The organism is Pseudomonas fortuita, from assembly GCF_026898135.2.
In the GTDB taxonomy this organism is placed as follows: domain Bacteria; phylum Pseudomonadota; class Gammaproteobacteria; order Pseudomonadales; family Pseudomonadaceae; genus Aquipseudomonas; species Aquipseudomonas fortuita.
The window spans coordinates 227,290-283,330 of the sequence record NZ_CP114035.2 but is presented as its reverse complement, the minus strand read 5'-3'; the positions used below and the strand labels follow the sequence as shown (position 1 = coordinate 283,330).

General features: G+C 63.1%; 51 protein-coding genes and 1 tRNA gene (2 of these 52 running past the window's edge). 23 read left to right on the top strand and 29 right to left on the bottom strand.

The annotated features are described in order from the left end of the window. Both tauC and tauD read left to right on the top strand, forming a co-directional pair. On the top strand, positions 1–229 hold the end of the coding sequence (gene tauC, locus OZ911_RS01245) for a taurine ABC transporter permease TauC (RefSeq protein WP_060518078.1). The gene continues 611 nt to the left of window position 1, outside the view; the window shows 229 of its 840 coding nt (coding positions 612–840); its start codon lies off the left edge, out of view; its stop codon occupies positions 227–229. A 48-nt stretch (positions 230–277) separates the two neighbouring features. Next, a complete protein-coding gene (gene tauD, locus OZ911_RS01240) occupies positions 278–1,111 on the top strand; it encodes a taurine dioxygenase (RefSeq protein ID WP_016484392.1) in 834 nt (277 codons plus the stop codon). Positions 1,112–1,229: 118 nt separating this feature from the next. Here the strand turns inward: tauD and betT are convergent, their stop codons facing one another. Beyond that, positions 1,230–3,191: a choline transporter BetT gene (gene betT / locus OZ911_RS01235; RefSeq protein ID WP_231995331.1), complete on the bottom strand. Its 1,962-nt coding sequence runs from the start codon at positions 3,189–3,191 to the stop codon at positions 1,230–1,232. Between the two features lie 332 nt (positions 3,192–3,523). Beyond that, complete coding sequence (epsC, locus tag OZ911_RS01230; protein ID WP_023047208.1) at positions 3,524–4,456, bottom strand: serine O-acetyltransferase EpsC; 933 nt, start codon at positions 4,454–4,456, stop codon at positions 3,524–3,526. A 331-nt stretch (positions 4,457–4,787) separates the two neighbouring features. Here epsC and tcyJ point away from each other — a divergent pair, with 331 nt between their 5' ends. The 9 genes from tcyJ to OZ911_RS01185 all read left to right on the top strand — a co-directional run bounded on the left by tcyJ (position 4,788) and on the right by OZ911_RS01185 (position 13,828). Beyond that, complete coding sequence (gene tcyJ / locus OZ911_RS01225) at positions 4,788–5,582, top strand: cystine ABC transporter substrate-binding protein (protein ID WP_023047209.1); 795 nt, start codon at positions 4,788–4,790, stop codon at positions 5,580–5,582. Continuing rightward, on the top strand, positions 5,579–6,247 hold the full coding sequence (gene tcyL, locus OZ911_RS01220) for a cystine ABC transporter permease (RefSeq protein WP_016484387.1): 669 nt from the start codon (positions 5,579–5,581) through the stop codon (positions 6,245–6,247). Before tcyJ ends, tcyL begins: the two co-directional genes overlap by 4 nt. A 2-nt stretch (positions 6,248–6,249) precedes the next feature. Further along, positions 6,250–7,008 carry an L-cystine ABC transporter ATP-binding protein TcyN gene (tcyN, locus tag OZ911_RS01215; RefSeq protein WP_016484386.1) on the top strand — a complete coding sequence of 253 codons (759 nt, stop codon included), beginning with the start codon at positions 6,250–6,252 and terminating at the stop codon, positions 7,006–7,008. 326 nt (positions 7,009–7,334) lie between these two features. Beyond that, entirely contained in the window at positions 7,335–8,576 is a 1,242-nt protein-coding gene (locus tag OZ911_RS01210; RefSeq protein ID WP_060518091.1) for an SfnB family sulfur acquisition oxidoreductase, read from the top strand. Between the two features lie 141 nt (positions 8,577–8,717). After that, complete coding sequence (locus OZ911_RS01205; RefSeq protein ID WP_023047210.1) at positions 8,718–9,899, top strand: SfnB family sulfur acquisition oxidoreductase; 1,182 nt, start codon at positions 8,718–8,720, stop codon at positions 9,897–9,899. After that, entirely contained in the window at positions 9,899–11,290 is a 1,392-nt protein-coding gene (locus OZ911_RS01200; RefSeq protein ID WP_016484383.1) for an LLM class flavin-dependent oxidoreductase, read from the top strand. Before OZ911_RS01205 ends, OZ911_RS01200 begins: the two co-directional genes overlap by 1 nt. After that, complete coding sequence (locus tag OZ911_RS01195; protein WP_016484382.1) at positions 11,283–12,083, top strand: MetQ/NlpA family ABC transporter substrate-binding protein; 801 nt, start codon at positions 11,283–11,285, stop codon at positions 12,081–12,083. Before OZ911_RS01200 ends, OZ911_RS01195 begins: the two co-directional genes overlap by 8 nt. Position 12,084: 1 nt before the next feature. Beyond that, positions 12,085–13,194: a methionine ABC transporter ATP-binding protein gene (locus OZ911_RS01190; protein WP_023048206.1), complete on the top strand. Its 1,110-nt coding sequence runs from the start codon at positions 12,085–12,087 to the stop codon at positions 13,192–13,194. Then, a complete protein-coding gene (locus OZ911_RS01185) occupies positions 13,184–13,828 on the top strand; it encodes a methionine ABC transporter permease (protein WP_023048205.1) in 645 nt (214 codons plus the stop codon). Before OZ911_RS01190 ends, OZ911_RS01185 begins: the two co-directional genes overlap by 11 nt. 28 nt (positions 13,829–13,856) lie before the next feature. Here OZ911_RS01185 and dibA read toward each other — a convergent pair whose 3' ends face one another. Continuing rightward, positions 13,857–15,752, bottom strand: a complete 1,896-nt coding sequence (gene dibA / locus OZ911_RS01180; protein ID WP_016484380.1) for a phosphodiesterase DibA — start codon at positions 15,750–15,752, stop codon at positions 13,857–13,859. A 146-nt stretch (positions 15,753–15,898) separates the two neighbouring features. Between dibA and desA the strand changes: the two genes are divergently transcribed. Both desA and OZ911_RS01170 read left to right on the top strand, forming a co-directional pair. Then, positions 15,899–17,083: a delta-9 fatty acid desaturase DesA gene (gene desA / locus OZ911_RS01175; RefSeq protein WP_016484379.1), complete on the top strand. Its 1,185-nt coding sequence runs from the start codon at positions 15,899–15,901 to the stop codon at positions 17,081–17,083. Positions 17,084–17,182: 99 nt separating this feature from the next. Continuing rightward, positions 17,183–18,211: a GGDEF domain-containing protein gene (locus OZ911_RS01170; RefSeq protein ID WP_023048204.1), complete on the top strand. Its 1,029-nt coding sequence runs from the start codon at positions 17,183–17,185 to the stop codon at positions 18,209–18,211. Between the two features lie 53 nt (positions 18,212–18,264). On the opposite strand, the gene OZ911_RS01165 is transcribed toward OZ911_RS01170, so the two are convergent. The 5 genes from OZ911_RS01165 to OZ911_RS01145 all read right to left on the bottom strand — a co-directional run bounded on the left by OZ911_RS01165 (position 18,265) and on the right by OZ911_RS01145 (position 27,084). Continuing rightward, the gene (locus OZ911_RS01165) at positions 18,265–19,524 is read right to left on the bottom strand and encodes a response regulator (RefSeq protein WP_023048203.1); all 1,260 of its coding nucleotides are present in this window, start codon (positions 19,522–19,524) and stop codon (positions 18,265–18,267) included. Between the two features lie 138 nt (positions 19,525–19,662). Next, positions 19,663–20,940 carry a 4-aminobutyrate--2-oxoglutarate transaminase gene (gene gabT / locus OZ911_RS01160; protein ID WP_016484376.1) on the bottom strand — a complete coding sequence of 426 codons (1,278 nt, stop codon included), beginning with the start codon at positions 20,938–20,940 and terminating at the stop codon, positions 19,663–19,665. Between the two features lie 182 nt (positions 20,941–21,122). Continuing rightward, entirely contained in the window at positions 21,123–22,565 is a 1,443-nt protein-coding gene (gene gabD, locus OZ911_RS01155) for an NADP-dependent succinate-semialdehyde dehydrogenase (protein ID WP_016484375.1), read from the bottom strand. 488 nt (positions 22,566–23,053) lie between these two features. Then, positions 23,054–24,730 carry an aryl-sulfate sulfotransferase gene (locus OZ911_RS01150; RefSeq protein ID WP_023048202.1) on the bottom strand — a complete coding sequence of 559 codons (1,677 nt, stop codon included), beginning with the start codon at positions 24,728–24,730 and terminating at the stop codon, positions 23,054–23,056. A 17-nt stretch (positions 24,731–24,747) separates the two neighbouring features. Beyond that, the gene (locus tag OZ911_RS01145) at positions 24,748–27,084 is read right to left on the bottom strand and encodes a TonB-dependent receptor (protein WP_070086487.1); all 2,337 of its coding nucleotides are present in this window, start codon (positions 27,082–27,084) and stop codon (positions 24,748–24,750) included. Between the two features lie 192 nt (positions 27,085–27,276). Between OZ911_RS01145 and OZ911_RS01140 the strand changes: the two genes are divergently transcribed. Continuing rightward, positions 27,277–28,191: a LysR family transcriptional regulator gene (locus OZ911_RS01140; protein ID WP_016484372.1), complete on the top strand. Its 915-nt coding sequence runs from the start codon at positions 27,277–27,279 to the stop codon at positions 28,189–28,191. A gap of 64 nt (positions 28,192–28,255) precedes the next feature. Here the strand turns inward: OZ911_RS01140 and OZ911_RS01135 are convergent, their stop codons facing one another. Both OZ911_RS01135 and OZ911_RS01130 read right to left on the bottom strand, forming a co-directional pair. After that, complete coding sequence (locus OZ911_RS01135; RefSeq protein WP_016484371.1) at positions 28,256–29,161, bottom strand: TauD/TfdA dioxygenase family protein; 906 nt, start codon at positions 29,159–29,161, stop codon at positions 28,256–28,258. A gap of 40 nt (positions 29,162–29,201) precedes the next feature. After that, positions 29,202–30,239, bottom strand: a complete 1,038-nt coding sequence (locus OZ911_RS01130) for an ABC transporter substrate-binding protein (RefSeq protein WP_023048650.1) — start codon at positions 30,237–30,239, stop codon at positions 29,202–29,204. 297 nt (positions 30,240–30,536) lie between these two features. Here OZ911_RS01130 and OZ911_RS01125 point away from each other — a divergent pair, with 297 nt between their 5' ends. Together OZ911_RS01125 and OZ911_RS01120 are read left to right on the top strand one after the other, a co-directional pair. Then, on the top strand, positions 30,537–32,141 hold the full coding sequence (locus OZ911_RS01125; protein WP_256549413.1) for an ABC transporter permease: 1,605 nt from the start codon (positions 30,537–30,539) through the stop codon (positions 32,139–32,141). Beyond that, positions 32,138–33,001 (top strand): ABC transporter ATP-binding protein, encoded by an 864-nt coding sequence (locus OZ911_RS01120; protein WP_023049541.1) that lies wholly within the window; start codon positions 32,138–32,140, stop codon positions 32,999–33,001. The genes OZ911_RS01125 and OZ911_RS01120 overlap by 4 nt, the downstream gene beginning before the upstream one ends. Positions 33,002–33,067: 66 nt before the next feature. On the opposite strand, the gene OZ911_RS01115 is transcribed toward OZ911_RS01120, so the two are convergent. The 8 genes from OZ911_RS01115 to OZ911_RS01080 form a co-directional block, all read right to left on the bottom strand. Continuing rightward, positions 33,068–33,355 carry a DUF971 domain-containing protein gene (locus tag OZ911_RS01115; RefSeq protein WP_016484367.1) on the bottom strand — a complete coding sequence of 96 codons (288 nt, stop codon included), beginning with the start codon at positions 33,353–33,355 and terminating at the stop codon, positions 33,068–33,070. Next, a complete protein-coding gene (locus OZ911_RS01110) occupies positions 33,355–34,320 on the bottom strand; it encodes a HEAT repeat domain-containing protein (RefSeq protein WP_016484366.1) in 966 nt (321 codons plus the stop codon). The genes OZ911_RS01115 and OZ911_RS01110 overlap by 1 nt, the downstream gene beginning before the upstream one ends. Beyond that, complete coding sequence (locus OZ911_RS01105) at positions 34,317–35,168, bottom strand: ABC transporter ATP-binding protein (protein ID WP_023048227.1); 852 nt, start codon at positions 35,166–35,168, stop codon at positions 34,317–34,319. The genes OZ911_RS01110 and OZ911_RS01105 overlap by 4 nt, the downstream gene beginning before the upstream one ends. Further along, a complete protein-coding gene (locus OZ911_RS01100) occupies positions 35,168–35,950 on the bottom strand; it encodes an ABC transporter permease (RefSeq protein WP_016484364.1) in 783 nt (260 codons plus the stop codon). The genes OZ911_RS01105 and OZ911_RS01100 overlap by 1 nt, the downstream gene beginning before the upstream one ends. A gap of 15 nt (positions 35,951–35,965) precedes the next feature. Then, on the bottom strand, positions 35,966–37,372 hold the full coding sequence (locus OZ911_RS01095; RefSeq protein ID WP_023048228.1) for an ABC transporter substrate-binding protein: 1,407 nt from the start codon (positions 37,370–37,372) through the stop codon (positions 35,966–35,968). Positions 37,373–37,490: 118 nt separating this feature from the next. After that, on the bottom strand, positions 37,491–37,736 hold the full coding sequence (locus tag OZ911_RS01090) for a 4Fe-4S dicluster domain-containing protein (RefSeq protein WP_008096634.1): 246 nt from the start codon (positions 37,734–37,736) through the stop codon (positions 37,491–37,493). 162 nt (positions 37,737–37,898) lie between these two features. Beyond that, positions 37,899–39,623, bottom strand: a complete 1,725-nt coding sequence (locus OZ911_RS01085; RefSeq protein ID WP_023048229.1) for a fumarate reductase/succinate dehydrogenase flavoprotein subunit — start codon at positions 39,621–39,623, stop codon at positions 37,899–37,901. Continuing rightward, positions 39,620–40,369, bottom strand: coding sequence for a GntR family transcriptional regulator (locus tag OZ911_RS01080; RefSeq protein ID WP_016484361.1), 750 nt, complete (start codon positions 40,367–40,369; stop codon positions 39,620–39,622). The genes OZ911_RS01085 and OZ911_RS01080 overlap by 4 nt, the downstream gene beginning before the upstream one ends. 198 nt (positions 40,370–40,567) lie before the next feature. Here OZ911_RS01080 and OZ911_RS01075 point away from each other — a divergent pair. The 3 genes from OZ911_RS01075 to OZ911_RS01065 all read left to right on the top strand — a co-directional run bounded on the left by OZ911_RS01075 (position 40,568) and on the right by OZ911_RS01065 (position 43,139). Then, a tRNA-Arg gene (locus OZ911_RS01075) sits at positions 40,568–40,644 on the top strand. 161 nt (positions 40,645–40,805) lie between these two features. Further along, positions 40,806–42,536 (top strand): dipeptidase, encoded by a 1,731-nt coding sequence (locus OZ911_RS01070; protein WP_023048231.1) that lies wholly within the window; start codon positions 40,806–40,808, stop codon positions 42,534–42,536. A gap of 165 nt (positions 42,537–42,701) precedes the next feature. Beyond that, positions 42,702–43,139, top strand: coding sequence for a CBS domain-containing protein (locus tag OZ911_RS01065; RefSeq protein WP_016484359.1), 438 nt, complete (start codon positions 42,702–42,704; stop codon positions 43,137–43,139). A gap of 6 nt (positions 43,140–43,145) precedes the next feature. Here OZ911_RS01065 and OZ911_RS01060 read toward each other — a convergent pair whose 3' ends face one another. The 3 genes from OZ911_RS01060 to OZ911_RS01050 all read right to left on the bottom strand — a co-directional run bounded on the left by OZ911_RS01060 (position 43,146) and on the right by OZ911_RS01050 (position 44,615). Further along, positions 43,146–43,784, bottom strand: a complete 639-nt coding sequence (locus tag OZ911_RS01060) for a hypothetical protein (RefSeq protein ID WP_023048232.1) — start codon at positions 43,782–43,784, stop codon at positions 43,146–43,148. A 69-nt stretch (positions 43,785–43,853) separates the two neighbouring features. Next, positions 43,854–44,096: a DUF2789 domain-containing protein gene (locus OZ911_RS01055; protein ID WP_016484357.1), complete on the bottom strand. Its 243-nt coding sequence runs from the start codon at positions 44,094–44,096 to the stop codon at positions 43,854–43,856. A gap of 60 nt (positions 44,097–44,156) precedes the next feature. Further along, the gene (locus OZ911_RS01050; protein ID WP_016484356.1) at positions 44,157–44,615 is read right to left on the bottom strand and encodes an aminoacyl-tRNA deacylase; all 459 of its coding nucleotides are present in this window, start codon (positions 44,613–44,615) and stop codon (positions 44,157–44,159) included. A 97-nt stretch (positions 44,616–44,712) separates the two neighbouring features. On the opposite strand from OZ911_RS01050, the gene OZ911_RS01045 reads away from it, so the two are divergent. Further along, positions 44,713–46,059, top strand: a complete 1,347-nt coding sequence (locus OZ911_RS01045) for an NfeD family protein (RefSeq protein ID WP_023048233.1) — start codon at positions 44,713–44,715, stop codon at positions 46,057–46,059. A 2-nt stretch (positions 46,060–46,061) separates the two neighbouring features. Continuing rightward, complete coding sequence (locus tag OZ911_RS01040) at positions 46,062–46,814, top strand: slipin family protein (protein WP_016484354.1); 753 nt, start codon at positions 46,062–46,064, stop codon at positions 46,812–46,814. Positions 46,815–46,846: 32 nt separating this feature from the next. On the opposite strand, the gene OZ911_RS01035 is transcribed toward OZ911_RS01040, so the two are convergent. From OZ911_RS01035 to OZ911_RS01025, 3 genes are all read right to left on the bottom strand, one after another. After that, positions 46,847–47,479, bottom strand: a complete 633-nt coding sequence (locus OZ911_RS01035; protein WP_016484353.1) for a LysE family transporter — start codon at positions 47,477–47,479, stop codon at positions 46,847–46,849. 198 nt (positions 47,480–47,677) lie between these two features. Beyond that, the gene (locus tag OZ911_RS01030; protein ID WP_016484352.1) at positions 47,678–48,265 is read right to left on the bottom strand and encodes a mechanosensitive ion channel family protein; all 588 of its coding nucleotides are present in this window, start codon (positions 48,263–48,265) and stop codon (positions 47,678–47,680) included. Next, a complete protein-coding gene (locus OZ911_RS01025; protein WP_031312036.1) occupies positions 48,265–50,175 on the bottom strand; it encodes an ATP-binding cassette domain-containing protein in 1,911 nt (636 codons plus the stop codon). Before OZ911_RS01025 ends, OZ911_RS01030 begins: the two co-directional genes overlap by 1 nt. 50 nt (positions 50,176–50,225) lie before the next feature. On the opposite strand from OZ911_RS01025, the gene OZ911_RS01020 reads away from it, so the two are divergent. Beyond that, the gene (locus OZ911_RS01020; RefSeq protein WP_023048235.1) at positions 50,226–50,708 is read left to right on the top strand and encodes a TIGR02444 family protein; all 483 of its coding nucleotides are present in this window, start codon (positions 50,226–50,228) and stop codon (positions 50,706–50,708) included. Here the strand turns inward: OZ911_RS01020 and OZ911_RS01015 are convergent. Next, complete coding sequence (locus tag OZ911_RS01015) at positions 50,684–51,745, bottom strand: AlgP family protein (RefSeq protein ID WP_070086489.1); 1,062 nt, start codon at positions 51,743–51,745, stop codon at positions 50,684–50,686. The genes OZ911_RS01020 and OZ911_RS01015 overlap by 25 nt on opposite strands. 179 nt (positions 51,746–51,924) lie before the next feature. On the opposite strand from OZ911_RS01015, the gene OZ911_RS01010 reads away from it, so the two are divergent. Further along, positions 51,925–52,563, top strand: coding sequence for an FKBP-type peptidyl-prolyl cis-trans isomerase (locus OZ911_RS01010; RefSeq protein WP_023047973.1), 639 nt, complete (start codon positions 51,925–51,927; stop codon positions 52,561–52,563). Positions 52,564–52,572: 9 nt separating this feature from the next. Here the strand turns inward: OZ911_RS01010 and OZ911_RS01005 are convergent, their stop codons facing one another. The 4 genes from OZ911_RS01005 to OZ911_RS00990 form a co-directional block, all read right to left on the bottom strand. Further along, positions 52,573–53,043 carry an Rsd/AlgQ family anti-sigma factor gene (locus OZ911_RS01005; protein ID WP_016484347.1) on the bottom strand — a complete coding sequence of 157 codons (471 nt, stop codon included), beginning with the start codon at positions 53,041–53,043 and terminating at the stop codon, positions 52,573–52,575. A 231-nt stretch (positions 53,044–53,274) separates the two neighbouring features. Next, the gene (locus OZ911_RS01000) at positions 53,275–53,781 is read right to left on the bottom strand and encodes a disulfide bond formation protein B (RefSeq protein ID WP_016484346.1); all 507 of its coding nucleotides are present in this window, start codon (positions 53,779–53,781) and stop codon (positions 53,275–53,277) included. 219 nt (positions 53,782–54,000) lie between these two features. Then, positions 54,001–55,239, bottom strand: coding sequence for a heme biosynthesis protein HemY (locus tag OZ911_RS00995; protein ID WP_016484345.1), 1,239 nt, complete (start codon positions 55,237–55,239; stop codon positions 54,001–54,003). Further along, positions 55,236–56,041 carry the 3' portion of a uroporphyrinogen-III C-methyltransferase gene (locus OZ911_RS00990; protein WP_023047974.1) on the bottom strand. The gene runs 295 nt beyond the window's last position, so the window shows 806 of its 1,101 coding nt (coding positions 296–1,101); the start codon falls outside the window, past its right edge — the gene reads right to left on this strand; its stop codon occupies positions 55,236–55,238. The genes OZ911_RS00995 and OZ911_RS00990 overlap by 4 nt, the downstream gene beginning before the upstream one ends.

The following is a 56,041-nucleotide window of genomic DNA, read 5'->3' as shown; positions in this document are numbered from 1 at the left end:
CACCGGCATCCGCATCGGCCTGGGGGTCGGCTGGTCGACACTGGTAGCCGCCGAGCTGATTGCCGCCACCAGCGGCCTGGGCTTCATGGTCCAGTCGGCGGCGCAGTTCCTGGTCACCGATGTGGTGGTGCTGGGCATTTTGCTGATCGCCCTGATCGCCTTCGCCCTGGAAATGAGCCTGCGGGCCCTGCAACGCAAACTGGTGCCCTGGCACGGGCAGAGCCACTGATTGCCGACTGACCACGCCGGCAACCCGGCGCCTAGAACGAGAAAAAACATGAGCCTGACCGTTACCCCTCTCAGCCCGGCCCTCGGTGCCCAGATCAGCGGCGTGGACATCAGCCGCGATATCACTGCAGAAGAGCGCGACGCCATCGAGCAGGCGCTGCTCAAGCATCAGGTGCTGTTCTTCCGCGACCAGCCGATCAACCCGGAGCAGCAGGCGCGCTTTGCCGCCCGCTTCGGCGACCTGCACATTCACCCGATCTACCCCAACGTGCCGGAAACCCCGCAGGTGCTGGTGCTCGACACGGCAGTCACCGATGTACGCGACAACGCCGTGTGGCACACCGACGTGACCTTTTTGCCGACCCCGGCACTGGGCGCGGTGCTCAGCGCCAAGCAGCTGCCCGCTTACGGTGGCGATACCCTGTGGGCCAGCGGCATTGCGGCCTTCGAAGCCTTGTCGGCGCCGCTGCGTGAAATGCTTGATGGGCTGACCGCCACCCACGACTTCACCAAGTCGTTTCCGCTGGAGCGCTTTGGCACCACGCCGGAAGACCTGGCGCGCTGGGAGGCCACACGGCGTAACAACCCCCCGCTGTCGCACCCGGTGGTGCGCACACATCCGGTGAGCGGGCGCCAGGCGTTGTTCGTCAATGAAGGGTTCACTACACGCATCAATGAACTGAGCGAACTGGAGAGCGATGCGCTGCTGAGGCTGCTGTTCGCCCATGCGACGCGACCGGAGTTCAGCATTCGCTGGCGTTGGCAGGAAAATGATGTAGCGTTCTGGGACAACCGCGTGACCCAGCATTTTGCGGTGGATGATTACCGGCCGAACCGGCGGGTGATGCACAGGGCGACCATCCTGGGGGATGCACCTTTCTGACAGATTTTGGGAGGCCTTTGGCCTCTATTCGCAGCACAAGGCTGCTCCTGCAAGGGATCACGTATCCTTGTAGGAGCAGCCTTGTGCTGCGAATGGGCCGCAAAGCGGCCCCGGCGATCTAACGGACCAGATGCAGGTACTGCATGTGCCGCTCGTACTGGTCGAGGATGTCGTTGATGATCTGCTCTTTGCTGTAGCCCACCAGGTCATAATTCTGGCTGCCTTCGCTCAAGTGCACCTCCGCACGGTAATAGCGGCGGTTCTTCAACTCCTGCGCACCCAACCCACCCAGGGCGAACGATGGCGTGAAATAGCCACGCATCTGCACCTGGTAAATGAACGGCTGCTCCTCGCCATGGCCAATTTTCAGGCTGACGTTGTCATGGCTCGGGTCATCCTGGGTGATCAGCACCAGGCCCTTCTGCTCGAACACTTCACGCACATCGGCAATCGCCGGGCGCACCACGTCGTCCATGAAGCGGTACACCTCATCACGCGACGGGAAGTGCACCGCCTGGCTCAGGCGCTGGCGCCAGCCGCCACGGCCGCGACGTGACTGGGCGAACGGGGCCAGCGAGTGCATCTGCGCGATCTGCCGTTGCGACTCCAGGTAGAACGCCTTGTGCAGCCCCCACATCATGCACAGCAGGATCAGCGAGAACGGCAACGAGGTCAGTACCACCGCCGACTTCAGCGAATCGATGCTGCCCGCGAACAGCAGTGCGCTGGTAATCAGTGCAGTCATGGCGCCCCAGAAGATACGCAGCCAGTTCGGGCCGTCCTCATCTGCATCGCCACCCTTGGCCGACAAGGTCGACAGCACCACGGTGCCTGAGTCGGCCGACGTCACGAAGAACACGAAGCTGATGAACACCGTGGTGGCGATCACCGCCTTGCTCCACGGGTAGGTTTCCAGCAGCAGGTAAAGGCTCATCGACGGGTTATCCAGTGCCGACTGGCCCAGCGCGGTCATGCCGTGATTGATGACCTGGTCCAGAGCGCTGTTACCGAAAATCGACATCCACGCCAGGGTAAAGCCCAGCGGAATCAGCAGCACGCCGAAGACAAACTCGCGAATGGTGCGGCCGCGGGAAATGCGCGCGATGAACAGGCCCACGAACGGTGCCCAGGCAATCCACCAGGCCCAGTAGAACACCGTCCAGCCGCCCAGCCAGTCGCGGTTTTCACCGTAGGCATACACGTCGAAGCTTTTGCGTGGCAACGCGCCCAGGTAATCGCCAAGGTTCTGGATCAGCGTGTTGAACAGGTGCTGTGTAGGCCCGGCAAACAATACGAACAACAGCAGCGCGCAGGCGAGGAACAGGTTGATGTCGCTCATCACCCGCACCCCCTTCTCTACCCCGGCGACGGCCACGGCCACCGCCGCGCCCATCATCAGGGTGATGAGGATCACCTGCACCCACTGGCTGTGGCTGATGCCGAACAGGTAGTCCAGACCGGCGTTCAAATGCAGCACGCCAAAGCCCATGTCGGCACCCAGGCCGAACACCGTGGCGATGATGCCGAAGCCATCCACTGCGTAGCCAATCGGCCCGTTGATGCGCTTGCCAATCAGCGGGTACAGCGCCGAACGTAATGCCAGCGGCAGGTTGTGGCGGTAGGCGAAGTAGGCCAGCGCCATGCCGACGAAGGCGAATACGCCCCAGCCATGCAGGCCCCAGTGCAGGAACAGGATCTGCATCGCCTGGCGCCCGGCCTCGGCCGTGCCCGCTTCGCCCTGGGGCGGCTGCAACATGTGCGTCAGCGGCTCGGAGACACAGAAGAAGAACAGGGTAATGCTGATACCGGCGGCAAACAGCATGCCGGCCCATGAGAGGTAACTGAACTCGGGTTCGTCGTGGTCGGCACCGAGCTTGATCTTGCCATAGCCGGACAAGGCGGTGACCACCACGAAGACCAGGTACAGCGTCATGGCCAACATGTAATACCAGCCGACCGTATTGGCCGCCCAGTTCTGCGCCGCCAGCAGCCAGTCGCCTGCGGCTTGCGGGTTGGAGATGACCACCAGGCCAAAGATGAGGATAAAACTTGCCGCAAAGTAGAACACCGGGGGGTTCATGCGGATTTTGCCATTGGCAGCGGAAGTGTTCGGTGCACTCATCGGGCGTGCACCTCGTCGAATGACGTGAGGTTCGAAATGAACGGGTTCAGCAAAGGAATCCTCCTGTTGAACACCGGCAGCGGACCAGCGTTTTTCATTGAACAAGCGTTCAAGTTAAACATGGATCGGTTTTCAATGCGAATTGGGACGCTGATTGGTGTTGTCCTGTACCGGCCCTTTCGCGGGTAAACCCGCTCCCACAGGTACTGCACAAGCCTCAGTCTTTGTGGGGTACCTGTGGGAGCGGGTTTACCCGCGAAAGGGCCGGTACAGGCTAAGCAAATGCTAGATCAATTCTTGTCCTGGCAATCCAGCTGCAGGTTGGCCTGGGTGATGTTGCTTTCAGCAGGCACACTGCGGGTCAGCCACACGTTACCGCCAATGGTCGAACCCTTGCCGATGGTAATACGCCCCAGCACCGTGGCCCCGGCGTAGATCACCACATCGTCCTCGACAATCGGATGGCGCGGCAGGCCTTTGTGCAGGGTGCCGGACTCATCGCTGGGGAAGCGTTTGGCGCCCAGGGTCACCGCCTGGTAGATACGCACGCGCTCGCCGATGATCGCGGTTTCACCAATGACCACCCCGGTACCGTGGTCGATGAAGAAGCTCGGGCCGATCTGTGCGCCCGGGTGAATATCGATACCGGTCGCCGAATGCGCCAGCTCCGAACTGATCCGTGCCAGCAGTGGCAGGCCGGCCCGGTACAGGTGGTGCGCCAGGCGGTGGTGGATGATCGCCAGGATACCCGGGTAGCACAGCAGCACTTCATCGACGCTGCGCGCGGCGGGGTCGCCGTGGTAGGCGGCCAGCACGTCGGTGTCGAGCAGCACCCGCATTTCCGGCAGCGCAGCAGCAAAGCCCTGGATCAGCTTCAACGCATGGCCATCGACGCTGGCCAGCTCAGCCTTGCTTTGCCGGGCGGCATAGCGCAACTCCAGGCGCGCCTGGGTCAGCAATGCAGTCAGCGCGGCATCCAGGGTATGGCCAACGTAGAAGTCTTCGCTCTCTTCGCGCAGGTCCACAGGCCCAAGGCGCATGGGGAACAACGCGCCGCACAGTTGCTCCAGGATCTGCCGCATCGCCTCGCGCGACGGCAGCTCGCGCCCGCCCTGCTCGCCAATGCTGCGGCCATTGCGGGTGCGCCACTGCTCACGGGCGCCACGCAGGCCAGTGACAATGCTGTGCAACTGCCAGTGCGCGGATGAAGGTTGTTCGCTCACGGTTTTCTCCTGCCTGAGTCGGCCAAACTATTTTTATCGGCAGGCTAGGCCCTTTCGCGGGTTTACCCGCGAAGAGGCCCACCCTGCTTACATACAGCCCACTCTACGGCAAATCCGTCCCTTGGAAAAAACAACGCTTTATTCCATCCTGCGCTAAGTCAGGCATAAGCCGCGATGACGTAGCGAGCATCCTCGCCTACCCTCAAAGCAGCCAGCATCTGGCACAAACAAAAAAGGGAATAACAAAATAATTTTTTAGTATTTCCTGGCCTAAAAAGCCAACCCTATAGTCGCCACCTCACTACTTACACAACAAGCGCGGGGCTCTGACATGTCGAAATTCGCCAAACCGCTACTCAACGCCAGCCTGGCCATCCTGCTGGGTGCCGGCCTGCTCAGCCAGGCGTTCGCCGGCGAGCAGTTGAAGACCATCCAGGAAAAAGGCGTGATCAACGTCGGCCTCGAAGGCACCTACCCACCGTTCAGTTTCCAGGACGAGAACGGCAAGCTGGCGGGCTTCGAAGTGGAGCTTTCGGAACTGCTGGCCAAGGAGCTGGGGGTCAAGGCCAAGATCCAGCCGACCAAGTGGGATGGCATCCTTGCCGCGCTGGAATCCAAGCGCCTGGACGTGGTGGTCAATCAGGTGACCATCTCCGAGGAGCGCAAGAAGAAATACGATTTCTCTGAGCCCTATACCGTTTCGGGCATCCAGGCCCTGATCCTGAAGAAGAAAGCCGCGGACCTGAACATCAAGACCGCGCAAGACCTGGCCGGCAAAAAAGTCGGCGTGGGCCTGGGCACCAACTACGAACAGTGGGTCAAGCAAGACGTCCCGAAAGCCGAAGTGCGCACCTATGAAGACGACCCGAGCAAGTTCGCCGACCTGCGCAACGGCCGTATCGATGCCATCCTGATCGACCGCTTGGCCGCGCTGGAATACGCGCAAAAAGCCAAAGACACCGAACTGGCCGGCGATGCCTTCTCGCGCCTGGAAAGCGGCGTGGCGCTGCGTAAGGGCGAGCCTGAACTGCTGGCGGCCATCAACAAGGCCATCGACAAGCTAAAGGCTGACGGCAGACTGGCCAAGCTGTCCGAAAAATACTTCGGTGCCGATGTCACCAAATGATTGCTGAAAGCCTGCAACTCGTTGTCGACTCCGCGCCCTTCCTGCTGAAGGGCGCGGGTTATACAGTGCTGCTCAGTGTCGGCGGCATGTTCTTCGGCCTGCTGCTGGGCTTTGCCCTGGCGCTGATGCGGCTTTCGAAGCTCTTGCCGCTGAACTGGCTGGCGCGGATCTACGTGTCGTTCTTCCGCGGCACGCCGCTGCTGGTGCAGTTGTTCGTGATCTATTTCGGCATGCCGCAGATCGGCATCGAACTCGATCCCATCCCGGCTTCGCTGATCGGCCTTTCGCTGAACATGGCGGCCTACATTTGCGAGATCCTGCGCGCTGCAATCTCCTCGATCGACCGTGGCCAGTGGGAAGCCGCCGCCAGTATCGGCATGACCCGCGTCCAGGCCATGCGCCGGGCGATCCTGCCACAAGCCTTGCGTACCGCCCTGCCCCCGCTGGGCAACAGCTTCATTTCACTGGTCAAGGACACTGCGCTGGCCGCGACCATCCAGGTGCCAGAGCTGTTCCGCCAGGCGCAGCTGATTACCGCACGCACCTTCGAAGTGTTCACCATGTACGTGGCGGTCGCGGTCATCTACTGGGTGCTGTGCAGCATCCTCGCGCACTTCCAGAACCGCATGGAAGCGCGGGTCAACCAGCATGACCAGGAGCAATGAGCATGATTGAAGTCAAAGGCCTGACCAAGCAGTTCAAGGGCCAGACCGTGCTCAACGGCATCGACCTGACCGTGCAGCCCGGCGAAGTGGTGGCCATCATCGGCCCCAGCGGCTCGGGCAAGACCACCTTCCTGCGCTGCCTGAACCTGCTGGAAACCCCCGACGCCGGGCAGATCAAGATAGGCGCCATCAGCATCGATGCCAACCGCCCGCTGGGTGGCCAGCAAAGTGCGATACGCCGCCTGCGCCAGCAGGCCGGGTTCGTATTCCAGAACTTCAACCTGTTCCCCCACCGTACCGCCCTGGAGAACGTGATCGAGGGGCCGGTGATCGTCAAGAAGACGCCCCGCGAGCAAGCCATCGAACTGGGCCGGCGCCTGCTGGCCAAGGTCGGTCTGGCAGGCAAGGAAGACGCCTACCCACGGCGCCTGTCGGGCGGGCAGCAGCAACGGGTGGCCATCGCCCGCGCCCTGGCCATGGAGCCGGAGGTGATCCTGTTCGACGAACCCACCTCGGCACTGGACCCGGAGCTGGTGGGTGAAGTGCTGGCGACCATCCGCGGCCTGGCCGAGGAGAAACGCACCATGATCATTGTCACCCACGAGATGAGCTTTGCCCGGGACGTAGCGAACCGGGTGATCTTCTTCGACAAGGGCGTGATCGTGGAACAGGGCGAGGCCAAGGCACTGTTTGCGGCGCCGAAGGAAGAGCGTACCCGCCAGTTCCTGCGCAAGTTCCTCGGCACTGCCGCCTCCGAGTAAACCTGTTCCGGCCTCTTCGCGGGCACGCCCGCTCCCACAGGTGTCGCACCGGTTTCAATACCTGTGCAGTACCTGTGGGAGCGGGCGTGCCCGCGAAAGGGCCGGCACATCTGTAACAAATCCCTCCTTCTATACATATTCCAAAGAGTTAGTTCATAAACTTTTTATAAAGCATTAGGGTATATAAACCGGACCACCGGACCAGCACACATTTGTCGCGACCAGCTGTAGCGACACAACTTTTTTGTGAGGTCAGGAATGGTCAGGATCACAATCACCCCAGTGCGTATCGCCAGGGCATTGAGTGCAGCCAAGGAGCGGTACTGATGTCCAGCCAGCCAAATACCCAATTCCATAGCGATCTCGACAGCTCGCCCCTGCTGCTGCCGGCCAAGGTACTGCGCACCGACGCCGAAGCCCTGCAAGCGGCCCGTGAACTGGCCGAGGTTGCCCGCGAGCAAGCCGCCCGCCGCGACCAGCAACGCAAACTGCCGTGGGCGGAGATCGAGCTGTTCACCCGCAGCGGCCTGGGCAGCATCAGCGTACCCAAGGCCCACGGCGGCCCCGACGTGTCGTTCGCAACCGTGGCCGAAGTGTTCCGCCTGATCAGTGCCGCCGACCCGGCCCTGGGGCAGATCCCGCAGAACCAGTTCGGCATGCTGCAACTGATTCGCCTGACAGCCACCGAGGCGCAACAGGCGCTGATCTTCCGCAGCGTGCTCGACGGCTGGCGCATCGGCAATGCCGGCCCCGAACGCGGCACCAAGGACACCCTCACCCTCAAGGCCCGGATCACCCGCGCCGGCGACAGCTATCGCATCAGCGGCGAGAAGTTCTATTCCACCGGTGCCCTGTTCGCCCACTGGGTGGCGGTAAAAGCCCTCGACGAGGAAGGTCGTCAGCGCCTGGCGTTCGTGCGCCGTGGCAGCCCGGGGCTGCGCATCGTCGATGACTGGTCCGGGTTCGGCCAGCGCACCACCGCCAGCGGCACTGTATTGCTGGACGAGGTGCCGGTAGACGCGGAGCTGGTGATCGACAACTGGCGCCAGCGTGACATCCCCAACATCCAGGGCGCAGCCTCGCAGCTGATCCAGGCGGCGATCGACGCCGGCATTGCCGAAGCGGCAATCGACGATGCGATCACGTTCGTGCGGGAAAAGTCCCGCCCGTGGATCGAAGCCAACGTGGACCGCGCCAGTGACGACCCTTATGTGATTGCCGACATCGGCCGCCTGAAGCTCGAACTGCACGCTGCCGAAGCGCTGCTACGCAGAGCCGCGCGGGTACTCGACGAGGTCAATGCTGCGCCCATCGACGCAGCCAGCGCGGCACGCGCCTCGATTGCGGTGGCCGAGGCCAAGGTGCTGACCACCGAAATTGCCCTGCAGGCCAGCGAGAAGCTGTTCGAACTGGCCGGCAGCCGCGCCACCCTTGCCGAGTTCAACCTCGACCGCCACTGGCGCAATGCCCGGGTGCACACCCTGCACGACCCGGTGCGCTGGAAGTACCACGCGGTGGGCGCGTACCACCTCAACGGCACCCTGCCTGCGCGGCATTCCTGGATCTGATTTGCTGCCTTTGGGGCTGCTGCGCAGCCCTTCGCGGGCTTGCCCGGTCCCACAGGATTACCGCCGCCTGAACTGGCATCACTTTACCTGTGGGAGCGGGCAAGCCCGCGAAGGGCCGCGAAGCGGCCCCCGGAGAACTCTATGACAATCGCTATCATCACCAGCGACGCTCAGGCCCTGGCCGTCGCCGAAGACATCGCCCAGCAACTGCGCCGCGACAGCGTCCTGCGCGATCGCGAGCGCCGCCTGCCGCATACCGAGCTGGAGCTGTTCACCCGCTCCGGCCTGTGGGCCATCAGCGTGCCCAAGGCCTTTGGCGGCGCCGGCGTGTCCCACGTCACCCTGGCCAAGGTCATCGCCCGTATCGCCCAGGCCGACGGCTCGCTCGGGCAAATCCCGCAAAACCATTTCTACGGCCTGGAAGTGCTGCGGGTAAACGGCACCCCCGAGCAGCAACAGCGCCTGTACGCCGAAGTACTCGCCGGCCGGCGCTTCGGCAATGCGCTGGCCGAGCTGGGCACCAAAACCGCCAACGATCGCACCACCCGCCTGAGCCGTGACGGCGACGGCTTTCGCATCAACGGCCGCAAGTTCTATTCCACCGGCGCCATCTACGCCCAGCGCATTCCCACCTCGGTCGTCGATGAACAAGGCGTGCAGCAGCTGGCCTTCGTCCCGGCCGATAGCCAGGGCTTGCAGGTGATCGACGACTGGAGCGGCTTCGGTCAGCGGACCACTGGCAGCGGTTCGGTGGTGTTTGACAACGTGTACGTCAGCGCCGCCGATGTGGTGCCGTTCCAGAGCGCGTTCGAGCGCCCCACGCCGGTCGGGCCGCTGGCGCAAATTCTTCATGCTGCCATCGACACTGGCATCGCCCGCGCCGCTTATGAAGATGCCCTGCACTTCGTGCGCACCCGCAGCCGCCCGTGGGTCGACTCGGGCCTGGACAAGGCTACGGATGACCCGCTGACGCTGAAGAGTTTCGGCCACCTGGCGATCCGTCTGCATGCCGCCGAAGCCCTGCTGGAGCGCGCCGGCGAATACCTCGACCGCGCCCGCGACGACAGCACGGCCGACAACGTGGCCGCCGCCTCCATTGCCGTGGCCGAAGCACGTGCCATCAGCACCGAGATTTCGCTCGCTGCCGGTACTGCCCTGTTCGAACTGGGCGGCAGCCAGGCAACGCTGGCCGAGCACAACCTCGACCGCCACTGGCGCAACGCCCGCGTGCATACCCTGCACGACCCGGTGCGCTGGAAGTATCACGCCATCGGCAACTACTACCTCAACGATACCAACCCGCCACGCCGGGGGACCATCTGATGGCCAGGCAGATTCTGCTCAATGCCTTCAACATGAACTGCATCGGGCACATCAACCACGGCCTGTGGACCCACCCACGGGATACCTCGACCCAGTACAAGTCCCTGGAATACTGGACCGATCTGGCCCGCCTGCTGGAGCGCGGCCTGTTCGACGGGCTATTCATTGCCGACATCGTCGGCACCTACGACATCTACGGCCAGTCGCTGGACGTCACCCTCAAGGAGTCGATCCAGCTGCCGGTCAACGACCCGCTGCTGCTGGTTTCGGCCATGGCTGCCGTCACCCGCCATCTGGGGTTCGGCCTTACCGCCAACCTCACCTACGAAGCGCCATACCTGTTCGCCCGGCGGCTTTCCACCCTCGACCACCTGAGCAATGGCCGGGTGGGCTGGAACATCGTCACCGGCTACCTCGACAGCGCCGCCCGGGCCATGGGCCTTGAGCAGCAACCCGAGCATGACCGTCGCTACGACCAGGCCGACGAATACCTGCAAGTGCTTTACAAGCTGCTGGAAGGCAGCTGGGCCGATGACGCGGTGGTCGCAGACCGCAAGCAGCGCGTCTATGCCCGGCCCGACAAGGTGCGCAAGGTCAGCCACCACGGCGAGTTCTACAACGTCGAGGGCTATCACCTGAGCGAACCCTCGCCGCAACGCACCCCAGTACTGTTCCAGGCCGGCAGCTCGCAGCGTGGCCTGGCGTTCGCCGGCAACCATGCCGAATGCGTGTTCATCAGTGGCCAGGACAAGGCCGCCACCCGCGCCCAGGTCGACAAGGTGCGCGCTGCCGCCCAGGCCGCCGGGCGCGACCCGCAAGCGATCAAAGTGTTCATGGGCATCACGGTGATCGTCGCCCCTACCGAGCAAGCGGCCCAGGCCAAGCATGCCGAATACCTGCGCCATGCAAGCCCCGAGGCCGGCGTCGCGCACTTCGCCGCCTCCACCGGCATCGACTTTGCGGCCTACGGGCTGGACGAGCCGATTGGCTTCAGCCAGGGCAATGCCATCCAGTCCGCCACGCGCCAGTTGCAGAACAGCGCCTGGACCCGCCGTCGCCTGCTTGAACAGCACGCCCTGGGTGGCCGCTACGTAACCCTGGTCGGCTCACCGGAACAGGTGGCCGAACAGTTGATCGCCTGGATCGACGAAACCGGGCTGGACGGTTTCAACCTGACCCGCACCGTCACCCCGGAAAGTTTCGAGGACTTCATCGACCTGGTCATCCCGCAGTTGCAACAGCGTGGCCGCTACAAGACCGCCTATGCCGAAGGCACCCTGCGCGAAAAGCTGTTCCAGGCCGACCACCCGCACCTGCCCGCCGACCACCCGGGCTCGACCTACCGCTTTACCCCAACCCCTGCCCCGACTGGAGCCCTGCACCATGCTTGAGAAACTGTTCCGGCCCGTCGCGGCCATTGCCCTCACCCTGGGCCTGTCCGCCAGTGTCCTGGCTGCCGAACCGCTGAAGATCGGCACCACCTCGGCTTTTGCCATTCCGCTGGAAGCCGCCGTGGAAGAAGCGCACAAGCAAGGCCTGGAAGTGAAGCTGATCGAATTCAGCGACTGGATCGCGCCCAACGTCAGCCTCAACAGCGGCGACATCGACGTGAACTACTTCCAGCACATCCCGTTCCTGGAGAACGCCAAGGCTGCTGCGGGCTTCAACCTGGTGCCTTACGCCTCGGGCATCATCAACAACGTTGGCCTGTACTCGAAAAAGTACAAGAGCTTTGCCGAGCTGCCTGAGGGCGCCAGCGTGGCGATCGCCAACGACCCGATCAACAGCGGCCGTGGCCTGCAACTGCTGGCCAAGGCCGGGCTGATCACCCTGAAGCCAGGTGTTGGTTACAAGGCCACCGAGGACGACATCGTCGCCAACCCGAAAAAGCTGAAAATCCTTCAGGTCGAGGCGGTTCAGCTGGTCCGCGCCTACGACGACGCCGACCTGGTGCAGGGCTACCCGGCCTACATCCGCCTGGCCAACACCTTCGATGCCACCTCGGCATTGCTGTTCGACGGCCTGGAAAACAAGGAATACGTGATCCAGTTCGTCATCCGCCCGCAAAGCAAGGACGACCCACGGCTGGCCAGGTTCGTCGACATCTACCAGCACTCTCCGGTGGTGCGCGCAGCATTGGACAAAGCCCACGGCAAGCTCTACCAAGCCGGTTGGGAAGGCTGACATGCGCCAGGCCCACGCGCTCAGGGCGCCTGCACCACAACCATCGCCGCCACCGGTCAAGGAACAGGCCCTGCGCCCGGAGGTCAATGAAGCCCATGTACGCTTTATCGGCCTGGGCAAGACCTACCCTGGCCAGCCGCAACCGGCCTTGCAAGGCATCGACCTGAACATCCGCCATGGCGAGATCTTCGGCATCATCGGCCGCAGCGGTGCCGGCAAGTCTTCACTGCTGCGTACCATCAACCGCCTGGAGCAACCCAGCCAGGGCCGGGTGCTGATCGACCAGGTGGACATCGCGCCTTTCGATGAGGACCACCTGGTGGCGCTGCGCAGGCGCATCGGCATGATCTTCCAGCACTTCAACCTGATGTCGGCCAAGACCGTATGGCAAAACGTCGAACTGCCGTTGAAAGTGGCCGGCGTGGCCAAGGCCGAGCGCCAGCGCAAGGTGCGCGCTTTGCTTGAGCTGGTCGGTTTGCAGGAAAAGCACCACGTGTACCCGGCGCAGCTGTCTGGCGGGCAGAAACAGCGCGTCGGCATTGCCCGGGCGCTGGTACACGACCCCGAGATTTTGCTGTGCGACGAAGCTACCTCGGCGCTGGACCCGGAAACCACCGCTTCGATCCTTGAGTTGCTGCGCGACATCAACCGGCGGCTGGGCCTGACCATCGTGCTGATCACCCACGAAATGGCGGTAATCCGCGATATCTGCCACCGGGTGGTCGTGCTGGAGCGCGGCGAAGTGGTCGAGCAGGGCGAAGTCTGGCGGGTGTTCGGTGCCCCACGCCACGAGGTCACCCGAACCCTGCTAGCGCCGTTGCAGGCCAGGTTGCCTGCCGCACTGCAAGCCAGCTTGCGGGCCAGCCCGGTAAGCCGCGACAGCGCTGTAGTGCTGAAACTGACCCTGCTCGGTGAGCCCGAGCTGTCTGCTTTGTTCAACGATCTGGGCGGCCGCGTACGCCTGCTGCAGGGCGGCGTGGAAACCATCGGCGAGCATGCCTTGGGGCAACTGATCCTGTCGGTGCAACATTCGCCGCACGACACCCATCAACTGCTGGAACGTGCCCGCCGCTGGGCCGAGGACGTGGAGGTACTGGGCCATGTGGTTTGATCGCCTGCTGGACGGCTTGCTCGACACCTTGCTGATGGTCGGCGTGTCGTCGCTGATCGCCCTGCTGGTGGGGGTGCCCATGGCGGTGCTGCTGGTCACCAGCGACAAGGGCGGAATCTTCGAGGCACCGTTGCTGAACCGGGTGCTGGGCGCCTTCGTCAACCTGTTCCGCTCGATCCCGTTCCTGATCCTGATGGTCGCGCTGATCCCCTTCACCCGCCTGGTGGTAGGCACCACCTACGGGGTGTGGGCGGCGGTGGTGCCGCTGACCATTGCCGCCACGCCGTTTTTTGCGCGCATTGCCGAGGTCAGCCTGCGCGAAGTCGACCATGGTTTGGTGGAAGCTGCACAGGCCATGGGCTGTCGGCGTTGGCACATCGTCTGGCACGTGCTGTTGCCCGAGGCGCTGCCGGGCATCGTCGGGGGGTTCACCATTACCCTGGTGACCCTGATCAACTCCTCGGCCATGGCCGGTGCGATCGGTGCCGGGGGCTTGGGCGACATTGCCTACCGGTATGGCTACCAGCGCTTTGACAGCCAGATCATGCTGACCGTGATTGCCATGCTGGTGGCGTTGGTGGCGTTGATCCAGCTGGGTGGGGACCGCCTGGCGAAGGGCCTGAACAAGCGATAGAAGAGGGCCGCAAAGCGGGCCCTGGGTCTCAATCCCAGCGAAGATCCGCAGCCGGCACCGGCCGCCCGAACCAGTACCCCTGCCCCAGCTGACACTGCTCCAGCAGCAGGAAGCTGGCCTGCTCCGCCTGCTCGATGCCCTCGGCATGCACCTGCATGCCCATGCTGCGTGCCAGGGCAATGATTACCCGCACGATCGCGATGTCATCCTCATCCAGAGGCAACCCGGCAACGAAGCCCTGATCAATTTTCAGCTTCTGCACCGGCAAACGCTTGAGCCGCAGCAACGACGAATACCCGGTGCCAAAGTCGTCGATGGCTAGGGTCACGCCCAGCTCGCGCAAACGGTGCAACTGCTCCAGCGCCACTTCCGGGTCTTCCATCACGGCGCTCTCGGTGACTTCCAGCTCCAGCAGCGCCGGCGCCAGGCCGGTGTCGTGCAGCACTTCGGCAACCTGCTGGTACAGCTCGTGCTGGCCAAACAGCCGGCTGGAGATGTTAACCGCCACAAATGCCAACTGCCGGCCTTCGGCCTGCCACTGCACCATTTGCAGGCAGGCCTGGCGCAGCACCCAGGTGTCGATTTCGGCAATCAGCCCGGTGCGCTCGGCAATCGGGATGAACTCGCCCGGCGGCACAAGGCCGCGCTGGGGGTGCTGCCAGCGCACCAGTGTCTCGACCCCGACCTGCCGGCCTGTCGCCAGGTCATGTACCGGCTGGAAGTACACCCGCAGCTCATCCTGCTCCAGGGCCCGGCGTAGCTCACCGGCGGTCTCGACCCGCTGTTGGGCGTGAGCAGTCAGCTCTTCGGTGTACAGCGCATAGCAGGCCCTGCCGTTGCTTTTGGCCTTGTACAACGCCGCGTCGGCATTACGCAGCAACTGCTCGGCGCTCAGGGCGTCGCTGGGGAACAGGCTGATACCGACGCTGGCACTGATGAACAGGCGATTTTCCTCGAACAGGAACGGCTCGCGCATGCGTTCGATAATGCACTGCGCCAGCTTGCCCGCCTGGCCGACCTGCTGGCAGTTCTCGGCCAGCACACCGAACTCGTCGCCACCCAGGCGTGCCAGGGTCACGCCATTGCCCAGCACCTCGCCCAGGCGCTCGCCCACCAGCTTCAGCAACTGATCACCGATGGTGTGGCCCAGGCCGTCGTTGATACTCTGGAAATGGTCCAGGTCCAACAGCAGCAGGGCACAACCGCGCTTGTTGGCCTGAGCGGCCGCCAGGGCCTGCTCGACCCGGTCGGTGAACAGCAGGCGGTTGGGCAGGCCGGTGAGCGGATCGTGGTGGGCCAGGTAGGCCAGTTCCTGCTCCGAATGCTTGATCGCACTGATATCACTGAACACCGCCACGTAATGGCTCAGCTCACCGTCGTCATCGCGGATGGCGCAGATGGTCTGCCATTGCGGATAGATTTCGCCGCTTTTGCGCCGGTTCCAGATTTCGCCGCTCCACTCCCCCTGCTCGGCCAGGGTGGCAAAGATCTGCTGGTAGAACGCCTGGCCGTGGCGGCCCGATTTGAACTTGCTCGGGCGCTGGCCGATCACCTCATCCTGCTGGTAGCCGGTGATGCGCATGAAGGCACGATTGACGTGCACAATCAGGCCCTGGCGGTCGGTGACCAGCACACCTTCGAGGGTACTGTCGAACACTGCAGCAGCCATGCGCAGCCGCTCGCGGTCCTCGCAGCGCAAGCGCGCACCAATGCCGATGAAGTTCAGCAGCCGCACCCTCGAAACATAGATCAGCACGGCACTGAACAACACCCACAGCACCACATTGATCTGCCGCCCCACGGCCAGTGCCAGGGGATCGTCAGCCATGCCGTGCAGCATCACCTCGGCCAGCGCCAGCCAGAGGATCGAGAGCACCACATACAGCGCAGCCATGCGCAAGGCGTCGCGAACGGAAACAGACATGTCGGGTGGAAAAGCCCATCAAAAAGGAGTGGGCATTATAAAGGCTGAAACATGTCGTGACCTCCTATCTAAACGGTTGACTGGTTTTATTTCCCCGCCAAGGGATAATCAGCCCTTCCCCCCGCATTTCGAGGGTATTTACATCTATGTGGTATAACGGCCTGCTCGACTTGTCGGCCTGGCAACTGGTCGGCATCACTCTGCTGATGACCCACGTGACCATTGTCAGCGTCACGGTCTACCTGCATCGCTACTCCGCGCACCGGGCCCTGGAGCTCAATGGCGCGCTCAAGCATTTCTTCCGCTTCTGGCTGTGGCTGACCACGGCGCAGAACACCCGTGAATGGACCGCAGTCCACCGCAAGCATCACGCCAAGTGCGAAACCCCCGACGACCCGCACAGCCCGGTGTACAAGGGCCTGGGCACTGTGCTGCGCAAGGGTGCCGAGCTGTACCGTGAAGAGGCGCGCAACCCCGAAACCCTGCGCATCTATGGCAAAAACTGCCCGGATGACTGGATCGAGCGCAACCTCTACTCGCGCTACAAGCTGGGTGGGATCGCGCTGATGGCGGTGATCGACCTGCTGCTGTTCGGTACCGCCGGCATCACCATCTGGGCTGTACAGATGATGTGGATTCCATTCTGGGCCGCCGGTGTGGTCAACGGCCTGGGCCATGCCCTCGGCTATCGCAACTTCGAATGCCGCGATGCTGCCACCAACCTGGTGCCTTGGGGCATCGTCATCGGGGGCGAAGAGCTGCACAACAACCACCACACCTACCCCAACTCGGCCAAGCTGTCGGTCAAGCGTTGGGAGTTCGACATGGGCTGGGCGTGGATACGCCTGTTCTGCCTGCTGCGCCTGGCCAAGGTACAGCGCGTGGCGCCAATCGCCCACCGGGTGGCCGGCAAGGCAAGCCTGGACATGGACACCGCCATGGCCATCCTCAACAACCGCTTCCAGATCATGGCCCAGTACCGCAAGCTGGTGATCGGCCCGCTGGTCAAGCAGGAGCTGGCCCGGGTGGACGCTTCGGTGCGCCACCACTTCCGCCGCGCCAAGCGCCTGCTGTCGCGTGAAACCAGCTTGTTGGAAGACCGCCACCATGTGCGTATCGAGTCCATGCTTGCCCATAGCCAGGCGCTGAAGACCATTTACGAAAAGCGCCTGGCCCTGCAGCAGATCTGGGCGCGCACCAGCGCCAACGGCCACGACATGCTGGCTGCCATGAAGGACTGGATACACGAGGCCGAAACCAGCGGCATCCACGCCCTGCGCGACTTCGCAGCACAACTCAAGACCTACTCCCTGCGCCCGACCGGCGCCTGACCGCCGTTGATCGGCACGCCCCATTTCGGTGCGTGCCGTTCGGAACTTAGCCCCCTCGACTCCACTCAAATTTGGCACATCGCCCGCGTGGCGGGCCGGATGCTGGCCGCACGCTTTTACGTCGAGACCCGCTTCGTGCACATGGCCAAGAATATTCCAACGACATTGCCCGGCACCCCGCCTCCCGAAGCCGCCAAGACTTTACTTGCGCTCCTGCACGCCCAAGGCGAGGTAGCCCGCCTGAGCGAGCGCGAGCAGCTGTTCAGTTCGTTGCTGGACAGCGTCAACGCGGTGCTCTGGGCATTTGACTGGGAAACCCGTCAGGTGCTGTACGTAAGCCCCGCATACGAACGCATCTTCGGCCGCCCGGTCAGCCTGTTGCTGGCCGATTACAACGAATGGCGTGACAGTATCTACCCTGACGACCTCGAGTTCGCCGAGCGCAGCCTGGCCCAAGTGCTGCTCAAGGGCGCTGTGGAAGACCGCGAGTACCGCATCCTGAATGCCGACGGGCAACTGCGCTGGCTGAGCGACAAGTGCTATATCAACCAGCAACACGTGGGCGACCGGGTAATCATTGTCGGTATCGCCGAAGACATCACCGAGAAGAAGCAGCTTGAAGGCGAACTGCAGCGCCTGGCCACCACTGACGTGCTGACCCAGAGCAGCAACCGCAGGCACTTCTTCGAATGCGCCCAGCAGGCCTTCGACAGCGCCCGAGAAGACGGTACACCGCTGGCCTTCCTGCTGCTGGACATCGACGACTTCAAACGCATCAACGACAGCTACGGCCACCAGGAAGGTGACCAGGTACTGCAACACATCGCCGACAGCGGCAAGGCCGTGCTACGCCGTGGCGACCTGTTCGGGCGCATTGGCGGCGAGGAGTTTGCGGCCGTGTTCCCCGGTTGCAATACGCAGGTGGCCGAGCAGATTGCCGAACGCTTGCAGCGGCAGATCCAGCGGTTGAGTTTCATCCACGGTGAGCAGACGTACGGGGTGACGGTGAGCCAGGGGCTGACCGGGCTGACCGAAGAAGATGTGGCACTGGACAGCCTGTATGCCCGGGCCGATGCGGCGATGTACCAAGCCAAGCGGCAAGGCAAGAACCAGATCGTCCGCGGCTGACCCATCCTGCGCAGGTAATGGTATGACTGGGGCTGCAAAGCGGCCCCAACATCTCAGCTGGGCGCTTCAGCCTCCGCCACAGGCGGCTCTTCCTGGGGCTTCACCTCCGGGTTATCCACCTTGCGCAGCCGGTTCAGCTCCGGCAGGCCCATCTTCAGCAAGCGCGCGGTCTTGCCACTGGCCACTTTCTCCAGCCCCTGCTCGGCCGGCAGCCGCGACAACTGCCCCGCCAGGTTCATGGCCAGGATCTCCCGCGAATACACGCCGCCGCCCAACTGGTAGATCGCCGCGATCAATTCGCGCAAGGCCAGCGGCAAACGCCAGCGTGTCCGCAGCGCCGAGCCGAACGCTGCTCCGAACTCATCCAGCGATTGCTGCACGTTATGTTCGTCTAGCTCGCCCCCGGCCAACCGCCACTCTTGCAGGCAGCGCAACACGGCCAGGTCGCCCAGGCAATGCAGCAACCCCGCGCAATAGCAGCGCCCTTCGTCCAGCTCGAGCATGCGCGCCAATGTACGGCCATATTCGGCCGTATGCAGTGAAAGCTGCCAATACCCGGCCGCGTGCTGCGCCAGCAACGGGTCGCTGAGCCGTGCACTGCGCTTGAGGGTCATGCCCAGAATCAGATTCATGCTCTGGGTGCTGCCAAGCTTGTTCAGGGCCTGCAGCAAGGTTTGCACCGGCGCTTCACGGTGCAACGCAGCGCTGTTGGCAGCCGCGATAAGGACGGCGGTAACCTGAGGGTCGTTACGCACTTCCTCTTCGAGCACCTTCAGGTTCAGGCCCTGAGGGTTGAGCGCCCGCTTGATCGCCACCTGCACGTCGGCCAACAGCGGCCCGCCATCGGCGGTAGCACGGCGCTGCTCAAGGTAGGTGGGCAGGCTGGCACCTGCCTGCAACGCCGGCACCGGGCAGGCGATTTCTTCGCCAACGGCCAGCAGCAGCTCTTCCAGGCGCTTGCGCAGGTTGTCCAGGTTCAGGGGTTTGCTCAGGTAGGCAGTGGGGTGCAGGGGCAACACCTCGCGCACACTGGCGCTGTCGCTGCGGTTGCTCATGAGGATGAACGGCAAGCCCGGCCCTTTGGCGCGCACCTTGCGCAACAGGTCCAGGCCATCGACACCGGCCAGCTCGCGGGCGGCGATAATCAGGTCTGGCTTGCTGGACAGCGCGCTGAGTGCCTGCGCCCCATCGGCGCACACCTGCAGGCGGGCATCGCAGCGCACACTGAGCAGCATCTCGCTGAGCATGTCACGCACCCACGGGTCGCCTTCCACAATCAGTACGCTGGGTGGGGTGGGGTCTGCAGCGTTCATCGCCAACTACTCCTGAATAGCCTGACACACGTTCCGTCGCAGCTTCCAAAGCCAGTCCTCCGACAACCATAGCGCCACATGGCTTTTCAGGGCACAAAAAAAACCCGCCGAAGCGGGTTTTTTCAGAAGCGCGTCACATCAAGCGAGTTCAGCGAAGCACTCTTCGATGATGGCCAGGCCTTTGTCCAGCAGTGCGTCTTCGGCAGTCAGCGGTACCAGGATACGCAGAACGTTGCCGTAGGTGCCGCAGGACAGCAGGATCAGACCCTTGTCGCGTGCCTTGGCAACAACCTGGCCAACAGCAGCAGCGTTCGGGGTGTGAGTGCCTTTCTCGAAGACTTCAACAGCAATCATCGAGCCCAGACCACGGACGTCGCCGATGATCGGGTGCTTCTTCTGGATTTCGCGCAGGCCAGCGGTCAGGCGCTCACCTACAGCCTTGCTGCGGTCCAGCAGTTTTTCTTCTTCGAACACTTCGATCACGGCCAGGGCCGCGGCGCAAGCGATCGGCGAACCGGCGTAAGTGCCGCCCAGGCCGCCCGGGGCGATGGCGTCCATGTACTCGGCCTTACCGCACACACCGGCCAGCGGGAAGCCGCCAGCGATGGATTTGGCGAAGGTGGTCAGGTCAGGCGCAACGCCCATCTGTTCCATGGCGAAGAAGGTACCGGTACGGCCAGCACCCGTCTGAACTTCGTCGGCGATCAGCAGGATGCCGTGCTGGTCGCACAGCGCGCGCAGGCGCTTCATCAGCTCTTTCGGCGCTGGCAGGAAGCCGCCTTCGCCTTGTACCGGCTCGAGGATGATCGCGGCGATGTCACGCGGCTCGGCGTCGTTCTTGAAGATGCGCTCGACCGAAGCAATGGCGTCGTCAACGCTGATACCGTGCAGTTCGCTCGGGAACAGGGCGCGGAAGATGCCGCCTGGCATCAGGCCCATGCCAGCGGAGTACGGCACGACCTTGCCGGTCAGGCCCAGCGTCATCATGGTACGGCCGTGGTAGCCGCCGGTGAAGGCGATGACGCCAGCACGGCCAGTGGCAGCACGGGCGATCTTGACGGCGTTTTCAACGGCTTCGGAGCCGGTGGTGACCAGCAGGGTCTTCTTGTCGAAGTCGCCTGGGACCAGCTTGTTGATCTTTTCGCACAGCTCTACGTAGGGTTCGTAGGCCAGCACCTGGAAGCAGGTGTGGCTGACTTTGGTCAGCTGCTCTTGCACGGCTGCAACCACTTTCGGGTGCAGGTGGCCGGTGTTCAGTACTGCGATGCCGCCGGCGAAGTCGATCAGTTCGCGGCCTTCAACGTCGATCACGGTCGAGTTCTTCGCGGTGTCGACGAAGATCGGGTGGATCTGGCCAACGCCACGTGGGACGGCAGCTACACGACGTTGCATCAAGGATTCGTTGGTCTTGCTCATAATGCCCTCATTGCGCCGACAGGAATGGCGCTTTTATTCGGGGGTGGCTGGGAGTGCTCGCGCACAGTATTCGTTGATCGACTGCCGTAAACGCCCTGGCCACCAGGTACTGCGATGTAAAAAAGGCCAGCGAGACGTCGCTCTCGCGCCCCGCTGGCAGAGGTAAAGCCTTTACCGTGCTATCAGACGCTGATGCACAGGTATTTGATTTCGAGGTAGTCCTCGATACCGTATTTGGAACCTTCGCGGCCCAGGCCCGAAGCCTTGATGCCACCAAACGGTGCCACTTCGTTGGAGATCAGGCCGGTGTTGATACCCACCATGCCGTATTCCAGGGCTTCGGCAACACGGAACACACGGCTCATGTCGCGGGCATAGAAGTACGAAGCCAGGCCGAACTCGGTGTCGTTGGACATGGCGATGACTTCGGCTTCGTCTTTGAAGCGGAACAGCGGCGCCAGTGGGCCGAAGGTCTCTTCCTTGGCGACAGCGGCGGTTTTAGGCACGTCGACCAGGATGGTCGGCTCGAAGAAGTTGCCTTCGATCAGCTTGCCACCGGACAGCACCTTGGCGCCTTTGGAGACGGCGTCTTCGATGTGTTCCTGAACCTTGGCGACAGCTTTACCGTCGATCAGCGGGCCCGTGGTGGTGCCGTCTTCCAGGCCGTTACCGATCTTCAGCTTGGCAACTGCAGCGGCCAGCTTCTGGGCGAACGCGTCATAAACGCCGTCCTGCACGTAGATACGGTTGGCGCAGACGCAGGTCTGGCCGTTGTTGCGGTACTTGGAGATGATCGCGCCTTCAACCGCCTTGTCCAGGTCGGCATCGTCGAACACGATGAAGGGGGCGTTACCACCCAGCTCCAGGGAAACCTTCTTGATGTCCTTGGCGCACTCTTGCATCAGCTGGCGACCGATTTCGGTCGAGCCGGTGAAGGACAGCTTGCGTACCAGGGAGTTGCCGGTCAGTTCGCCGCCAACTTCGCCAGCGCTGCCGGTCACGACGCTCAGCACGCCAGCCGGGATACCGGCACGGTGGGCCAGCTCGACCAGGGCCAGGGCGGAGTAAGGGGTTTGCGAAGCAGGCTTGAGCACCATGGTGCAGCCAGCGGCCAGGGCCGGGCCGGCTTTACGGGTGATCATGGCGGCCGGGAAGTTCCACGGGGTGATGGCCGCGGTAACACCGATTGGCTGCTTGATGACGATCAGGCGCTTGTCTGGCTGGTGGCCCGGGATGGTGTCACCGTAGACGCGCTTGGCCTCTTCGGCGAACCACTCGATGAACGAGGCGGCGTAGGCGATTTCGCCCTTGGCTTCGGCCAGTGGCTTACCTTGTTCGGTGGTCATCAGGCGAGCCAGGTCGTCCTGGTTCTCGATCATCAGTTCGAACCAGCGACGCAGCTTGGCCGAACGCTCTTTGGCGGTCAGTGCACGCCAGGCCGGCAGGGCCTTGTCGGCAGCTTCGATGGCACGGCGGGTTTCCGCGGTACCCATCTTCGGCACGGTGCCGATGACTTCACCGGTGGCCGGGTTGGTCACCTTGATGGTCTGGCCATTGTCCGCATCCAGCCACTCACCATTGATGTAGGCTTGCTGGCGGAACAACTGAGCGTCTTTGAGCTGCATGTCGGCTTCCCGAATTGTTGATTGTTGAAAAGCGCCCAAGGCAGGGCATCGAGCGTTTGAAATCTCAAACGAATGCTAAGCGGCTGCTGGGGTGTTGGACAATAGGCTGTTCGAAAAAAAGAACGAATGGTTGAACAGTCCGTCCGGAAATCCCGCCTCAGGTTAGACGATCGAGCGGTGGGAAATGTAAAAGTTTGGCGCTTGCCATAACAGCTTTTGCGCCTGTGAGACCGAGCGCCGCCCGCGCGGCGCATCGCGAGCTGCGCTCGCTCCTACGTTTGTTTCGGGCCAATGTTTCCTGTGGGATTTGCGCGCGTACGCTTTGGCGCATGGCGTGATATCGCGTCCTACACACAAGGCGTTCGCGCTCGCAGGCGCAGGTGTTATTGGCCCGAAACAGACGTAGGAGCGAGCACAGCTCGCGATGCGCCGCGCGGGCGGCGCTCGATGTACGCATCAACACAAAATTTGCGTCAGGCCTACCAAGCTCAAAATGCCTTGGCCAGGTCGATCACCAGAGCCCGGTAGCCAACACTGCCCGGCTGCCGGCTATGCACCTTCAACTCCACCAGCACCTCCTGGGTCCCGCGCCGTACTTCGTTGAGCACGGTGGTGGTCAGTTTCTCGGGGGTCAGGAAGTTCACCGAAGCCGAATAGATGAACTGGGTGTCGGTCTCTGGCCGGTAAGCCACCACCGAGGTCACCGGGCTGTACCACTCGTCGCCACGCTCCTTGCCGTACTCCCACACCTGCTCGACCGTGCCCTTGGCCTCGTCGATACGGTACTCCACCGCCCGGCTGTAGTTGCCGGCAAGCCTGGTTGGCGCAAAGTCGCGCCCCCAGCCGTTATCGAACACCGTCAGCGTGCCTTTGCCGGTCAGCCAGGCGGTGTGCTGGGTCCACGACCAGTCGAAGCTTGCGCTCGCAACCGGCGTCAGCACTTTATCGCGCAGGCGCTCAGGCCAGCCTTGGGGCGAGGCCAGAATCCACTTCACCTGCTTGTCGCGACCAATCTTCACCACGCCCTGATGCCGTGCTGAAACGATGATGCTGTCGTCATCGGCGTCGTAATCGATGGCATTGACGTGTGCCCAGTTGCGCCCGGTACCCACCCCCGGGGTGTCGCCGAAGGGCAAGTCGCCCTCGGCCAGTTCATTCGCCAGACGCTCGTCTTGCTTCTGCACCCCTTCCGGCAACTGGATAGCCGCTTTACCCAACGTTTCCAGCAGGTCGCCACGGTAGGGGTCGAGGATCTGGTTGAGGTCCCAGAAGTCCAGTACGTCCCCGGCCTCACTGACCTCGATGATGTGGTCGCGAATCGAACGTAAACGTTTGCCGTCGGGGCGCCGGTAGTCGCTGGTGCCCACCCGCAGCAGGTAGGTGCCGTTGGCGGTTTCGCGGATTTCGTGGGAGAAGTCGGCGAACTTGTCGGGCAGGCTGCGCTGCCAGATGCGCCGACCCAGCAGGTCGTACTTGGAGTAGGTCTGGCCCTGGCCCCAGATGAGCTTGCCGTCGCGGGTCTGCTGGAAGCCCATGGTGCCGCCCAAGCCATCGCGACGGTTGGAGTCGTGGATCTGTTCGATATCCAGGTACCAGCGCACATCGCCATTGCTGTCGGCAATCCAGTTGTTGCCCACCTGGTCCCATTCCGCTGCGCCACCCAGGGCATTCCACTTGAAGGCGCGGCCGCCCGGGATGTCACCCTGCAGGTGGTTGAACAGGTACAGGCGCTTTTCAAAGCCTGGCGCTACCTTGACCGGCTGCACTTCCGGCAACGCGGCGGTCTGCCTGGCCACCACCGGCAGGCGCACGGCCGGGGCGTAGATCTGGTACTGCTCGCGAATGCGCTCGCCGTCGAGCTTGTAGGTCACCTCGACCTGGTTGACGTAGTCCGGGTACAGCCCGAATACCGGGATGCCGCCGTAGGTCCACAACGAACGGTCAGACACGTCATAGACAATGTCCACACCGCGCTCGCCACGCCCCAGTACACGCACATGCGCATCACTCAGGCTGCGCCCGCCGTCGCGGATGATCGCGGTCAGCGGCGCCAGGCGGTACGGGTTCACAACCACATCGCCGAGCAGCGCCTCGTCACGCTCGGGAACCTTGGCGGTCAGGCAGGCGCCTTCAGGCAGTGCAGGGGTTTCGGTCTTGGCATTCATGGCAAAGCTCCTTGTGCTCAGAAGTCGTAACGGGCGGTGGCGCCGAAGGTGCGCGGGGTGCCGAGCACGCCGGCATAGCCACCGTTGGCGGAGTTCCACAGGCTGGTGAAGTAGGTTTTGTCGCCGGCGTTTTTCACCCACAGCGACAGGTCGACCACGCCATCGCCCTGGTCCAGGCGCACACCGGCGGAAAGGTTGACCAGCGCATAGCTGGGGATCTGGCCGAAATCGGAATCATCGATGGTGCCCACGGCCTTCGAGCGGAAGGCATAGCTGGCAGTGACGTAAGGCTCGACATGCTCGGTGGCTTGCCACTTGTACTGGGTGTTGAGGTTGGCGATGTACTTGGAGGCGCCGACCACCTGGTGGCCGGACAGGTCGCAGGTGGCGGTGGCATTGGCCAGGCTCACCTCAGGCGGGCATGGGGCATCCTTGTATTCGGTGTAGCGCACGTCGTTCCACGAGCCGTTGAAGTTGACCGTGAGGCCGCGGATCGGCAGCGCCGTGGCTTCGAACTCCAGGCCGCGCGAGCGCACGCTGCCGGCGTTGGCCAGGTACTGCACGCGGTTGATCTGGTCGTAAACGTTGGCCTGGTAGCCATGCACCTCGGCCCAGAACAGGTTGCTGTTGAGTTGCAGGCGACCGTCGAACAGGGTGCTTTTCAGGCCCAGTTCGGCGTTGTTTACCCGCTCGGTACCCACCAGCAGCGAATCGGTGCCCAGCCGTGGTGCAGCGCCAACAGTAAGGTTGACGCCACCAGACTTCTCACCGTGGGTCAGGGTGGCATAGCCCAGCAGCTGCTCGTTGAAACGGTAGCTCAGGCCCAACAGGCCGGAAGGGCTGAAGCTGTACTGGTTGAGGTCGCCCGAATCGTAGGCCCCTATCCGGGCTTGGCGCGCGGCAGCAGCTGCCCCGGTTACAGCGGCGCCGCCGTCAGGTGCGTCGCGGGTCACCCAGGCGCTCTTTTCTTCATAGGTACCGCGCACGCCGGCGGTGAAGTCCAGGCGGTCGGTGACATGCCAGGTGCCCTGGGCGAACAACGCATAGCTGTCGGTATCGATGTGCCCGTCACCAATGCTGTTGACGTTGTTCAGCGCACCGGCCGGTGTGAGGTTCCAGACATCCGCCTGCGGCCCGTAGTAAGTAAAGGATTTGTTGTCCAGGTCCTGCTTGAAGTAATAGGCACCCAGCACGTAGTCGAAGGCGCCACCCGTAGGCGAAGCCAGGCGGATTTCCTGCGAGTACTGCTTGTCACGTACCGAAACCCCGGCGCTGTAGAACACCGGTACGTCAAGACCATCGTCGTTGCGCGGGGTGAAGTCCCACCAGCGGTAGGCAGTGATCGAAGTCAGGGTGAAATCATCGGGCAAGGTCCAGTTGGCCTCCACCGAAGTGCCGCCCTGGAACACCGTCACCTGCTGGTCGGCGTCGAAATTGACCTTGCGATCCTTGCCCGACACCAGCGTCGCGCCCGCCTGGGCGGCCAGGCTTTCGTAGCGGTTGACGCCATTGATGGTGGGGCCGGTGCTGTACAGGCTGAGGATGCCGTTGTTGGAGTCTTCTTCGTTGTATTCGCCAATCCAGCGCAGGTTGAATGTTTCGCTGGGCTTGAACAGCAATTGTGTGCGGAAGCCTTGGCGCTTGCCGCCGTTGAGGTCGTCACCGTTGTGGATGTTCTTCACATAGCCGTCGTCTTCGGTGCGGTAGGCACTGATGCGCCCGGCCAGGGTCTCGCTGATCGGCCCCGAGAAGCTGCCTTGGGTTTGCAGATAGCCGTCTTCGCCAATCGACTGCTGGATGCTGCCTTCGCGGTGGAAGGTCGGCTTGCGCGTAGTGATGTTGAGCACGCCGGCCGTAGTGTTCTTGCCGAATAGCGTGCCCTGCGGGCCGCGCAGCACTTCCAGTTGCTCCACATCCAGCAGGTCGAATACCGCCATGCCGGGGCGGCCGAGGTAGACGTTGTCCAGGTAGATGCCGACGCTGCCCTCCAGGCCATCACTGGCCGGATTGTTGCCCAGGCCACGGATCGAGATGCTCGACTGACGGGCATGCACGTAGGCGACGTTGGTGCTGGGTACCAGTTGTTGCAAATCCTGCACGCGGTAGATGCGCTGGGTTTCCAGGGTTTCGCTGTCCAGCACGCTGATCGGCGTGGGCACGCTTTGCGCGGTTTCCTCGCGGCGGCGGGCATTGACCGTGACGGTGCCGAGCTTGGCCTCCTGCTCCACCGCCGGGGTGGCGCTGACCGGCTCTTCGGCGAAGCTGCCAGAGGACGCCGCCAGTAGCACGCCGGCGGCCAAGGGTTGCAAGGTGAAACGCGACGCGCGCGCAGGCCAACGAGAAAGTCCGGACATGCAAATGCTCCTTGAGGCGTGGGCCCTGGCGAGCATTTCCGTTGGCGGAACCGAATCGCGGTCAGTCGGGCTTATATTCTTTTAAGTGATATAAATATTTGTAATTCATATTTAGTGGAATAAGTAACACCCTTTATAAGGGGACTCACCCTTGTCAGCAATTGCATTTGACCGAAGGTTTTAATGTAGAAAATGCATATCGATCTGCGTCAGCTGCGCCACTACATCGCCCTTGTCGAGCACCGCAGTTTCGTGGCCGCTGCGGCGGCGGTGAACCTGTCGCAATCGGCCTTCAGCCGCAGTATCCAGACCCTGGAGCACAACATCGGCTGCCGCCTGGTCGACCGCGCCAGCAAGGAACTGGCGCCCACCCGCCAAGGCTTGCTGGTGCTGGAGCATTCGCGGCGGCTGGTGCATGGGGCGCACAATCTGGTCAATGAGATCCACCAGTTCAACGGCGCCACGACCGGGGTGGTGCGCTTTGGCTCGGGCCCTGCGCCAGCCGGTGGCCTGGTGCCGCGGGCGGTGGCGCGCTTCGTGGCCGAGTACCCGGCGGCGCGCACCTGCTTCCAGGTGGACAACTGGCAGGCGCTGAACCGCAAGCTGGTTGCCGAAGAGATCGAGTTCTTTGTCGCCGACACGCGCCAGTTCGAGTCCGACCCGGACTATCAGGTGCACAAGCTGACGCCACAACGCTGGCATTTCTGCTGCCGCGCCGGGCACCCTCTGACCGAGCAGGAGGCCGTGCAGGCACGCGACCTGTTCGACTACCCGATGGCCACTACCTTCCGCCCGCCGAACATCCGCAAGATCCTCAGCGACCTCAGCGGGCGCCAGGACTTCTTGCCAGCGGTGGAGTGCGAGCACGGGTATGCGTTGCTGAATGTGGTGATGCATTCGGACACCATCGGCATTGCCTGCAATGCCAATTTGCGGCCGTATCAACGCGAGGGCGGGCTGGTGCAGTTGAAGCTGGCTGACCTGACACCGGAGCAGGAAGAGGCGTGCCATACCCGCTATGGGGTGGTAAGCCGGGTGGGGTATGGCTTGTCGCCGTTGGCGCAGGGGCTGGTCAGGCAGTTGATTGCCTGTGATACCGAAATGTGAAGGCGTGCGAAGCCAGATGTAGGAGCAGCCTTGTGCTGCTCCTACACAGGGTTCTCTACTGGGCTCAGCCCTTGCGGGTAGTCCGGCTCAATTGGCCATCCACGCCCACCGGCACCTCTCCCGCCAAGGTCACACGCCGTACCACCCGTGGCTGGGTCCCGTAGTCATCCACCGCATAATGCTGCGTCGCGCGGTTATCCCAGATCGCCACATCCCCCGCCTGCCAGCGCCAGCGCACAGTGTTCTCCAGGCGCGTCACATGCCCTTGCAGCACAGCAAACAGGTGCTGCGAATCCGCCAGCGAATAGCCTTTGATGCGTTTCACGAAATGCCCCAGTTGCAGCGCCCGCTCTCCGCTGATCGGGTGTACGCGCACCACCGGGTGTTCGGTTTCGTACACCGTGGAGGTGAACACCTTGCGGTAGCGCTCCAGCTTGGCCGGGTCCACGTCGGGCTTGATGCTGGCGTAGTCGTATTCGTTGCTGTGCACCGCCCACAGCTTGTCGGCCAGTTCGCGCAGCGGCTCGGGCAGCTCCTGATAAGCCGCAGCCGTGTTGGCCCAAACGGTATCGCCACCCGAAGCCGGCGCTACCACGCTACGCAGGATCGAAGCCTTGGGGTAGGCGTCGACGAACGTCACGTCGGTGTGCCAGGAGTTGGCCCGCTGGCCTTCGGCGCCATCGAGTTGCAGCAGGTAGCTGGTGCCATCCACCACCGGCACGGTGGGGTGGGCTACCGGCTCGCCAAGCCGTTTGGCAAAGCCTTCCTGGCTTTGGTCATCCAGGTGGGTCTGATCACGGAAGAAGATCACCTTGTGCTGCACCAGTGCAGCCTGGATGGCCTCGATGGTGGCGGCATCGAGGTCGGCGGACAGCCTGACCCCGCGAATTTCCGCGCCGATACGGCCGGCAACCGGGTGAATGTCGAGTTCAAGGGCTTGTGGCGCGGTGGCCAGGGCGGCATTGCTCATGGTCATGGTCCTTGCGGTCATTGTCGGGTTTTTTGAAGGTTCAACGGGCGGCCTGCACGGGCTGTTCCTGTTGCAGCGCCGCATCGAGGAAGCGTGGCTCGACCCAGTCGGCTACCTGGAAGCCACGGCGGATCAGGCGCTCCTTGGCGGCCAGGTCTACGCCCTGCTGCAGCTGGCCTACGAAGTCAGCGTCCAGGCGTGGATCGAAGTAATGGGCAAGGTCTTCCTTGGCCAGGTCATCGCTGAGGATGTTGCGCGGCCAGTTGGCGTTGCTGGCCACCAGATCGATATAGGCCTGGCGGTTGTGTTCATCGCGCAGCCAGGCACTGGCTTGCTGCTGGGCATTGATCAGGCGCTGGACCAGCTCGGGGTATTTACGGATGAAATCGCCGGTGCCCAGCAGCACCGCCTGAGTGCTGCCGGCCCCTTCCAGGTCACGCGAATTGACCGGGAGCTCGACCAGCCCGCGCTCTCGCAAAGACAGCAGGTTCGACAAACCCCAGGTGGCGTCGATCTGTTTGGCGGCCAGCGCAGCATTGGCGGCGTTTAAATCCAGGTTGATCACTTTCAGCTCACGCTCGGAAAGCCCCTGGCTGGCCAGGGCGCTGGCGAACGACAGCTGGTTGGCTGTGCCGCGGAACACCGCCACGCGCTTGCCCTTGAGGTCTTGCAGGGTCTTGATGCCAGAGCCGGGCACCACGCCCAGGTAGCTCTTGACCCCACGCACGCCAGCCGACAGCACGCGGGTGTCCAGGCCATTGGCCTTGCCGACGATCGCGGCCAGATCGCCCAGATAGGCGAAGTCAGCCTGGCCGTTTGCCAACGCCTCGTTCACCACGGGCCCGGCGCCCTTGAAGAAGTGCCAGTCGATGCGGATGCCGTCCTTGGCAAATGCCTTCTCCAGTAGCTGCTGGTCACGCAGCACATCGACCACGCCACCGGCGCTGGGCTTGCTGCCGGCACTGAGGTCGGGCACGGCGATGCGAATGCTTTCTGGCTTGGCGGGTTCAGCCGCGTGGGCACCGAGGGTGAAAGCCAGCCCAAGGGCGGTAATCAGGTGGCGCAACGGGGTTTTCATGGCAAGGCTCCTTGGCAGGCTGCCACCGGCGATGGCCGGCGCTTTGGCCAGAAGCTAGGCAGGTCTGGTTAGAACCTACAAAGATCAAAACTTCATCTTTCAGTAACTGGAAGGCATAAATCAGGCGACATGCGGGGCTGCGGGGAGCTTGCGGAAAACGCATGGAAAATATGAGGAAAACGCAACGCAAGAGGGCTTCCGTATGCAGGGAACGCATGCTCTTATCTCTTGAAGATCACTTTATTGTTTTTTTAATTCCATAAGTGAATAACCTAACAACGCTTCGAGAGATGGCCGATGAATGGAGTGCTGAGCAGGAATCGGGGGGGGCCGCTACGCGACCCATTCGCGGCGCAAGGCCGCTCCCACAGGGATCGCATACGCTCTGGGAAACGGGTTCTTCCCTGGTTGTTGCCTGTGATGATTGCACTGCTTTGGGGGGTGGCGAGCCGCCAGCACTGGATGAGCGAGCAGATCCTGCCGGCACCGGCACTGGTGTGGCAAAGCGCACTGGAGTTTGGCTCCGGCGAGCTGTGGGGGCACCTGTGGATAAGCCTGCAACGGCTGTTCTGGGGGTTGGCGGCGGGCATTGCCAGCGGCCTGCTGCTGGGGGTATGGCTGGGTGCTTCGCGCCGGGCGCAGACGCTGGTACTGCCGACGTTCGTGGCGCTTGCCCAGGTCCCCACCCTGGCCTGGATTCCGTTGTTCATGTTGTTCTTCGGCATCGGCGAGCTGCTCAAGCTGGTGGTGCTGGTAAAAGCCGTGGTGGTCCCCGTGACCTTGCACACGCTGGTGGGTGTACGCGATGCCCAGCCAAAACTGCGCGAGGCCGCTGCGGCTCTGCGCCTGCCAAAGCACCTGCTGTTCCTGCGCCTGTTGCTGCCAGCTGCCCTGCCCGCCTTCCTCACGGGCGTGCGCCTGGCCCTGGCTACTGGCTGGACATCGCTGTTGGCGGTCGAGTTGCTGGCCTCCAGCGAAGGGATCGGGTACCTCATGGTTTGGGGGCGACAGCTGTTCATGCTCGACCTGGTGATGCTGTGCATCCTGGTGATCGGCCTGGTCGGCGCCGCGCTGGAGCGCAGCTTCTCAGCGCTGGAAAAGCGCCTGCTGTATTGGCCGCAACCGGCCACTGGCGAGCAGCAGCGCGGGCCTCTGCCGCGCGGCTGGCAAAGCCTGCTGCTGCCACTGGGGATATTGGTGCTATGGCAGGCCAGCAACAGCTTCGGCTGGGTTGACCCGAACATCCTCACCTCGCCATTGGAGGTAGTGCGCACGCTGCTCGTCGGCCTGGCCGATGGGTCGCTGCCGCAAGCCTTGTTGCTGAGCCTGCAACGCACCCTGAGCGGCCTGTTGCTGGGCGGCGCCGCGGGCTTGCTGGCCGGATTGCTGCTGGGGCCCTCCAGCACAGCCGAACGCCTCTTCGGGCCGAGCCTGTCGGCCTTGCGCCAGGTAGCGCTGTTTGCTTGGGTGCCTTTGCTCACTGCGTGGTTCGGGCTGGGTGAAGGGGCCAAGCTTGTGTTCGTTGGCCTGGCCGCCTTCTTCCCGCTGCTGATCGCTACCCAGCGCGGTATCGCCAGCCTGTCGCCACAGCTGGGCGAAGCGGCCCGCACCCTGCGCCTGAACCTGTGGCAGCGCCTGCGCCTGCTGGTGCTGCCCGGCGCGGCACCGGCGATTTTCGCCGGCCTGCGCCTGTCGCTGATCTACGCCTGGCTGGGCACCATCGGCGCGGAATACTTCATGCCGTCGGACGGCGGCATCGCCAGCCTGATGATCGGTGCCCAGCAACTGTTCCGCATGGACCAGGTGATGGCTGCCATGGTCCTGATCGGCCTGGTCGGCGCCCTGCTCGGCACCCTTGGACAACGCCTCGAATCGCGCGCTACGCGCTGGAGAACCGCATGAACGCATTCAACACGGCCCACCTGCAGGCGGCCAACCAGCCCAACAGCACCCCGCCTCTGGTCAGCTTCGAGGGGGTCGGCAAGGTGTTCAGCGTGGACGGCCAGCCGTTCGAAGCTATCCGCAACTTCAACCTGTCGATCAACGAAGGTGAGTTCATTGCCATCGTCGGCGCATCCGGTTGTGGCAAATCCACCTTGCTGCGCTTGCTGGTGGGGCTTGATACCGAATACAGCGGCAGCATCCGTGTCGACGGCCAAGCGGTCAGCGGCATTGGTGGCGAACGCGGCATCGTGTTCCAGGAGCACCGGCTGTTCCCGTGGTTGAACGTGGAACAGAACATTGCCTTGGGGCTGGTCAACGAGTCGCTCAGCCAGGGTGAACGCGCCAGGCGGGTGCATGAATTCGTGCAACTGGTGGGACTGGTCGGCTTCGAGTCGGCCTATCCACACCAGCTATCGGGCGGCATGGCGCAGCGCGTGGCGATCGCCCGTGGCCTTGTGGCCAGCCCGCGTATCCTGCTGCTCGACGAGCCGTTCGGCGCCCTGGATGCTCTGACCCGCCAGCAACTGCAAGACGAGCTGCTGGCCATTCGCGAACGAGCAGGTATCACAACTTTGCTGGTGACCCACGATGCCGAGGAGGCAACATACCTGGCTGATCGGGTTGTGGTGCTGGAGCCACGCCCGGGCAGGATCAAATCGGTGGTCGAGATAGACCTGCCACACCCGCGGTTACGTACGGGTGTGGCACTGCATGGGCTGCGCGAGAAGGTGTTGCACCAGATCACCGGGGATGGCGGTTACCTGCCACCGCCGGGGCGACGGGTGGAAGGGCTGCGGCCGGAGCTGATTGCATTGTGAATGACCGGCGACAATTTCAGGGCAGATACAAGGCTGCTCCTATAGGGGATGCGGTAGCCTGAGGGATCAGCCTCCCTTGCTGACTAGGTCACGCAAGTAAGCCCAAGGGTAGATCCCGCGCTCATGCCCATCGCTGAACACCAGCTGCACGCCATATCCCTGCGAGGTAATCCGCTCCACCCGCACATCGTCGCGCACCAGGCTGATCCCCCCCGCCAGCCGCGCCGCACGGCATTGTGAGCAAGGGCAAGCACCGCGCAAACGGGTATGGCTGAGGCTGTGCTCGCCGTCTTCCCATTGCAGCAGCAGCTGCCCTGGCCCGCGCAAGTTGCGAATGGCTTGCGGGGCGTTCATCAGGCAGCCCCGCGCAATTGCGCCAGGGCAATCCGTACAGCCTTGCGCACCTCGGGGTCGCTGTCAGCCTCGGCGGCCTGCAGCACCGGCAAGGCACGCGCCTGGCCCAGCTCGCCCAGCGCCAGCGCTGCCTCCTTGCGCAAGTTGGCAATGCCATGGCCCAGCAATAAGCCAAGCGCGTCCAGTGCAGCGGCATAGCGCAGCCGACCCAGTGAGCGCGCTGCCCGCAGGCGGACCTGCCAGAAGTCGTCGGCAAGGGCATCCACCAGCGCCGGGCCTGCTTGGTCCTGACCGACTTTGCCTAACGTGGTGGCGGCTTCCTCGCGCACTTGCCAGGCCTGGTCAGCCAATGCCGTCACCAGCGCAGGCAACACCGAGTTGTCCCGGGCAAGGCCCAGCGCGCCGATGGCCGCACGGCGCACCTCGGTGTCCGGCTCGGCCTGGGCGAGCCCTGCCAGCGCCAGCAACGCCGGCTGGTGCTTGAGCCAGCCAAGAATGCCCACTGCCTCACGCCGCACGGCCGCATCGTCATCGGCCAGCGCCAGCAGCGCTGGTTCGGCAGCATCCTCCAGGCGCAGCTCGCGCAAGGCTCGCAAGGCACTGGCGCGGACGAAGGCATCGGCGTGCTTGACCCAAGGCAGGATCAGCTGACCGGCTTCAAGGCTCTTGAGTTCGCTGAGGCTCTGCGCTGCTGCCAGCCGTACCGGCTCGGCGACATCGGCCAGCGCAGCGCACAGGGCTTGCACAACTTCGGGTTCTTCCCAGGCCTCAAGCAGGCGCGCGGCCTCGGCACGCACCTCGTCGGCGGCGTCCACCAGCAGGGCATCGGTGAGCCAAGGCAAGCCATCCGGGTCTTCCAGGTCGGCCAGCTCGATCAGGGCGATGCGGCGCACGCCAGCGTCGGTGGCATCAAGGCGAGGCAACAGGGCAAGGATGTCGGGGTTGTCGGTCGTTCGGTCAGTCATAGCGCGATCCGTAGCGGTGGGTGGTCGGTGGCCGGCAGGCCCAACGGGGTCAGGCGCGGCAGTTCGCGGCCTTCCTCGTGGCGCAGCAACGCCAGGCAGTGACGCTTGAGGTGGGTGAATTCAGGGGTGGTCAGCAGGCGGGTGCGGCGTGGCCGCGCAAAGTCCAGGCGCATGTCTTCGATAAAGCGACCGGGGCGCGGGCTCATCACCAGAATACGGTCGGCCAGGAACAGCGCTTCGTCGATATCGTGGGTGACGAACACCACGGTGGTACGGATGCTTGCCCAGATATCCAGCAACAGCTCCTGCATGCGTGCACGGGTTTGCGCATCCAGGGCGCCGAAGGGTTCATCCATCAGCAATAGCCCCGGGCGGTTGATCAGCACCCGGGCAATTTCGGCCCGTTGCTGCATACCGCCTGACAGCTGGCTGGGCCAGCGCCCGGCAAAGTCGGCCAGCCCTACCAGTTGCAACATTTCGCGTGCTTGCCGGTGACGTTCGGCCCGGCCCAGGCCCTGCATCTTCAGGCCGAAGGCCACGTTGTCGAGCACGCTTCGCCAAGGCAGCAAGGTGTGATGCTGGAATACCATGCCACGCTGCGGCGACGGACCGGAAACGGGCTGGCCGTCCACCTTCAACTGGCCGCTGCTGGGCACCAGGTGCCCGGCCAAGGCGCCGAGCAACGTCGACTTGCCACAACCAGAGGGGCCGAGGATGCAGACAAACTCGCCAGGCTCTACGGCAAAGTCCAAGCGCTGCACGGCCTCGAACGCGTCGCTGCCGTGCCCCAGGCGTATCGACAGGCCATGCCCTTCGATACGCCCTGGCGCAAGTTGAAAGCTGTTCATCACCCGGCCCTCCGCGTGCGGTACCAGGGCGTGGCCAGCTCGCCGATGCGCTTGACCAGGGCACTGCTACCCATGCCCAGCACGCCGATCAGCAGCATGCCGACGATGATGTCCGGGTAGTTTTGCAAGGTGTAGGACTCCCAGGTGTAGTAGCCGATGCCGAACTGCCCGGAAATCATCTCGGCAGTGACCAGACAGAACCATGAAGTCCCCATGCCGATGGCCAGGCCTGTGACGATACTGGGCAACGCCCCAGGCAATACCACTTCGCGCAGGATCGCCCAGCGCCCGGCACCGAGGCTGCGCGCCGATGCCACCAGCCGCGGGTCGACAGCCTCCACGCCGTGCACGGTATTGAGCAGGATGGGGAACAACGCGCCGGTGAACGTGATGAACACCATCGACAGTTCCGACGACGGGAACATCAGGATCGCCAGCGGAATCCACGCCACCGCCGGAATCGGCCGTAGCACTTCCAGCGGCGGCAGCAGGGTGTCTTCAGCCCATTTCGAGCGGCCGATCAGCAACCCCAGGGCCACGCCAGTCAGCGCCGCAGTGGCATAACCGGCAAATACCCGCGACAGGCTGCTGCCCAGGTGCGCCAGCAGCGTGCTGGAGGTCAGCAATTGCCAGGCAGCTTCCAGCACCGCCTTGGGTGTGGGGACATAGGTGAACGTCAGCAGACCGAGGTCCAGCTTCACGCTTGCCGCCAGTTGCCAGAACAGCAGGCAGGCCAGCAGCGAAGCCAGGCGCAGCGGCCAGCGCTTGAGGTTGCGGGTCATGTCGGTGGCTCCCGGTCAGCGCTGGGCGACCAGCTTCTGGTTGGCACTGACGAAGTCCAGCGCCTCGCCACCATGAGCCTTGGCGTACTGCTCGGCTTGGTCCTTGAGCAGGAACGCCGCCAGTTCGCCGTTGCCGTTGCGCACGAACCAGGCCTGGTTGGCCAGCAACTTGATCCCGCTGTCGGCGGCCTGGGCGTAGATGGCGCGGATGTCCTTGCCTTCCTGCTCCAGTTGGGCCAGGGCGCCAAGGGCCGCTTCTGGCGAAGCGTAGTGGCGTACCTTGTCTTCACCACGCACCCAGACCTGTGCCAGGCGGCTGAAATCGGTGATCGGCTTGCCGGTCAGCGCATCATTGGCTTTGAGCGGTAACGGGTCGTAGTTCTTCAGCGCCTTGTCGTAACCCAGCCCAGCTTCCTTGAAGGCCCCGCGGATGTACTGGTCGTCGATGAACTTGTCGGTGTCCAGACCACGGTCGGTCTTTTTCAGCAGTTTGAGCGTATCGATGGACGTTGCGACTGCCTGGCGATATTCAGGCTTCCAGGTCAGGTCGCGGGTCTGCAGGCCGAGCGGGCCATGGAACAGGTAATTGACCTCGGCTTCGATCCCCGTGACCTTCTCGATCAATTCGCTGTACTTTTCAGGCTCCGCAGCGATCAGGCGGTCGGCTTCAAGGCTGGCGCGCAGGTAGGCGGTGACCACTTCCGGGTACTTCTTCGCGTAGTCGGCATCGACCAGGGCACCATGGAACGTCGGTGCGTTGGCCTGGGCGCCGTCATAGATCTTGCGGGCAAAACCCCGGTTGGGGAACAGCTCGGCGAACGGCACAAAGTCGGCGTGGGCCTCGATGCGGTTGCTGCGCAGGGCGGAACCGGCGATCTCCGGCGCCTGGGCGATGATCCGCACATCCTTCTGCGGGTCCCAACCCTGGGCTGCGACGGCGCGCAACAGCATGCCGTGGGCAGTGGAAGCAAACGGCACCGAAATGGTCTTGCCCTTGAGCTCCGCCAGCGACTGCACGCTGGACGCGGCGGGCACGACGATGCCGTTGCCGCTGCCATGCACGCTGCCTGACAGCACACTGATGAACAGGCTGCGCTTGCCGGCATCCAGGTGGGCAACGCCGTTGAACGACCCCGGGAAGTCGGCCATGGCGCCGAAGTCGAGTTTGCCGGCGACCATTTCGTTGGTCAGCGGCGCACCGCTGGTGAAGTTCTTCCATTCGATCTGGTAGGTCGCATCCTTATACTTGCCGTCGTGCGGCAGGTACTTGTCCAGCAGGCCCAGCTCACGTATCAGCAGGCCGCCGGTGGCGCAGTTGATGGTGGTGTCCTGGGTGCCGATCGCGATGCGGATGGTTTCGGCGCTGGCGTTCAGGCCAGTGAGCGCCAGCGCGAGGCCGGCCACGGTTGCTGCAAGGCGCATGGGTATTTCCCCTCGAATCGTTATAAGAGTTGGCGTCGTCTCCGCCCCCGGCTTGGGTGGTGGGAAACGAGGGGCACAGCAGGAGGGCGTCCGGGGGTTGACCGGATGGCAGGATGAATCAGCGGAGCAGGTACGGAATGTCGACCTTCACCGCGCCAGTGGGGCAATCCTTCTCGCAGGGCATGCAGTACCAGCATTCATCGAAGGCCATGTAGGCCTTTTGCGTGGCTGGGTTGATCGCCAGCAGGTCCATGGGGCAAACCTCGACGCACACGGTGCAGCCTTTTTCGGCGATGCATTTGTCTTCGTCGATGGTGACCGGGGCGCTGCTGCGAAAGAAGATTTCTTGCGGCTGGTAGGCCATTTCACGGAGTCCTTGGGGCCTGTGGCCCTCGTTCTGTTTTTTGCAGAGGCTGATGGCCTCATCGCCGGCAAGCCAGCTCCCACAGGAGGGTGCAGACTTCACCGCCGATGCAGTACCTGTGGGAGCCGGCTTGCCGGCGACTGGGCTGTGAAGCAGCCCCATTCACGCTGCATCAGCCTTCACCCGCAACCGGTCATAAGCGGTCTGCTCATCGGCTTCCAGGGCAATCAGGTAGGGTTCGACAGCCTTCTTGAAACTGGTCATTTCACCGTTCTCACCTTTTTTCAGGTGGCAATGGCAAAACCACTCGCCATCGTTGCGCTCAGGGAAATCCACCCGGTGGTGGTACAACCCCCACCGACTTTCCTCGCGGAACAGCGAGGCGCGCGCCGCCATCTCGGCGCAGTCGCGAATCACTGACACTTCCATCGCACGCATCAGTTCATGAGGGTTGCTGGCTTTCATCTGCTCAAGGTCACGCTCGATCTCGGCAAAGCGCGCCAGGCCAATTTCCATCTTCTTGGTCACCTTGGGCGGCTGCAGGTAATCGTTGACCATGCGCCTGAGCTTGTACTCGACCTGGGCGGGCGGCAGGCCATGCTCACGCTGCAGCGGGGCAAACACCCGCGCGCGCTCGCGCTCCACCTGTGCGGCATCAACCTCGGCGAGTTCGCGCCCGGCCACGTAGTGCGCGGCGTTTACGCCGGCGAACCAGCCATAGGTAAAGGCGCCGAGCATGTAGTTGTGCGGCACCGCAGCCATATCGCCTGCGGCATACAACCCTTTGACGCTGGTTTCGGCCTTTTCATTGACCCACACGCCGGATGCCGAATGCCCGGAGCAAAAACCGATTTCGGAGATGTGCATTTCGACCATGTGCTGGCGATAGTCGGTGCCACGCCCGGCGTGGAACTGGCCACGGCTGGGGCGCTCGTTGCTGTGCAGGATTTCTTCGATATTCTGGATGGTCTCTTCGGCCAGGTGATCAAGCTTGAGGAACACCGGGCCATTGCCGCCTTCGAGCTCCTGGTGGAACTCCCACATCATCTGGCCGCTCCAGTAGTCGCACTCGATGAAGCGCTCACCCTTGCTGTTGGCGGTGTACCCACCCAGCGGACCGGTAACGTAGGCACAGGCCGGGCCGTTGTAGTCCTTGATCAGCGGGTTGATCTGGAAGCACTCGAGGTTGGCCAGCTCGGCACCTGCATGGTAGGCCATGACGTAACCGTCGCCGGCGTTGGTCGGGTTCTCGTAGGTACCCATCAAATAGCCTGACGACGGCAGGCCCAGCCGCCCGGCGGCGCCACAGGCCAGGATCACCGCCTTGGCCCGCACCACGCGAAACTCGCCGCTGCGGCAGTCGAAGCCCAGCACACCCGCGGCGGCGCCTTCGCCATCGAGCAGCACACGGGTGCAGACCATACGGTTGCTGATCTCGACCCGGGCACGCTTGAGCTGGCGGTACAACACCTTCTTGATGTCGTGCCCTTCGGGCATGGGCAACACGTAGGCGCCCATGTGGTGAACCTTTTTCACCGCGTAGTCGCCCGTCTCGTCCTTCTCGAACTTCACGCCCCAGCGGTCGAGCTGCTCGATGGTTTCAAAACTGTGGGTAGCGTAGGCATGCACCGTGGCCTGGTTGACGATACCGTCATTGGCTACGGTGATTTCCTTGGTGTACTGCTCGGGGGTGGCGTGGCCGGGGATAATGGCGTTGTTCAGCCCGTCCATGCCCATGCTGATCGCGCCGCTGCGCTTGACGTTGGCCTTGTCCAGCAGCAGCACGCGCAGGCTTTTGTCCTGCTCCTTGGCCTTGATCGCCGCCATTGGCCCGGCGGTGCCGCCACCGATGACGATGATGTCGTAGTCCTGGGTCTGGATGCTCATGCCTTGCCCCCCTTCTGACGGTCAATGCGCAGGCGGTACTGGAAGGCATCGCCGCGGTAGTAAAGGTGTTCGAAGTCCAGTGGCGTGCCGTCGGCAGCATGGGTCAGGCGCTCGATGCGCATGATCGGGGAGCCTTCTTCAACATCCAGGGCCTGAGTCAGGTCGCTGTCGGCCAGCACCGCATCGATGGCCAGGTCGGCATGGCCAAGGGCGATGCCGCAGTCGTTTTCCAGCAACAGGAAGATGTCGCGGGTGACCAGGTCGGCCTTCTCCAGTTTTTCGCCGACAGCCTTGGGCAGCCAGGTCAGTTCAAGCGATACCGGCTCGCGGTTGATCAGCCGCACCCGCCGGATCTCGGTCACCAGGCTGCCCTCCTCGACCTGCAGCCGGGCGGCCACCAAAGCGTTGGCCGGCACATGGCGCAAGCTACGCAGGCGGTTGATCACCTCGTAGCCCATCTGCGTCATCGACTCACCCAGGCCCTGCAGGGTACTGACGTTCTGGAACGCCTTGGGCTTGGCGACGAATGTGCCTTTGCCGTGGATCTTGAAGATCAACCCTTCCTTCTGCAGGTCGCCCAGCGCCTGGCGCACGGTGATGCGGCTGACGTCGAAAGCCTTGCCCAGCTCGCTTTCAGACGGCATGCGGCTGTGCGGTGGATAAGTGCCGTCGAGGATGCGCTCGCGCAGCAGTTCCTTGAGCTGGGTGTAGAGCGGTACCGGGGACAGGGGGAGCAGTTCGGCCATGGGATCTCTTCGCTGATCGGTTACTTGTTATAACAAGTTGTGACCAGAGGATAGTGGGCATAAACCGGCTAGCGGAAATATTCATTTCGCATATGGATAGATGAAATCCTGGTTGTCGGTGCTGGCAACAGAGGAAAAAAGGCCACAGATCAAGGCGATGGACGCCACCGATTCAGATGGGTATCATGCGTGCGCGTTGCACTCGTAGCTCAGCTGGATAGAGTACTGCCCTCCGAAGGCAGGGGTCGTGGGTTCGAATCCCGCCGAGTGCGCCATATCAAAAAAGCCCTGGGCCTTGGCCCGGGGCTTTTTCGTTTGTGCGACATGTCGCGTTTCTGGTACTCCCGTGCCACGGGTCATTGGTGTTAGCGTGGGCGTCTTCCCGTTTTCTGACGGGTAACCCATGACAATGACTGGCGAAGGAATGCGCGCAACCATGCACCTGAAAAAACTCACCGCCACCACCCTGCTGCTGGCCAGCATCGGCCTGTTCACCCAGCCGGCCCAGGCCAACCTCTCCCAACAGCAGTCCGCTGCCATCGTCAAAACTTTCGACGGCAGCAACCCAAGCGACTTCAGGCAGTTCCTCGACAAGCTCAAAGGCAGCGAGCAAGCCAAGGCCGCCGACCTTGAGGCAACCCTCGATGCCTACCTGGCCAACAAGCCATTGGCCGCCGAGCAACAAGACGAAATCAACCGCCTGCTCGGCCTGTATACCCGCATCAAGTATGGCAAGGCCGCTACCGAAACCCTGCGCGAGCTGGTAGCCATCCCCACCTTCAACATCGAGGGTACGCCGCAGTACGAGAACCCCGAGTTCCTCAAGATTGCCGACAAGATCAAGGCCCTGGCCGACAGCTTCGGCCTAGCCTTCCGCAACATCGACAACCGGGTGTACGAGATTTCGCTCGGCAGCGGCAAGGAAGTGATCGGTATACATGCCCATGCCGACGTTGTGCCGGTCAACCCGGACAACTGGAAGCTGGCCGACGGCACCCGCCTGGACCCGTTCAAAGTCACCCTGGTGGGCGACCGCATGTACGGTCGCGGCACAGAAGACGACAAGAACGGCATTGTGGTGGCAATGTACGCGTTGAAAGTGGCCAAGGACGAAAACCTGCCACTCGCCCGGCAGTTCAAGCTGCTGATCGACACCACCGAAGAAACCAGCGGTGATGCCATACCCTACTACTTCGAACGCAACCCTACCCCCGATTACAACCTGGCCCTGGACGGCGGCTACCCGGTGGTGATCGCCGAGAAAGGCTACGGCACGGTCATGGCCAGCTTCAGCAAGCGCCAGGCCAGCGGCAAAGGTGCTGAAATCGTCAACCTGACCGGCGGCCTGGCCACCAATCAGATCCCGACCACATCGGTAGCCACCCTGAACGCCGACAACCCTGCACAGCTGGCCAAACACCTGCAGCAGGCTGGTGCCAAATATGTGAAGCAGCATGGGGGCGACTTCAGCATCGACGCCAAGGCCGATGGCAAACAGGTACTGCTCACCGTGACCGGTGTTTCTGCCCACTCCTCGGAACCGGAGTCCGGGGTCAACCCGGTGGCGCGCATGCTCGACTTCATCAATGGCCTCGGCCAGCAGGTGCCGCTCAAGCACAACCACTTCACCGACGCCGCCCGCTACGCTGCTGACAACTGGGGCCTGGACTACCTGGGGAACAAACTGGGCGTGGCGTTCAAGGACGCGTTCATGGGCCCGCTGACTGCATCGCCAACCTTTGTAGGGGTGGATGACAAAGGCCTGAAACTGGCGGTGAACCTGCGCATTCCCAAGGGCAAGCCGATTGCCACGATCAAGGACGAGCTGGTTGGCAAGCTGGGCAACTGGACCCATAAGAGCCATATCTCGGTGGCATTCGACTACAGCCTGGATGAGCCGATGTACCGCAACCCCGAAGGCGAGTGGGTCAAGGCCCTGCTGGCTGTAGCCAGCGAGAACCTGGGCATGAAGCATGAGTTCGGTACCTCGGCCGGTGCAACCTCGGTGCACGACCTGCCCAACGGCGTGCAGTTCGGCCTTGCCATGCCGGATGTGAAATACACCGGGCACAACGACAATGAGTTCAAGACCGTAGAGCAGTTCATGCTCGACCTGCAGGTAGTGAGCGAAATGGTGGCGCGGATCGGGCAGATGCCGAAGCTTTGATAGGCAGGGCCGGCCTTCGCGGCTTTAGCCGCGAAGGCCGGCACAGGCGGACACCCATGACGTTTTTCAATCGACTCCATGCCGTTTCCTGCATTGCCGTGCAGAGCGCCGTGCCGGATGCTTTAGTTACTCCGAGACAGCGCTTTTTCACCCGCAGAGGCCCGTATGAAGACCGTCGAACAAATCCTCAAGACCAAGTCCCAGCACCAGACCGTATACACCATCGGCCCGGATGACTCGGTGCTTGACGCCCTGAAAATGCTGGCGGAGAAAAACGTCGGTGCGTTACCCGTGGTCGAGGGCAACCAGGTGGTGGGTATCGTCAGTGAACGGGACTATGCGCGCAAACTGGTACTCAAGGGCCGCTCTTCCGCCGCCACCCCGGTGCGCGAAATCATGAGTGCACCCGTGGTCACCGTAGAGCCAAAGCAGAAGCTCGATTTCTGCATGAACCTGATGACCGACCGTCACCTGCGTCACCTGCCGGTGGTCGACAACGGCAAACTGCTCGGCCTGCTGTCCATCGGCGACCTGGTCAAGGAAACCATCACCGAACAGGCCAGCCTGATTCGGCAACTGGAGCAGTACATCCGCGGCGAATGACGCCCCTCAATGGTAGGCGCGCTCAAGCTCATCCAGTTGATGGTCGAAGCTGCGAAGGCGTGCCGACCAGGTGTACACCAGCACTTCCAGGTCACGGTTGACCACTGCAGTATTGCCATGGCCACTGCAGGTGGGCTCGCCCAGGTCCAGCTGGTAGCGTTCACGGGCCATGGCCTGGGCCACGCTGGACAGGTCGCGGGCATTGGCCAGCCAATGGTGATGGTGGTCATGGATTTCACGGTCGAGCACCCGGCACTGGCGCTTCAAGGCATCAAGGCTCTGCTCCAGCGGTGTCCCCTTGAGCTCGCCCATGACTTCTTCGAACGTGCGGCCGGAATGCCAGTAGCTGCCCCAGAAATAGCGGTCGAATACCGTCTCGACGCGGCGTAGCGCCACCTTGGTGTTCCAGATGGTCAGCAACGTTCGCCCCTGAATCACTTCGCGCTTGTTCAGGTGCAACTGTTGCCAGGCGATCCAGGTCAGCGCCACCAGTACCACCGCCACGGTGACAGCCGCAGCCGCATACAGGAAATGCACCGCCTGGTTCATCTGTTGCGTCTGCCTGATGCCATAGAAGTAACTGGCCGTCAGGGTGCCCAGGATCGTCACGGAGCACCAGAAGCCTGGTGCATAGGGATCTTTCATCGCGCTATCCCCTTATTGTTTTCCTGAGCATAGCAACGGCCAATCACTCGTCAGGTGCCGCTCGGCGCTTTATTTTTTGCGGGGATGCAGCGCTTCGTTCAGCTGGTCGATCATGGGTATCCAATCAGCGTCGGCGGTGTAGCTTTCCTTGAGAAAAGCGCGTTGAGAGTCGTTCCAGAATGGCGCGTCCACCAATTTCACATCCTCATCGAGCGGTGAATGGGTGGTGATGAAACGATCGATTTCTACCGGGTCGTCGGGAAGACCCAATTGTTTGAATATTTCCGAAAATGGATGAATCGGCTTGTCCATGGTTCCTCCTGGGCACCAGTCTGGGCATCGACGACGCCAGACTGGTATAGGTTGAGAGCATCAGCACAGCTCGCGCACTTCGGCGTGCGGCACCAATTTCATGTACTGCTCCATGCTCATGTGGATCAGGTGATCGTGGTCACCCGCCTCCAGATAGACATCGCCCTGGCGTGTAAGACTCGGATCAAGCAACATTTTTATCTGGTAGGCGTCGCCAAGGGCCGGCACGGCGCCGCGCTCGCAGTCGCCGAACAGGCTCGGCAGGCCACTTTCGCGGGTCAGTTGCCAGGCCCCGGACATGCGCACCTTGGTCATGTCCAGATGCCGGTTGGCCGGTAGCACGGCCATGATGTAGTTGCCATGGCGGTCATCGAGCATCACCGACTTGGCCACCCGCTCGGCGGGTACGCCGGCCGTGCGCGCCGACTCAAGGCTGGTGGCCGAGTGTGGATGGGGAATGATGTCGTAGTCGCAGTTGGCCTTGTCCAGGCGGGCCTGCAGGGTCTTTGCCATACGCATGATGCACCTCCGGTTTCACCCCCAATCTGTAATTTTAGGCGGGGTAACGCCAACCAGGGCTAAACTTGTGTAATAGGGGCAAACGAGGTGACGACAGGTGATCGCCCGCTGCTGGCGCTGGCTGTTGCTGCTGTTACTGCTTGGCATCACGCCAGGTGGCCAGGCAGCGCCCGGTGCAGTGTGGGTGCTGGGCATCGATGATGCCATCGGGCCGGCCAGCGCCGACTACCTGATTCGCAGCCTCGGGCAGGCCCAGGCACAGGGCGCGCAACTGGTGGTGATCCGCATGGACACCCCCGGTGGCCTGGACAGCGCCATGCGTCAGATGATCAAAGCGATTCTCGCCAGCCCCGTGCCGGTTGCCACTTACGTCGCCCCGAGCGGTGCCCGCGCTGCCAGCGCCGGCACCTATATTCTCTACGCCAGCCATGTCGCCGCGATGGCCCCCGGGACCAACCTGGGTGCTGCCACGCCGGTGCAGATCGGCGGCCCCCCAGGTGCGCCCAAAGACGACAAGGCCAAGGGCAGCGATGATGAAACCCTGGCACGCAAGCAGGTTAACGACGCCACTGCGTATATTCGCGGCCTGGCGCAGCTGCGCGGGCGCAATGCCGACTGGGCGGAGAAGGCCGTGCGCGAGGCCGTCAGCCTGCCTGCCAGCGAGGCCTTGCGGCTGAATGTGATCGACCAGGTCGCCGATGACCTGCCCGCCCTGCTGCGCAAGCTCGATGGCAAAACGCTGGTGGTCGCTGGCCAGCCACGCCAGCTGCACACCGCCAGCGCCAGCCTGGTGGAGCACCTGCCGGATTGGCGCACACGGGTACTGGCGGTCATCACCAACCCCAGCGTGGCGCTTATTCTGATCATGATCGGTGTGTACGGGCTGCTGTTCGAATTCATGAGCCCCGGGTCTACGGTGGGTGGTGTGGTCGGTGGTATCTGCCTGCTCTTGGCACTTTACGCTCTCCAACTGTTACCGGTGAGCTTCGCCGGGGTGGCGCTGATCGTGCTGGGTATCGCCTTCATGATCGCCGAAGCCTTTCTGCCCAGTTTCGGCGTGGTCGGTTTTGGCGGCATCGTGGCCTTTGTGGTCGGCGCGCTGATCCTGATCGATACCGATGCACCCGGTTTCGGCATCCCGCTGGCCTTGATAGGCACCCTGGGAGTGCTTTCGGCGCTGCTGATCGGCGGCGTGCTGGGCATGGCCCTCAAGGCACGTCAACGGGCACTGGTCAGCGGTGACGCCGGCCTTGTCGGCAGCCTGGTTCCCGTCACCCAGGTGATGGCAGGCAACCCGCTGCGTGGCGTCGTGCTGGCACAAGGCGAACAATGGCAAGTGCAGTGCGCAACGCCGCTGCAAGCTGGCCAGAACGTGCGGGTGACCGCACGCCATGGCGTGATGCTGGACGTGAGCCCCGCCGCGCCTGCGGTGCAAGGAGAATGACCATGTTCATGCAAGTTGGTTTTGGTGCCGTGCTGATCGTGCTGGCGATGCTGTTGCTGTCGGCGTTTCGCATCCTGCGCGAGTACGAGCGCGGTGTGGTGTTTCAGCTGGGGCGCTTTTGGCAGGTAAAGGGGCCGGGGTTGATCCTGTTGATCCCGGTGATCCAGCAAATGGTGCGGGTCGACCTGCGCACGGTGGTGCTGGATGTACCACCCCAGGATGTAATCACCCGCGACAACGTCTCGGTCAAGGTCAACGCGGTGCTCTACTTCCGCGTGCTCGACCCGCAAAAGGCGATAATCCAGGTGGAGGACTTTCTGGTAGCGACCAGCCAGTTGGCCCAGACCACGCTGCGTGCGGTGCTGGGCAAGCACGAACTGGATGAGCTGCTGGCCGAACGTGAGCAACTGAACGGGGACATTCGCCATGTGCTGGACGCGCAAACCGACGCCTGGGGCATCAAGGTGGCCAACGTCGAGATCAAGCATGTCGACCTCAACGAATCGATGGTACGCGCCATCGCCCGGCAGGCTGAAGCCGAACGCGAACGGCGGGCCAAGGTGATCCATGCCGAGGGGGAGTTGCAGGCGTCAGAGAAGCTGATGCAGGCGGCGCAAATGCTGGGCAAGGAACCGGGGGCAATGCAGTTGCGCTATATGCAGACGCTGGGGGCTATTGCGGGGGACAGGACCTCGACCATTGTCTTCCCGATGCCGGTGGACTTGCTGACAGGGTTGGTAGACAAGCAGAAATAGGGCTGGGGCCCGGACCAGGCCCCAGCGGTCTGTCAGAGAGGTGCGCGGCGCAGGGTCGCCAGGAAAGTGGCCGCACCAATGAACAACCCGGCAAAAGTCCGGTTGAGGCGCTTCTGCTGCTTGGGCGTACGCAGCAGGCGCAACACCCGCGAAGCCAACCCGGTGTACCCCGCCATCACCAGCATGTCCACGCTGATCATCGTCACAGTGATCGCCACATACTGCGGCAACAGCGGTGCATGCGGATTGATGAACTGCGGCAGCACTGCCAGCATGAACACCAGCGCCTTGGGGTTGCTGACGTTGACCAGGAACCCGCGGAACACCAGGCTCAGCGGTTTGCCGATAGGGCGAACACCGGACTCATCGGACATGTCCATCGGCAAGGCGCGCCATTGCTTGTAGGCCAGGTAGACGAGGTAGGCAACGCCGAACCATTTGATGACCTGGAAGGCCGTGGCCGAGGCGGCCAGGATGGCGCCGACGCCGGCGGCAATGATGGCGATTTGCACAATCAGGCCCAGTTGCAGGCCCAGGGCGTTCCAGTAGCCACGCCAGAAGCCGTATTGCAGGCCGCTGGACATCGAGGCAATCGCCCCGGCACCGGGTGACAGGCTGATCACCCAACAGGCGGCAAAGAAGCCCAGCCATACTTCCATCGACATCACACACCTCGCTCGAACATTTGTTGCAAAGCGTTAAGCTAAGGTTTTGGTGAAAAAATAACCAGCGATTTCTGAGGGATTTTTGGGGCCTGTGCCGGCCTCTTCGCGGGCGCGCCCGCTCCCACAAGTACAGTGCAGTTTCAGACCCTGCGGGATACCTGTGGGAGCGGGCATGCCCGCGAAGGGGCCAGTACAGGTTCAGTCAGCTTCGGCAGCTGTTTCTTTGTGCAAGGCCTGCACCTCAGCCCCGCGCCAACGCCGTACCGACTTCTGGAAGAACTGGCTATTGGGCACCTGCACCAGCGCCCCGCCCGCATCGGGCATTTCCAGCAAGGTGGTAAACAGCAGGTTGATGGCGATCACCCGGCCTTTCACCCCCGGCTTGTCCAGCGTGTCGACCAGCTCGACCACATCACCGATGCGAAACGGCCCGACCGTGAAGATCAGCACCGCGCACAGCAGGTTGGACAGCACGCTCCACATGGCGAAGAACGCCACCGCCGCCACCGCGACAAAGCCGGACAACGCCGTCCACAGCACGGTCGCCGAAACGCCCAGGCGCTCGAGCACGAACAGCAGCGCGCTGCCCATGATCAGCCAGCGCAGGCCACCACGCACCGGTACCAGCAGTTCTGGCGGCAGCGGGTAACGCTGGCCCAGGCGGCTCAACCCACGCGCAACGATGCGCTGCAGGACGAAAGCCGCGACCAGGATCAACAGAATCTGCAAGCCCAGCCAGAACGTGTCCATCCATTGCCCTGGCAGCAGCGAACGCAGTTCCTCCATCAGGACAGCGCCTCGAGTTCGGCCTGCATGCTTTCGAGGGTTTCCAGCGCTTCCATCCAGGCTTCTTCCAGCTCACGTTCGCGTTGCTTGAGCTTGGTCTGGCGCGCCAGCAGGTCACGCAACTCGTCCTTGCGCGCCGCCTCGTAGAGGCCACCGTCACCCAGCGCGGTCTCGATCTCGGCCAGTTGCACATGCACCTGGTTGAGCTCGGTTTCCAGCTTGTCGGCAGCCTTCTTGTGCGGTGCCAGTTGCTGGCGCAAGGCCGCGGCAGCTTGACGCTGGGCTTTCTTGTCGGTCTTGTCCGGGTTGACCGGGGCGGTACTGACCGGCGCACTGCGCTGGCGGTACTCGACCAGCCAGCGGCTGTAGTCGTCCAGGTCTCCGTCGAAGGTTTCGACCTTGCCGTCGGCCACCAGCAAAAAGTCGTCGGTCGTGCTCTTGAGCAGGTGACGGTCGTGAGACACCACCACCACGGCACCGGCAAACTCCTGCAACGCCATGGTCAGCGCCAGGCGCATTTCCAGGTCAAGGTGGTTGGTAGGTTCATCGAGCAGCAGCAGGTTTGGCCGTTCCCAGGCAATCAGCGCCAGCGCCAGACGGGCCTTTTCGCCACCGGAAAAGTTCACAACCGGCTCGTCGGTGCGAGCGCCATGGAAGTCAAAGCCACCGAGGAAGTCGCGCAGGGTCTGTTCGCGCTCGGTGGGGGCAATACGCTGCAGGTGCAGCAGCGGGCTGGCCTTGTCGTCCAGCGAGTCCAGCTGGTGCTGGGCAAAGTAGCCAACAGCCAGGTTCTCGCCACGTACCAGGCGGCCGGACAACGGCTCCAACTCACCCGCAAGGTTCTTGATCAGGGTCGACTTGCCGGCGCCGTTGGGCCCGAGCAGGCCAATGCGCGCACCTGGGGTGAGCTGCAGCTTGACCTTGTCGAGAATGGCCGTGTCGCCATAACCCAGGCGGCCTTCGGACATGCTCAGCAACGGGCTGGAGATTTTCTGCGACTCACGGAAGACGAAGTCGAACGGCGAGTCGACATGCGCCGCCGACAGCTCCTCCATGCGCTCCAGGGCCTTGATCCGGCTTTGTGCCTGGCGGGCCTTGGTGGCCTGGGCCTTGAAACGGGCGATGTACTTTTCCATGTGCGCGCGCTGCGCCTGCTGCTTCTCGTAGGCCTGCTGCTGCTGCGCCAGGCGTTCGGCACGGGTGCGCTCGAAGGCGGTGTAACCACCCTTGTACAGGTTCAGCTTGCGCTGTTCGACGTGCAGCACGTGGTCGACCACCGCGTCGAGGAAGTCACGGTCGTGGGAGATCAGCAACAGTGTGCCGGGGTAGCCTTTGAGCCAGTCTTCCAGCCACAGGATGGCGTCGAGGTCCAGGTGGTTGGTGGGCTCGTCGAGCAGCAGCAGGTCGGACGGGCACATCAGAGCCTGGGCCAGGTTCAGGCGCATCCGCCAGCCGCCGGAAAAGTCGCCGACGCGGCGGTCCATCTGCTCGTTGGTGAAGCCCAGCCCAGCCAGCAATTTGCGCGCGCGGGCATCGGCGGTATAGCCGTCGGCGCCTTCCAGCTCACTGTGCAGGCGCGCCAGGGCGGTGCCATCGTGCGCCTGCTCGGCCGCGGCCAGTTCGGCCTGGACCTTGCGCAGGCGCGCATCGCCGTCGAGCACATAGTCCACGGCCAGGCGGTCGAGGGTGTCGACCTCCTGACGCATGTGGGCGATGCGCCAGTCGCCAGGCAGCAGGCAATCGCCGCCATCGGGCGACAGCTCACCGCGCAGCAAGGCGAACAGGCTGGATTTTCCGGCGCCGTTGGCGCCGATCAGGCCGGCCTTGTGACCGGCGTGCAGGGTCATATCGGCGCCGTCTAGCAAGCGCTGCGGACCACGCTGTAAAGTGAGGTTGGATAGTCTGATCATGATGGTCGCGGAGTCTACCAGCTTCCTCGGCCCATAGCGCGAGTGGAACCATGTACACCGACCTGTGGAATTACGCTTTGGCCCTGTATGCCAGGCCTGGCGTGGAAGCAGCCTGCCTTGAGCTGCAGGCGCAGGGTGGCGATGTTTGCCTGCTGCTATGCGCAACCTGGCTGCAAGCACGTGCTGTGGCTGTGCTGGAGGAGCGCGTGCAAGCACTGCACGAAATGGCCGAGCCGTGGCAGCGCGAAGTGGTCACTCCACTCCGCAGCCTGCGCCAGCAATGGCGAGCGGCAGCGTTGGGAGATACGCAGTTGGCGTCGTTGCGTGAACAGGTGAAGGGGCTGGAGTTGCAGGCAGAAAGAACTTTGCTGGAGCGCTTACAGGAATTCGCCCAAAAGTGGCCCGCAGGCTCCAGGGAGCCCACGGACGACTGGCTGGCCCGGCTGGCGCCGGCCCCTGTCCGACACCACGACGCGCTGGATCAGTTGCGCGTCGCGGCGACTGCGCTTCAGGACGCCGAAGAGGGTGCCTGAGCCGGGGTGCTGGCGGGTGCCGACGGCGCTGCCGACGAGGCCGGGTTGGCCGAGTTGGTTGCTGCAGCCGGGGTGCTGGCGGCTGGCGCAGCAGGTTTGGCGTCGGCTGGCTTGCTGGCAACAGGCTTGGCGGCAGCTGGCTTGGCGGCCGTGCGTGCTGGAGCCTTGGCAGCAGCTGGTTTAGCAGCGGATTTCGCGGCAGCAGCTTTGGCTGGCGCTGGCTTGGCGGCAGGTTTGACAGCGGCAGCAGGCTTGGCGGCAGCAGTGGCTTTGGCCGCTGGCTTGGCTGCAGCAGTAGCCTTGGCAGCTGGCTTGGCCGCAGGTTTGGCTGCAGCAGTAGCCTTGGCAGCCGGCTTGGCGGCAGGTTTAGCTGCAGCAGTAGCCTTGGCAGCCGGCTTGGCGGCAGGTTTGGCAGCAGCAGTAGCCTTGGCAGCCGGCTTGGCGGCAGGTTTGGCAGCAGCAGTGGCCTTGGCAGCTGGCTTGGCGGCAGGTTTGGCAGCAGCAGCGGACCTGGCAGCTGGCTTAGCGGCAGGTTTGGCAGCAGCAGTGGACCTGGCAGCTGGCTTAGCGGCAGGTTTGGCAGCAGCAGTGGACCTTGCAGCTGGCTTGGCAGCAGCAGGCTTGGTGGTTTTGGCGGCACGCAGGTCAAGGGCCTTGGCGGCTGCTTCGCGAACTTTGCCTACACCTTGGGCCAGCTTGAGGCTGTCCTGAGCGTCGCGCTTGAGTTGCTGGATATAAGTACGGGTCTGGGTTTGGCGTTCCTTGAGGGAATCGAGTAGCTCTTCAAGTTCGCCAACGGCTTTTTGCGCTTTGGTCTGCGCCTTGGCTTTACCCGCCTTGGCGGCATCCTGCAGTTTCAGGCGACCGGTGTGCAGTTTTTCCTGGGCCTTGCCACGCTGCTTTTCCAATTTGGCCAGCAGTTTTTCCGCATCAGCCAGCGCTTGCGAGCAGGCATCTTCCAAGTGTTCGAGCAGGCTGCCCGAAAGTTGCTGGAGCAGGTGTAACGGCGTACTTACTGGCTTCTTTTTGGCCGACATGGTTTACCTCCTGGCTGACGAGATTGCGGCTCATACTATGCTTCTGCTGCTACCGCCGCTAGGGCATGTTGACAGTAATATTTACGCCGCGTTGCATGCCTGGGCAAAGTTGTTATCTTGCAGCTGCGTGAAAGTGTAGTTGCTGAATTAATCATTGCTGATATTTGGGAGTCAGGGCATTGCCTCGATATCTTGTATTAGGTTTATGCCTGCTGGTGCCAGTTGCAATGGCCGACAGCAACGACCATGACCTTGCCTACAGCCTGGGGGCCAGCCTGGGTGAGCGCCTGCGCCAGGATATGCCTGGCCTGCAACTGGACGCACTGGTCGAAGGCCTGAAGCAGTCCTATCAGGGGCAACCCTTGAAGCTCGACAAGGCACGTATGCAAGCGGTGCTGCAGCAGCACGAAGCGAGGGAAGGTGACGCCGCCACGCAGAAGTTGCAGGCAGCCGAAACGCGCTTCATGGCCAACGAGCGTGGCCGTTATGGGGTACGCGAACTACCGGAAGGTGTGCTCTACAGCGAGCTGCAGCCAGGCACTGGCGCCCAGCCCAAAGCGGGCGGCAAAGTGCAGGTACGTTATGTGGGCAGGCTGCCGGATGGCTCTGTGTTCGACCAGAACCAGGCGCCCCAGTGGTTCAGCCTGGACTCGGTGATCGAAGGGTGGCAGGTGGCCTTGCCAAGGATGCACGCCGGAGCCAAATGGCGCCTGGTAATTCCGTCGGCGCAGGCCTATGGCGCGCAAGGCGCGGGTGACCTTATCGCACCGTATACACCCCTGGTGTTCGAGATCGAATTGCTGGCGGTTGGCGACTGACGTCAACTCTCACGCCTGGACTGCTCCCTCTTCCTTGTGTGCGTTGTGCAGCACCTCGATCAGGCAGTCTTCAAGTTCGAAGCGCTCGTGCAACAGCCCGCCCAACTTGCCCAGCTTTTCGGCGAAGCGTTCGGTGTCCTTGCACTCACCCTTGGTGCATTGGTCATTGAAGGCCAGTGCGACCTGGGTACTGTCGTTGATCCGTGGGTTGAGTTCTTCAGCCAGCTTCAGCGCTTTCTCGTCTCCGAAAGCCTTGGCCTCGCTGACCAGCTGCTCGCAAACTTCGAAGTGCCACGCCGAAACGTAGTCGACCAGAAGTGCGCAAAAGTCTCCGTTGGTGTCCTTGTCGGCAAAGGCTGGCTTCAAATCGCGCAAGCCGCGGAAAGCCTGCACCAGTTGCCGGCGCTCCTCCAGCCAACGGTCGATCAGCTTGTGAACCCCACCCCAGCGTTCCTGGGCGTTCTGACAACTATCGAGCATGGCGATCTCTTCCCTTCTGGGTAGATGCCGCTGCACCCCGCACCACAACCGTGCGGCACAAAGGTGACATCAGCAGGACGGCATCGAGCAGTTGTATTTTCGGTATGCGTGCTGGGAGATTATTCCCACGCGTGCTGCCCATCAAGGTACGCAGCAGACAAAGTTCATACAAGTGTTTAATCCCCTGTTACATCACCATTGGTCGCGGTAATGACGTGGCCTTGCTTCAGGTCATGCTCGTGCCAGGGTGCGGAAACGATACGCCAGCAGGTAACTCAGGGGCAGCACCGCCAGAAGCAGGAAGGCCAACAGGCTCCACTCCGGTAACGTCAGGTCGAGAAAGCTCCAGGTCAGCGAGCTGCAATCAGGCCCACCCAGCAGCAATTGCCGTGCTGCCTCAGCCCAGGATTGCTCGAACACCCGCCCGATCGGCACCGGGCAAACATGAATGACACCCTCAGCGCCCTGCACCCAGACATGCCGTGCTGCCAGCAAAGCGCCCGCCAGCGAGCAGCCCAGTACCCCCTGCGCATAACGAACGGTACCCTGCGTGCCCGGTGCCTGCAGCACGGCTGCGAGGCACAGCAGCGCGTACACACCAAGCAACAAACGCTGGCTGAAGCACAATGGGCACGGCACCAGCCCCACTGTGGTTTCCAGGCGCAAAGACGCAACCAGCACCGCCAGTGCGACCAGGCAGGCAGGAAGGAAAAAGGTGCGCAAACGGGCCGGCAGCATGGACGTTGAAGATCCGCAAGAAGTGGTGACTTGAAACGGTAGAGGAAAGACACGCTTTGTTTCAAGGCACGACAACAACGACAAGTCCCTGAATCGCGTAGGAAATTTCCAGCGATGCAGTAGGAAGCACCTGAAGAAAGGGACTGCTGATAGCGCTGGCCGCAAGAGATAAATTACCCGCCCCCACAGCCCGCACCTTGGCGCGGGCTGTGGGGTGGGTCAGGCGCGTACGCCTTCTGGCAAAGGCAGCGCCAGCAGGCGTTCGTCCAGCAGGCCAAGGCCCTCCTGGAACAGCTGGTTGCTGCGCTCGGTCTCGCCAAGACCCGCGAGCAGGCGGGCCAGTTCGGCGCAAGCCTCGGGGTTGCGCTCCATGCGCAGGCTGCTTTCCAGGTAGTCTCGCGCCTTGCCCCACAGGCGGTTCTGCAGGCTCAGCCGGCCCAGGGTCAGCAGCAGGCTGGCATCTTGCGGGTGCTCTTTGAGCCAACCTTCAGCAGTTTGCAGCTGGCGCGCCGGGTCATCCCCGCGCACCAGGCCGTACAGCCGGGCCAGGTGGCTTTCGTATTCACGCTTGAGGGCGGTGCGCAGCACTTGCTCGGCCTCGCCTTGGGCACCCACCTGGCGCAATTGCTCGGCGTAAGCCAGCACCAGTTGCGGCTCCTGGCGCTGGGCCGTGGTCAGCTGCTGCCAAGCGCGTTCCAAGGCCTGACGTGCAGTTTGCGCGTCCTCGCCACGGGTGGTGGCCAGGCTTAGGTTCTGGCCCCAGGCACGTTGCTCCAGGGCGGCCAGCTCGGCGGCCGGCAGCACCTTGCCCTTGCGCAGATCTGGCAGCAGGCGGATCAGTGCCGACCAGTCACCACGCTCCAGGTGCAGGCGCTGCAGCAGGCGCAGCACCTGGGTGTTGTGCGGGTGGCGCTCCTGCATGGCCAACAGGGTTTCCAGGGCGCCATCATTTTCACCACGGTCCATCTGCAACTGCGCATGGGTCAGGGCAATGGCCAGTTCTGCTTGCGGCTGACGCTCCAGGGCGCGCTCCAGCAGGTTGTCGCTGTCTTCGGTGCGGCCTTGCTCGTTGGCAGCGCGTGCGGCGCCGAGGTAGTACAGCAACGGTTGGCGCTCGGCCTCGGCGGCGCGTTGCAAGTGGCGTTGAGCACTGGCCCAGCGGCCCTCGGCAAGGTCAAGCTGGCCCTGTTCGATGGCCAGGCGAATACGCCGGCTGCGGTTACGCCGCGACCACGGGTTGACCACGCCGCTGGAGGTTAGCACCAGGCCGACCAGATAACGCAACAACCACAACAATGCGACCACGGCCAGCAGGCCGGCCAGGGCCGCCCACAGCCCCGATTGATAGCGGAAGCTTCCATAGGAAAGCAGTACGTAGCCGCTGTGTTTGGCGACCGCGATACCCAGCGCCGCGGCAATCACGATGGCCAGCACGGCCAGCAGGTAGACACGCTTCATGGCTTGCCCCCTTCAGCCTCGGCCGGCAGGTGACGGCGCTGAATGTAGGCCTGCACGGCCGCCAGGCTTTCGCTGAGGTCGGGGGTAACCACCGACACCGGCTGATCGGCCAAGGCATTGAGGCTGTCGAGCATGGCCTTGCTTTGCGGGTTGTCGGCGTTGAAGTTGGCCAGCAAGACGCTGCGAGCGTCGTCCAGCGCCTGGGTGTATACCTTGGCGTCACCATTGAGGGCCGCCCACTGGGCCTGCTCGATGGTCAGGCTCAGGGCCAGGCGCAGCTGATTCAGCTGCTGCCCAGCCAGCAACGGCCGCACGCTTTCGTCAGCGTTGAAGTCGATCTGGAAGTACTTGGAGATTTCTGCCCACCACTGCGACAGCCGGCTGGCACCATCGCCGTCAGCGGTCAGGGCGCCCAGGGCATCGGCATTGCTGTCGAACTCGGGCGATTGCGCGCTCAGCTGCTGTACCTGCTCACGTTGAGCAGCCAGTTTCAGGAACAGGCCGGTACGGTCCGGTTGCTGGGTGCTGCTGAGCGTGGCCAAGCTGCGCGCCAGTTGCTCGCGGGCCGCGAAAGCACCCGGGTCACTCTGCTCGCGCAGGATCTCGTCGGCGCCTTCGACCAGTGCCTTGGCGCTGGTGATGTCCTGCAAGGCCGACAGGCGCAGGGTCGCCAGGCGTAGCAGGTGCTCGGCTTCCGCCAGGCGCCACTCCTTGCGGCTCTCTCCCAGCACGGTTTCCAGGCGCTGGCTGAGGCGCTGCTGGTCACCCTGCAGCTGCGCCACCAGGCGCCGACGGTCTTCCA

Excerpts from the sequence above, each read along its gene's own strand:
- OZ911_RS01195 (WP_016484382.1), top strand. The coding sequence starts at position 11,283 with ATGCTTGAGAAACTGTTCCGGCCCGTCGCGGCCATTGCCCTCACCCTG.
- tauD (WP_016484392.1), top strand. The coding sequence starts at position 278 with ATGAGCCTGACCGTTACCCCTCTCAGCCCGGCCCTCGGTGCCCAGATC.
- OZ911_RS01085 (WP_023048229.1), bottom strand. The coding sequence starts at position 39,623 with ATGAGCATCCAGACCCAGGACTACGACATCATCGTCATCGGTGGCGGC.
- OZ911_RS01020 (WP_023048235.1), top strand. The coding sequence starts at position 50,226 with ATGTACACCGACCTGTGGAATTACGCTTTGGCCCTGTATGCCAGGCCT.
- OZ911_RS01170 (WP_023048204.1), top strand. The coding sequence starts at position 17,183 with ATGCTGGCCGCACGCTTTTACGTCGAGACCCGCTTCGTGCACATGGCC.
- OZ911_RS01065 (WP_016484359.1), top strand. The coding sequence starts at position 42,702 with ATGAAGACCGTCGAACAAATCCTCAAGACCAAGTCCCAGCACCAGACC.
- OZ911_RS01015 (WP_070086489.1), bottom strand. The coding sequence starts at position 51,745 with ATGTCGGCCAAAAAGAAGCCAGTAAGTACGCCGTTACACCTGCTCCAG.
- OZ911_RS01185 (WP_023048205.1), top strand. The coding sequence starts at position 13,184 with ATGTGGTTTGATCGCCTGCTGGACGGCTTGCTCGACACCTTGCTGATG.
- OZ911_RS01030 (WP_016484352.1), bottom strand. The coding sequence starts at position 48,265 with ATGGAGGAACTGCGTTCGCTGCTGCCAGGGCAATGGATGGACACGTTC.
- OZ911_RS01130 (WP_023048650.1), bottom strand. The coding sequence starts at position 30,239 with ATGAAAACCCCGTTGCGCCACCTGATTACCGCCCTTGGGCTGGCTTTC.
- OZ911_RS01120 (WP_023049541.1), top strand. The coding sequence starts at position 32,138 with ATGAACGCATTCAACACGGCCCACCTGCAGGCGGCCAACCAGCCCAAC.
- OZ911_RS01095 (WP_023048228.1), bottom strand. The coding sequence starts at position 37,372 with ATGCGCCTTGCAGCAACCGTGGCCGGCCTCGCGCTGGCGCTCACTGGC.
- OZ911_RS01025 (WP_031312036.1), bottom strand. The coding sequence starts at position 50,175 with ATGATCAGACTATCCAACCTCACTTTACAGCGTGGTCCGCAGCGCTTG.
- OZ911_RS01090 (WP_008096634.1), bottom strand. The coding sequence starts at position 37,736 with ATGGCCTACCAGCCGCAAGAAATCTTCTTTCGCAGCAGCGCCCCGGTC.
- OZ911_RS00995 (WP_016484345.1), bottom strand. The coding sequence starts at position 55,239 with ATGAAGCGTGTCTACCTGCTGGCCGTGCTGGCCATCGTGATTGCCGCG.
- desA (WP_016484379.1), top strand. The coding sequence starts at position 15,899 with ATGTGGTATAACGGCCTGCTCGACTTGTCGGCCTGGCAACTGGTCGGC.
- OZ911_RS01140 (WP_016484372.1), top strand. The coding sequence starts at position 27,277 with ATGCATATCGATCTGCGTCAGCTGCGCCACTACATCGCCCTTGTCGAG.
- OZ911_RS01110 (WP_016484366.1), bottom strand. The coding sequence starts at position 34,320 with ATGACTGACCGAACGACCGACAACCCCGACATCCTTGCCCTGTTGCCT.
- OZ911_RS01050 (WP_016484356.1), bottom strand. The coding sequence starts at position 44,615 with ATGCGTATGGCAAAGACCCTGCAGGCCCGCCTGGACAAGGCCAACTGC.
- OZ911_RS01100 (WP_016484364.1), bottom strand. The coding sequence starts at position 35,950 with ATGACCCGCAACCTCAAGCGCTGGCCGCTGCGCCTGGCTTCGCTGCTG.
- OZ911_RS01000 (WP_016484346.1), bottom strand. The coding sequence starts at position 53,781 with ATGCTGCCGGCCCGTTTGCGCACCTTTTTCCTTCCTGCCTGCCTGGTC.
- dibA (WP_016484380.1), bottom strand. The coding sequence starts at position 15,752 with ATGTCTGTTTCCGTTCGCGACGCCTTGCGCATGGCTGCGCTGTATGTG.
- OZ911_RS01190 (WP_023048206.1), top strand. The coding sequence starts at position 12,085 with ATGCGCCAGGCCCACGCGCTCAGGGCGCCTGCACCACAACCATCGCCG.
- OZ911_RS01150 (WP_023048202.1), bottom strand. The coding sequence starts at position 24,730 with ATGAATGCCAAGACCGAAACCCCTGCACTGCCTGAAGGCGCCTGCCTG.
- OZ911_RS01165 (WP_023048203.1), bottom strand. The coding sequence starts at position 19,524 with ATGAACGCTGCAGACCCCACCCCACCCAGCGTACTGATTGTGGAAGGC.
- betT (WP_231995331.1), bottom strand. The coding sequence starts at position 3,191 with ATGAACCCCCCGGTGTTCTACTTTGCGGCAAGTTTTATCCTCATCTTT.
- OZ911_RS01125 (WP_256549413.1), top strand. The coding sequence starts at position 30,537 with ATGAATGGAGTGCTGAGCAGGAATCGGGGGGGGCCGCTACGCGACCCA.
- tcyN (WP_016484386.1), top strand. The coding sequence starts at position 6,250 with ATGATTGAAGTCAAAGGCCTGACCAAGCAGTTCAAGGGCCAGACCGTG.
- tcyL (WP_016484387.1), top strand. The coding sequence starts at position 5,579 with ATGATTGCTGAAAGCCTGCAACTCGTTGTCGACTCCGCGCCCTTCCTG.
- OZ911_RS01055 (WP_016484357.1), bottom strand. The coding sequence starts at position 44,096 with ATGGACAAGCCGATTCATCCATTTTCGGAAATATTCAAACAATTGGGT.
- OZ911_RS01135 (WP_016484371.1), bottom strand. The coding sequence starts at position 29,161 with ATGAGCAATGCCGCCCTGGCCACCGCGCCACAAGCCCTTGAACTCGAC.
- OZ911_RS01070 (WP_023048231.1), top strand. The coding sequence starts at position 40,806 with ATGCACCTGAAAAAACTCACCGCCACCACCCTGCTGCTGGCCAGCATC.
- gabD (WP_016484375.1), bottom strand. The coding sequence starts at position 22,565 with ATGCAGCTCAAAGACGCTCAGTTGTTCCGCCAGCAAGCCTACATCAAT.
- gabT (WP_016484376.1), bottom strand. The coding sequence starts at position 20,940 with ATGAGCAAGACCAACGAATCCTTGATGCAACGTCGTGTAGCTGCCGTC.
- OZ911_RS01145 (WP_070086487.1), bottom strand. The coding sequence starts at position 27,084 with ATGTCCGGACTTTCTCGTTGGCCTGCGCGCGCGTCGCGTTTCACCTTG.
- OZ911_RS01060 (WP_023048232.1), bottom strand. The coding sequence starts at position 43,784 with ATGAAAGATCCCTATGCACCAGGCTTCTGGTGCTCCGTGACGATCCTG.
- tcyJ (WP_023047209.1), top strand. The coding sequence starts at position 4,788 with ATGTCGAAATTCGCCAAACCGCTACTCAACGCCAGCCTGGCCATCCTG.
- OZ911_RS01080 (WP_016484361.1), bottom strand. The coding sequence starts at position 40,369 with ATGGCCGAACTGCTCCCCCTGTCCCCGGTACCGCTCTACACCCAGCTC.
- OZ911_RS01210 (WP_060518091.1), top strand. The coding sequence starts at position 7,335 with ATGTCCAGCCAGCCAAATACCCAATTCCATAGCGATCTCGACAGCTCG.
- OZ911_RS01035 (WP_016484353.1), bottom strand. The coding sequence starts at position 47,479 with ATGTCGATGGAAGTATGGCTGGGCTTCTTTGCCGCCTGTTGGGTGATC.
- OZ911_RS01205 (WP_023047210.1), top strand. The coding sequence starts at position 8,718 with ATGACAATCGCTATCATCACCAGCGACGCTCAGGCCCTGGCCGTCGCC.
- OZ911_RS01105 (WP_023048227.1), bottom strand. The coding sequence starts at position 35,168 with ATGAACAGCTTTCAACTTGCGCCAGGGCGTATCGAAGGGCATGGCCTG.
- OZ911_RS01005 (WP_016484347.1), bottom strand. The coding sequence starts at position 53,043 with ATGCTCGATAGTTGTCAGAACGCCCAGGAACGCTGGGGTGGGGTTCAC.
- OZ911_RS01040 (WP_016484354.1), top strand. The coding sequence starts at position 46,062 with ATGTTCATGCAAGTTGGTTTTGGTGCCGTGCTGATCGTGCTGGCGATG.
- OZ911_RS01200 (WP_016484383.1), top strand. The coding sequence starts at position 9,899 with ATGGCCAGGCAGATTCTGCTCAATGCCTTCAACATGAACTGCATCGGG.
- OZ911_RS01115 (WP_016484367.1), bottom strand. The coding sequence starts at position 33,355 with ATGAACGCCCCGCAAGCCATTCGCAACTTGCGCGGGCCAGGGCAGCTG.